The 56496-nt window shown below is 58.4% G+C and carries 54 protein-coding genes (2 of these 54 only partly in view); 25 read left to right on the top strand and 29 right to left on the bottom strand.

Features of this window, described 5'->3' with window-relative positions; all coding sequences use genetic code 11:
- Together ada and alkB are read left to right on the top strand one after the other, a co-directional pair.
- On the top strand, positions 1-59 hold the end of the coding sequence (gene ada / locus JHD62_RS02140; protein ID WP_199101580.1) for a bifunctional DNA-binding transcriptional regulator/O6-methylguanine-DNA methyltransferase Ada. The gene continues 1042 nt to the left of window position 1, outside the view; 59 of the gene's 1101 nt are visible here — the last part of the coding sequence; its start codon lies beyond the left edge, outside the window; it ends in the stop codon at positions 57-59.
- Entirely contained in the window at positions 49-696 is a 648-nt protein-coding gene (alkB, locus tag JHD62_RS02145; RefSeq protein WP_199101581.1) for a DNA oxidative demethylase AlkB, read from the top strand. The genes ada and alkB overlap by 11 nt, the downstream gene beginning before the upstream one ends.
- 58 nt (positions 697-754) lie before the next feature.
- Here the strand turns inward: alkB and JHD62_RS02150 are convergent, their stop codons facing one another.
- The 8 genes from JHD62_RS02150 to JHD62_RS02185 all read right to left on the bottom strand — a co-directional run bounded on the left by JHD62_RS02150 (position 755) and on the right by JHD62_RS02185 (position 11410).
- Entirely contained in the window at positions 755-1981 is a 1227-nt protein-coding gene (locus tag JHD62_RS02150; RefSeq protein ID WP_199101582.1) for a beta-ketoacyl synthase, read from the bottom strand.
- The gene (locus JHD62_RS02155) at positions 1978-2214 is read right to left on the bottom strand and encodes an acyl carrier protein (RefSeq protein ID WP_045845640.1); all 237 of its coding nucleotides are present in this window, start codon (positions 2212-2214) and stop codon (positions 1978-1980) included. Before JHD62_RS02155 ends, JHD62_RS02150 begins: the two co-directional genes overlap by 4 nt.
- Positions 2215-2470: 256 nt before the next feature.
- Entirely contained in the window at positions 2471-3895 is a 1425-nt protein-coding gene (locus JHD62_RS02160; RefSeq protein ID WP_199101583.1) for an EAL and HDOD domain-containing protein, read from the bottom strand.
- A gap of 48 nt (positions 3896-3943) precedes the next feature.
- Positions 3944-5044: a chorismate synthase gene (gene aroC, locus JHD62_RS02165; RefSeq protein WP_199101584.1), complete on the bottom strand. Its 1101-nt coding sequence runs from the start codon at positions 5042-5044 to the stop codon at positions 3944-3946.
- A gap of 75 nt (positions 5045-5119) precedes the next feature.
- Positions 5120-5752: a 2OG-Fe(II) oxygenase gene (locus JHD62_RS02170; RefSeq protein WP_199101585.1), complete on the bottom strand. Its 633-nt coding sequence runs from the start codon at positions 5750-5752 to the stop codon at positions 5120-5122.
- A 64-nt stretch (positions 5753-5816) separates the two neighbouring features.
- Positions 5817-6740 (bottom strand): alpha/beta fold hydrolase, encoded by a 924-nt coding sequence (locus JHD62_RS02175; RefSeq protein WP_199101586.1) that lies wholly within the window; start codon positions 6738-6740, stop codon positions 5817-5819.
- A gap of 142 nt (positions 6741-6882) precedes the next feature.
- Complete coding sequence (pepN, locus tag JHD62_RS02180) at positions 6883-9507, bottom strand: aminopeptidase N (RefSeq protein WP_199101587.1); 2625 nt, start codon at positions 9505-9507, stop codon at positions 6883-6885.
- Between the two features lie 121 nt (positions 9508-9628).
- Positions 9629-11410 carry a M61 family metallopeptidase gene (locus tag JHD62_RS02185; protein WP_199101588.1) on the bottom strand — a complete coding sequence of 594 codons (1782 nt, stop codon included), beginning with the start codon at positions 11408-11410 and terminating at the stop codon, positions 9629-9631.
- A gap of 455 nt (positions 11411-11865) precedes the next feature.
- Between JHD62_RS02185 and ccoN the strand changes: the two genes are divergently transcribed.
- From ccoN to JHD62_RS02220, 7 genes are all read left to right on the top strand, one after another.
- Positions 11866-13293, top strand: coding sequence for a cytochrome-c oxidase, cbb3-type subunit I (gene ccoN / locus JHD62_RS02190; RefSeq protein WP_045845633.1), 1428 nt, complete (start codon positions 11866-11868; stop codon positions 13291-13293).
- 20 nt (positions 13294-13313) lie between these two features.
- Positions 13314-13928 (top strand): cytochrome-c oxidase, cbb3-type subunit II, encoded by a 615-nt coding sequence (ccoO, locus tag JHD62_RS02195; protein WP_199101589.1) that lies wholly within the window; start codon positions 13314-13316, stop codon positions 13926-13928.
- 3 nt (positions 13929-13931) lie between these two features.
- The gene (locus JHD62_RS02200; RefSeq protein ID WP_199101590.1) at positions 13932-14126 is read left to right on the top strand and encodes a CcoQ/FixQ family Cbb3-type cytochrome c oxidase assembly chaperone; all 195 of its coding nucleotides are present in this window, start codon (positions 13932-13934) and stop codon (positions 14124-14126) included.
- Positions 14123-15049, top strand: coding sequence for a cytochrome-c oxidase, cbb3-type subunit III (ccoP, locus tag JHD62_RS02205; protein WP_199101591.1), 927 nt, complete (start codon positions 14123-14125; stop codon positions 15047-15049). The genes JHD62_RS02200 and ccoP overlap by 4 nt, the downstream gene beginning before the upstream one ends.
- A gap of 147 nt (positions 15050-15196) precedes the next feature.
- Entirely contained in the window at positions 15197-16642 is a 1446-nt protein-coding gene (ccoG, locus tag JHD62_RS02210) for a cytochrome c oxidase accessory protein CcoG (RefSeq protein ID WP_199101592.1), read from the top strand.
- A gap of 3 nt (positions 16643-16645) precedes the next feature.
- Positions 16646-17173: a FixH family protein gene (locus JHD62_RS02215; protein WP_199101593.1), complete on the top strand. Its 528-nt coding sequence runs from the start codon at positions 16646-16648 to the stop codon at positions 17171-17173.
- A complete protein-coding gene (locus JHD62_RS02220; protein WP_045845627.1) occupies positions 17173-17574 on the top strand; it encodes a YbaY family lipoprotein in 402 nt (133 codons plus the stop codon). Before JHD62_RS02215 ends, JHD62_RS02220 begins: the two co-directional genes overlap by 1 nt.
- A 63-nt stretch (positions 17575-17637) precedes the next feature.
- Here the strand turns inward: JHD62_RS02220 and JHD62_RS02225 are convergent, their stop codons facing one another.
- A complete protein-coding gene (locus JHD62_RS02225; RefSeq protein WP_199101594.1) occupies positions 17638-19029 on the bottom strand; it encodes a tryptophanase in 1392 nt (463 codons plus the stop codon).
- 769 nt (positions 19030-19798) lie between these two features.
- Between JHD62_RS02225 and JHD62_RS02230 the strand changes: the two genes are divergently transcribed.
- The 5 genes from JHD62_RS02230 to JHD62_RS02250 all read left to right on the top strand — a co-directional run bounded on the left by JHD62_RS02230 (position 19799) and on the right by JHD62_RS02250 (position 25018).
- Entirely contained in the window at positions 19799-21175 is a 1377-nt protein-coding gene (locus JHD62_RS02230) for a peptide MFS transporter (protein WP_167552785.1), read from the top strand.
- Between the two features lie 153 nt (positions 21176-21328).
- Positions 21329-22801, top strand: a complete 1473-nt coding sequence (locus JHD62_RS02235; RefSeq protein WP_199101595.1) for a glycosyltransferase family 39 protein — start codon at positions 21329-21331, stop codon at positions 22799-22801.
- Positions 22798-23829: a glycosyltransferase family 2 protein gene (locus JHD62_RS02240; RefSeq protein WP_233160534.1), complete on the top strand. Its 1032-nt coding sequence runs from the start codon at positions 22798-22800 to the stop codon at positions 23827-23829. The genes JHD62_RS02235 and JHD62_RS02240 overlap by 4 nt, the downstream gene beginning before the upstream one ends.
- Positions 23826-24215 carry a GtrA family protein gene (locus JHD62_RS02245; RefSeq protein ID WP_199101596.1) on the top strand — a complete coding sequence of 130 codons (390 nt, stop codon included), beginning with the start codon at positions 23826-23828 and terminating at the stop codon, positions 24213-24215. Before JHD62_RS02240 ends, JHD62_RS02245 begins: the two co-directional genes overlap by 4 nt.
- Positions 24212-25018, top strand: a complete 807-nt coding sequence (locus JHD62_RS02250) for a ChbG/HpnK family deacetylase (protein WP_199101597.1) — start codon at positions 24212-24214, stop codon at positions 25016-25018. The genes JHD62_RS02245 and JHD62_RS02250 overlap by 4 nt, the downstream gene beginning before the upstream one ends.
- Here JHD62_RS02250 and JHD62_RS02255 read toward each other — a convergent pair.
- Both JHD62_RS02255 and JHD62_RS02260 read right to left on the bottom strand, forming a co-directional pair.
- Positions 25015-25692, bottom strand: coding sequence for a TIGR01621 family pseudouridine synthase (locus tag JHD62_RS02255; protein ID WP_199101598.1), 678 nt, complete (start codon positions 25690-25692; stop codon positions 25015-25017). The genes JHD62_RS02250 and JHD62_RS02255 overlap by 4 nt on opposite strands.
- Before the next feature lie 44 nt (positions 25693-25736).
- A complete protein-coding gene (locus tag JHD62_RS02260) occupies positions 25737-26222 on the bottom strand; it encodes an acyl-CoA thioesterase (RefSeq protein WP_045845740.1) in 486 nt (161 codons plus the stop codon).
- A gap of 281 nt (positions 26223-26503) precedes the next feature.
- Between JHD62_RS02260 and JHD62_RS02265 the strand changes: the two genes are divergently transcribed.
- Complete coding sequence (locus tag JHD62_RS02265; protein WP_197077117.1) at positions 26504-27133, top strand: putative metalloprotease CJM1_0395 family protein; 630 nt, start codon at positions 26504-26506, stop codon at positions 27131-27133.
- Positions 27134-27286: 153 nt separating this feature from the next.
- On the opposite strand, the gene JHD62_RS02270 is transcribed toward JHD62_RS02265, so the two are convergent.
- Both JHD62_RS02270 and JHD62_RS02275 read right to left on the bottom strand, forming a co-directional pair.
- Positions 27287-27970: an LrgB family protein gene (locus JHD62_RS02270; RefSeq protein WP_233160536.1), complete on the bottom strand. Its 684-nt coding sequence runs from the start codon at positions 27968-27970 to the stop codon at positions 27287-27289.
- A gap of 1 nt (position 27971) precedes the next feature.
- Positions 27972-28391 (bottom strand): CidA/LrgA family protein, encoded by a 420-nt coding sequence (locus JHD62_RS02275; RefSeq protein ID WP_045845620.1) that lies wholly within the window; start codon positions 28389-28391, stop codon positions 27972-27974.
- A gap of 105 nt (positions 28392-28496) precedes the next feature.
- Here JHD62_RS02275 and JHD62_RS02280 point away from each other — a divergent pair, with 105 nt between their 5' ends.
- Both JHD62_RS02280 and JHD62_RS02285 read left to right on the top strand, forming a co-directional pair.
- Positions 28497-29387, top strand: coding sequence for a LysR family transcriptional regulator (locus tag JHD62_RS02280; protein ID WP_045845738.1), 891 nt, complete (start codon positions 28497-28499; stop codon positions 29385-29387).
- The gene (locus JHD62_RS02285) at positions 29384-29836 is read left to right on the top strand and encodes an LEA type 2 family protein (protein WP_199101599.1); all 453 of its coding nucleotides are present in this window, start codon (positions 29384-29386) and stop codon (positions 29834-29836) included. Before JHD62_RS02280 ends, JHD62_RS02285 begins: the two co-directional genes overlap by 4 nt.
- A 5-nt stretch (positions 29837-29841) precedes the next feature.
- On the opposite strand, the gene JHD62_RS02290 is transcribed toward JHD62_RS02285, so the two are convergent.
- The 14 genes from JHD62_RS02290 to JHD62_RS02355 all read right to left on the bottom strand — a co-directional run bounded on the left by JHD62_RS02290 (position 29842) and on the right by JHD62_RS02355 (position 44567).
- Positions 29842-30276, bottom strand: a complete 435-nt coding sequence (locus tag JHD62_RS02290) for a hypothetical protein (protein ID WP_045845618.1) — start codon at positions 30274-30276, stop codon at positions 29842-29844.
- 170 nt (positions 30277-30446) lie between these two features.
- Positions 30447-31331: a succinate--CoA ligase subunit alpha gene (sucD, locus tag JHD62_RS02295; RefSeq protein ID WP_045845617.1), complete on the bottom strand. Its 885-nt coding sequence runs from the start codon at positions 31329-31331 to the stop codon at positions 30447-30449.
- Positions 31332-31358: 27 nt separating this feature from the next.
- Entirely contained in the window at positions 31359-32528 is a 1170-nt protein-coding gene (gene sucC, locus JHD62_RS02300; protein ID WP_045845616.1) for an ADP-forming succinate--CoA ligase subunit beta, read from the bottom strand.
- Between the two features lie 200 nt (positions 32529-32728).
- Complete coding sequence (gene lpdA / locus JHD62_RS02305; RefSeq protein ID WP_045845615.1) at positions 32729-34162, bottom strand: dihydrolipoyl dehydrogenase; 1434 nt, start codon at positions 34160-34162, stop codon at positions 32729-32731.
- A 13-nt stretch (positions 34163-34175) separates the two neighbouring features.
- Positions 34176-34361: a hypothetical protein gene (locus JHD62_RS02310; RefSeq protein WP_045845614.1), complete on the bottom strand. Its 186-nt coding sequence runs from the start codon at positions 34359-34361 to the stop codon at positions 34176-34178.
- 71 nt (positions 34362-34432) lie between these two features.
- Positions 34433-35683 (bottom strand): 2-oxoglutarate dehydrogenase complex dihydrolipoyllysine-residue succinyltransferase, encoded by a 1251-nt coding sequence (gene odhB, locus JHD62_RS02315; RefSeq protein WP_199101600.1) that lies wholly within the window; start codon positions 35681-35683, stop codon positions 34433-34435.
- Positions 35684-35750: 67 nt separating this feature from the next.
- Positions 35751-38579 carry a 2-oxoglutarate dehydrogenase E1 component gene (locus JHD62_RS02320; RefSeq protein WP_199101601.1) on the bottom strand — a complete coding sequence of 943 codons (2829 nt, stop codon included), beginning with the start codon at positions 38577-38579 and terminating at the stop codon, positions 35751-35753.
- 223 nt (positions 38580-38802) lie between these two features.
- Entirely contained in the window at positions 38803-40092 is a 1290-nt protein-coding gene (gltA, locus tag JHD62_RS02325) for a citrate synthase (RefSeq protein ID WP_199101602.1), read from the bottom strand.
- A gap of 61 nt (positions 40093-40153) precedes the next feature.
- Complete coding sequence (locus JHD62_RS02330) at positions 40154-40402, bottom strand: succinate dehydrogenase assembly factor 2 (protein WP_045845611.1); 249 nt, start codon at positions 40400-40402, stop codon at positions 40154-40156.
- Complete coding sequence (locus tag JHD62_RS02335; RefSeq protein ID WP_045845610.1) at positions 40399-41109, bottom strand: succinate dehydrogenase iron-sulfur subunit; 711 nt, start codon at positions 41107-41109, stop codon at positions 40399-40401. The genes JHD62_RS02330 and JHD62_RS02335 overlap by 4 nt, the downstream gene beginning before the upstream one ends.
- A 13-nt stretch (positions 41110-41122) precedes the next feature.
- Positions 41123-42895, bottom strand: coding sequence for a succinate dehydrogenase flavoprotein subunit (sdhA, locus tag JHD62_RS02340; protein ID WP_199101603.1), 1773 nt, complete (start codon positions 42893-42895; stop codon positions 41123-41125).
- Positions 42895-43239: a succinate dehydrogenase, hydrophobic membrane anchor protein gene (sdhD, locus tag JHD62_RS02345; protein WP_045845608.1), complete on the bottom strand. Its 345-nt coding sequence runs from the start codon at positions 43237-43239 to the stop codon at positions 42895-42897. The genes sdhA and sdhD overlap by 1 nt, the downstream gene beginning before the upstream one ends.
- Complete coding sequence (gene sdhC, locus JHD62_RS02350) at positions 43233-43607, bottom strand: succinate dehydrogenase, cytochrome b556 subunit (protein ID WP_045845607.1); 375 nt, start codon at positions 43605-43607, stop codon at positions 43233-43235. The genes sdhD and sdhC overlap by 7 nt, the downstream gene beginning before the upstream one ends.
- Positions 43608-43832: 225 nt before the next feature.
- Complete coding sequence (locus JHD62_RS02355) at positions 43833-44567, bottom strand: GntR family transcriptional regulator (protein WP_199101604.1); 735 nt, start codon at positions 44565-44567, stop codon at positions 43833-43835.
- Between the two features lie 204 nt (positions 44568-44771).
- Between JHD62_RS02355 and JHD62_RS02360 the strand changes: the two genes are divergently transcribed.
- From JHD62_RS02360 to JHD62_RS02375, 4 genes are all read left to right on the top strand, one after another.
- Positions 44772-45752 (top strand): malate dehydrogenase, encoded by a 981-nt coding sequence (locus JHD62_RS02360; RefSeq protein ID WP_045845606.1) that lies wholly within the window; start codon positions 44772-44774, stop codon positions 45750-45752.
- Between the two features lie 111 nt (positions 45753-45863).
- A protein-coding gene (gene prfB / locus JHD62_RS02365; RefSeq protein ID WP_131355459.1) for a peptide chain release factor 2 occupies positions 45864-46971 on the top strand; the annotation gives its coding sequence in 2 pieces (ribosomal slippage) (positions 45864-45947 and positions 45949-46971; 1107 coding nt in all).
- Positions 46972-47093: 122 nt separating this feature from the next.
- Positions 47094-48602, top strand: a complete 1509-nt coding sequence (lysS, locus tag JHD62_RS02370; RefSeq protein WP_045845605.1) for a lysine--tRNA ligase — start codon at positions 47094-47096, stop codon at positions 48600-48602.
- 250 nt (positions 48603-48852) lie between these two features.
- A complete protein-coding gene (locus JHD62_RS02375; protein WP_199101605.1) occupies positions 48853-49689 on the top strand; it encodes a hypothetical protein in 837 nt (278 codons plus the stop codon).
- Positions 49690-49752: 63 nt separating this feature from the next.
- Here the strand turns inward: JHD62_RS02375 and JHD62_RS02380 are convergent, their stop codons facing one another.
- Positions 49753-52479, bottom strand: a complete 2727-nt coding sequence (locus tag JHD62_RS02380) for a bifunctional diguanylate cyclase/phosphodiesterase (RefSeq protein WP_233160538.1) — start codon at positions 52477-52479, stop codon at positions 49753-49755.
- Here JHD62_RS02380 and JHD62_RS22475 point away from each other — a divergent pair.
- From JHD62_RS22475 to JHD62_RS02395, 4 genes are all read left to right on the top strand, one after another.
- Positions 52472-52627 (top strand): hypothetical protein, encoded by a 156-nt coding sequence (locus JHD62_RS22475; protein ID WP_233160540.1) that lies wholly within the window; start codon positions 52472-52474, stop codon positions 52625-52627. The genes JHD62_RS02380 and JHD62_RS22475 overlap by 8 nt on opposite strands.
- Before the next feature lie 200 nt (positions 52628-52827).
- Positions 52828-54138 (top strand): TRZ/ATZ family hydrolase, encoded by a 1311-nt coding sequence (locus JHD62_RS02385; RefSeq protein ID WP_370541017.1) that lies wholly within the window; start codon positions 52828-52830, stop codon positions 54136-54138.
- 3 nt (positions 54139-54141) lie between these two features.
- Positions 54142-54843: a bifunctional 2-polyprenyl-6-hydroxyphenol methylase/3-demethylubiquinol 3-O-methyltransferase UbiG gene (gene ubiG / locus JHD62_RS02390; RefSeq protein ID WP_045845602.1), complete on the top strand. Its 702-nt coding sequence runs from the start codon at positions 54142-54144 to the stop codon at positions 54841-54843.
- A gap of 457 nt (positions 54844-55300) precedes the next feature.
- Positions 55301-55972, top strand: coding sequence for a GntR family transcriptional regulator (locus JHD62_RS02395; protein WP_199101608.1), 672 nt, complete (start codon positions 55301-55303; stop codon positions 55970-55972).
- Positions 55973-56039: 67 nt separating this feature from the next.
- Here JHD62_RS02395 and JHD62_RS02400 read toward each other — a convergent pair whose 3' ends face one another.
- Positions 56040-56496, bottom strand: partial view of a dihydrofolate reductase gene (locus JHD62_RS02400; RefSeq protein WP_199101609.1) — the 3' portion only. The gene runs 38 nt beyond the window's last position; 457 of the gene's 495 nt are visible here — the last part of the coding sequence; its start codon lies beyond the right edge, outside the window; its stop codon occupies positions 56040-56042.

A 56496-nucleotide genomic window follows, 5' to 3' on the forward strand; every position in this document is an offset into this window, starting at 1 on the left:
AACAATCATTATTGCAGCGCGAACGCGATGCCATAGAAGGAAGGGACAATGCAGACTGATCTGTTTGACGATGCCAGCCTGTTCCCATCTCAAGAACAGCTGGCAGAAGGCGTCTGTCTGCTTTCCGGGCAGGCCAATTCCATGATGCCTGCCATCTGGCAGGCCGTGGAAGACGTCTTGCGGCAAGCACCCTTGCGGCAGATGCAAACACCGGGTGGATACACCATGTCGGTGGCGATGAGTAATTGCGGAGAATTGGGCTGGATCAGCGATCGGCATGGTTATCGCTACAGCAGGCTGGACCCGCAAAGCGGCCAGCCCTGGCCCGCCATGCCGGAGGTTTTGCAGGAACTGGCCCGCATCTGGGCAGCCGAAGCCGGATTTGACAACTTTGTCAGCAATGCCTGTCTGATCAACTGCTATCAGGCAGGCAGCAAGATGTCCTTGCATCAGGACCGGGATGAACGCGACTTCGCGCACCCCATCCTTACCTTGTCACTTGGCTTGCCCGCCCGCTTCATGCTGGGCGGCCTGCAACGGCAAGACCCCTACCGTAAACTGTTGCTACAACATGGCGATGTACTGGTTTTTGGCGGGCCTGCACGTTTGTGTTTCCACGGCATCATGCCCCTGGCCGATGGGGATCATGCCTTGCTCGGCAAACGACGCATCAGCCTGACCTTTCGCCGTGCCTGAGCCGGAACATCAATGAAAAAGCCCGCCGAAGCGGGCTTTGACAAGATGGGTACGGCCATTACTGATGGCGACGCAATACCAGGCTGGCATTGCTGCCACCAAAAGCAAACGAGTTGCTGATGGCTGCGGCCAGCTCGGGAGCTGCCACACCCTGGCCCAACACATGTTGCACCCGGCAGTTTTCATCCAGTTGCTGACAATGTGCAGTCGGCGGAATCTGGCGATGGTACAAGGCCAGCGCGGTGATGGCGGTTTCCAGCCCGCCGGTGGCACCCAGCAAGTGTCCATGCATGGACTTGGTGGCACTCACGCGCAGGCCCGGCGTGTTCTCACCCCAGATGGACTGCAAGGCTTCGCATTCCACCACATCCCCCACTTGGGTGGCTGTACCGTGGCTGTTGCAGTAACCGATGGCTTCCGGCGCAAGGCCGGCATCTGCCAGCGCAGCACGCATGGTACGCACCTGTCCGGCGACATCAGGCTTGGTGATGTGCGTTGCATCACTGCGGCAGGCATAGCCATCCAGCGTGGCATAGATGCGAGCGCCACGAGCCAAGGCATCATCCAGCCGTTCCAGCACCAGAAAGGCAGCACCTTCCGCCAGTACCAGCCCACTGCGCGTCTTGTCATAGGGGCGGCAGGCCTGCTCGGGGTGATCCCCATCCGGATTGGCCAGCACCTGCATGGACTGCCAGCCATTGATGATGCCGGGCAGCAACATGGCTTCGGCACCACCGGCAATGGCCTGACGGATTTCGCCATGGCGAATGGCACGCATGGCTTCACCCAGCGCAATGGCAGAGGAAGCACAAGCGACCGAATAATTGACCGCAGGACCGGTAATGCCAAAGCGCATGCTGATATGCCCGGCAGGCGCATTGGCCATGCTGGCAATCACCGACAGGGGGGATACGCGGGTATGGGTCTGATAGAAGTTCTGGAAACCCTTGTCCAGCGCGGTACTGCCACCCATGGCACAACCGACATAGACACCAACCTGCTCCTTGTCTTCCCGCAATTGCAAGGCGGCATCATCCAGCGCCTGGGTGGCTGCGGCCACCGCCATCTGGCTGACCCGGTCCACACCGGAGAGCTGCAGGCGGGTAAACCAGTTGGCCGGATCAAAATCCACCGCACCAACCACCGCAGGCTTGCACCCGGTTTGTTCCGCTTCCCACCTGCGAATGCCTGAGGTCCCCGACATCAGCTTGTCAAAGACCAGATCAAGCTGATTGCCCAACGGCGAAATCAGGCCAATACCGGTGATGGCTACCGCCTGCGTCATTGGGCGGTACTCTTGTAGCGGTCTACCAGGTCGGCCAGTTCCTGCAGGTTGGCGACATGCGCCTCTTCTTCAGGAATGGAGACCGAGAAATGTTCTTCAATCGCAAACAGCAATTCAATTTGCCCGAGAGAGTCCAGGCCGTATTCACTCAGTGCACGTTCGGCCTGAATTTCTTCGGCTTTCACGCCGAACTTTTCCACAATCAACTGCTTGATCTGCTCAATAGTGTTCATCACATTGCCTTGCCCGCACCGCCCGGCATCTGGGCTGTACCTGGGGTTATCTTTTCCGTCGAACGCCATTGTATGCCGCAGTCCGATGGAAATTTATGGTATTTGTTATCTAGTTTTATGTCAGTTGTTGACAAGCACAGCCAAGTGCACAGGACAAATAGCACAAAACGCTACTATAAGCCAATTACACAAACATGCGCGACCATGAAAAAAGCCAGCAAAGGATGCTGGCTTAGCAAACGTAATGATAACAGGCTCAGACCGCCTCCACATCATTATGCACATCACTTTCGCGCAGCACCTCCTGCGCCCATACCACCGAGTCGATGTAGTAGCGGCAGGTATGTTCCACCTCGAAATTCAACACCTTGCACAGGGCATTGATGCGCTGGTCATCACCTTGTTCGCAGGCCAGTGCCAGCGCCAGATAGGGGCTGAACATGCCCTTGTTTTCCACCACGGCATCCCGCACCGTGGGAGGCAACTCCAGAGGATCCAGCACATCCGGGAAGGGTTGGTTCAGCAGGACATCCAGCAAGGAGAACATTCCGGTCAGGAACAGGTGCTCGGCCTCCAGCTTGTTGCCACGATAGGCCCCCAGCCGTTCCAGAAAACGGGCACGGATCAGCGACTTTTCCAGCAATGCCAGCGCAGTGCCGTCTTCCTTCTTGGCGGTGAACAACAGCATGGACAACCATTTGAACAGCGTTTCCCTGCCCAGCAGCAACAGCGTTTCCTCGATGGTTTGTACCTTGCGGGCCAGGCCGTTCACCGGCGAGTTGATGAAACGCAGCAGCTTGAACAACAGCACCGAATCCAGCTTGAACTGGGCCTCCAGTTCGCGCGGTTCGGCATTGGCACGCAGCATGCGCATGATTTGCAGTACACGGGTCTGGTTGCTATCCACCTTGCCGCTTTCCAGGCTGCGAACCGTGGCAATGAACGGACCATGGAACAGGGCGAAACGGTTACTGCCCGGTGCGCGCAAGCAGATGTCCAGATCCTCGGCGGTACCGACATTGCGGGCCATCCAGCGGGCGTTGGGATAGCGACGCGGCAACTGGTCCAGAATGGGTGCCAGCACCCTGGTGGACGGTGCGGCGAAGTCCAGCAGCATGAAATCCATGCGGTTGAACAGTTCCGGTTGCAAGCGCTCCGACAGTACCTGGCTGTCAAAGGCAGCCGGTTCCACGGCAAAACGCAGACCCTTGCTGCGCAGGTCGTCCAGAATCGGCATTACCTCGACTGTCACCGCCTGACCCGGATCCGGCTCCAGCACGAAAATCACGCTCTTGGCCGGCATCTGCAACAACAAGGGCTCGGTCAGCGAGCTGATGGAGATGTGTACCAGTGCACGACGATAGGCCAGCAGGCGGAATACTTCCATATTCTGCAGGGTGGTCAGCATGAGGCGATCGAAGTCCTGCTGCTTGCCCCCTTTGGCTGCGGCCCCGGATTTGACGAAAAACTCGTAAGCCACCACACGATGTTGTCGGTCCATCACCGGCTGGTGCGTGACAAAGCCGAGAGTGGGAGGCAGCTGCTCTATCAGTTCCGGCTCTACGCTGGGTTTCACCGGCGAGGCTTCCAGCTCTTTCTCGACAGCAGCAATCTCGTCGTCGGGACTGTCTTCGTTTTTTTTCAGTCGACCGGCCAAACCGCCAATCAGGTTCTTCAACATGGTGTGCTCTCTCTTGGTGCCAGGCTGTCAGACAGGCTTTATCCCAGTTTAGCTGATCCGCCCCGGAATTTTGGGGGTATCCACTACCACATCGCCACATTGGGCACGATGGCGCAAGGCATGATCCATCAGCACCAGGGCCAGCATGGCTTCGGCGATGGGCGTGGCCCGAATGCCGACGCAGGGGTCGTGACGGCCATGGGTTTCCATCAGTATCGGATTGCCTTGCTTGTCGATGGAACGGCGCGGCTGGGCAATGGAGGATGTCGGCTTGATGGCAATGGATACTTCGATATCCTGCCCGGTAGAAATGCCACCCAGAATGCCACCAGCGTGATTGCTGGCAAAGCCCTGTGGTGTCAATTCATCACCGTGCTCGCTACCACGCTGGGTGACGCAGCCAAAACCGGCACCGATTTCCACACCTTTGACCGCATTGATGTTCATCATGGCATAGGCGATGTCAGCATCCAGTCGATCGAACACCGGCTCACCCCAGCCGACGGGTACATTCTCGGCCACCACCCGCAAGCGCGCACCGACCGAATCCAGGCTCTTGCGTATGCTGTCCATATAGTCTTCCAGCTGCGGCACCACACGTTCATCTGCAGCGAAGAAAGGATTGTTGTTGACCACATCCCAGCTCTGGAACGGAATGTTCACTTCGCCGATCTGGGTCATGTGGCCACGCACCACCACGCCGTAACGCTCTTTCAGCCATTTTTTGGCAATGGCACCGGCAGCGACGCGCACCGCGGTTTCGCGGGCGCTGGAGCGACCACCGCCGCGCGGGTCACGCACGCCGTATTTATGCCAATAGGTATAGTCGGCATGCCCGGGGCGGAAGGTTTCCGCGATATTGCCGTAGTCCTTGGAGCGCTGGTCGGTATTGCGAATCAGCAAGGCAATCGGTGTGCCGGTGGTTTTGCCCTCAAACACACCGGAGAGGATTTCAACGGTATCGGGCTCGCGTCGCTGGGTGACATGACGGCTGGTACCCGGTTTGCGGCGGTCCAGCTCCAGCTGGATTTCCTCGGCGCTGATGGCCAGGCCGGGCGGGCAGCCATCCACCACACAGCCAATGGCCGGTCCGTGGCTCTCGCCAAAAGAGGTAACAGTAAACAGCAGCCCCATGGTGTTGCCTGACATCTTGATTCGTCCCTTGTCATTTCATCCGGTTTTGGCTGATTCTAGCACGGCAATACCACAGCAAGATGGTCAGGCTTATATCCGCGGCCTGCGGCGGAACCATCCGGTCACCGACAAGCGTTGCTGGGTGGCCGGGAGGACTTCATGCCAGAAACGGTCAGACAGGAACAACACCAGCGTGCCGGCAGTGGGCGCAATGTCCAGCGACTGGCTGCATGCATCGTCCAGATAAAGCCGGATCTGCCCACCGGCATCATCCGGCCAGTCTTCGTTCAGATACAGCACGGCAGTCAGGACGCGGGCATCGTCGTCGCGGAATCGATCCAGATGCTTCTTGTAAAAGCTGCCGGGCGGATAGACGGCGAAATGGGATTCCAGGTCCTCCAGTCCCATATAGAAGGCCTGATTGACGGCCTGACGCACCTGATCCAGCGTGGAAAAATAATGGTGGATGGCGGGTGCGCTATCAGCGGACTCCAGCCACAGCACCGAATCCGAGCGAATCTCGCTGCGCCGTCCTTGCTGATCCCCCCGCCCCACCGCGGCTTCATGAAAGCTGCCGGCTTGCCATTGTTCAAGGCAGCACTGCTGCAACTGTTTGATGGCATCGCGGCTGAACAGGGTCTGATCCACTACCCAGCCATGTTCGGCCAACTGATCGATGATGGCATCCAGCTTGGCTGGATCGATAACTGATTCTTGATTCATGCACACATTCTCCACTAGAGCGCGCTGTTCTACCACAGCGTCTTGACAAGTGGAATGATCTTCATCAGGTGTGGTCGATTACCTGATCATGGCGGCCGGCCAGCCATTCCAGCACTAGCGGAAAGTGATCGGCCGGTGCGTCCGGATGGGTGAGCAAAGACACATGATCGTAGTCATGCCAATGCCCGGTGGAGCGCGCCAGCAGCCTGAAGCGCGACAAATGCGGACCAGACTCGGCACGGAAGCGGCGAACATCATCGGCATGGCCGCGGCAAGGGTCGTTGTGCGCAGCAAAGTACAGGGCTGGCGGCAAGGAGACATGACGTGCAGCCGCGCCATAATCAAAACCATCGTCACTATCGACCCAGGGGCGCTGCTGCGCCCAGCGCTTGCTTTGCCGATGGCTCTTTTCGGTTTCGTCATCGGCTCCCAGCCCCAGACGGGCAGCTGGCAGATAGCCCACCGCGCGGATGATCCAGCGCGCCAGCACATTCCACACCAGATCCACCTCCAGCCATTTGCGCCAGTTTCGCACGGCAATACTGCGCTTGCTGCCAAAGTACACCAGCGATGCAACCTGGGAGCACAAACGTGGATGGCGCAACAGACAGCTGCTCATGTGCACACCACCCCAGGAGTGCGCCATCCAGTGCACGGCGACGTCGCCCTTGATACTGCGGATGGCGGCCTGCAAGGCTGGCAGGTCGCGGCAGATGATTTCTGTTTGGCCATGCCGGCTGGCCGCATTGATTTTGGGCGTGCTGCGGCCACGGCCACGCAGATCGGCAACGAACACGTCATAGCCTGCCGACGCCAGAAACGGGGCCAGCCCCCTGCCCTTGTCGCTGTAAAAAATGCGGCCATTGGCCATGACGCCATGAACCAGCAACACCGGCTCTCCCTTGCCTGCCCGGGAAATGCGCCGCATGTATAACTGTTCACCATCGTCCAGCGTCAGGTAGTGATCTTGCTGTGTGATTTCCGTCATCGCCATCCTGGCCAGATTAAAGTCAAACAGTCGTATGATCCGAACAAGCACCTCACAGGTCAATATCCCTGTACGCTGAAAATGAAAAAGGGCCGCCAGCGGCGACCCTTTTCTGTTTGTCCAGCAGCTGCCATCAGCCGGTTCAGGCATTCAGGTTCTTGTAGACAATTTCATAGACATCCTTGGACAAGGGGCTGGCCAACATGCGCTCCAGCTCGTCCTTCATCAGCGCCTGACGCACCGGCTCCAGCTTTTTCCAGCGATTGAAAGCACGCACGATGCGGCTGGCCACTTGCGGATTGATGGCATCCAGCGCCAGTACCTGATCCGCCAGGAAGCGATAGCCACTACCGTCTTCTGCATGGAAGTGCGCCATATTGTTACCGAAGGTGGCAATCAGGGCGCGCGCCTTGTTGGGGTTTTTCAGGCTGAATGCCGGGTGCTCCATGGCGGCACGCACATGACTGAGCGTCCCTTCCAGCTGGCTGGACGCCACCAGCATGAAGAACTTGTCCATGACCAGTGCATCGCGCTGCCAGCGCGCGGCAAAGGCGGTATAGCACTCGTCCCTCTCTTCGCCGTCATGGTCGCGCAAGGCCAGCATGGCCCCCATCTGGTCGGACATATTGTCCGCCTCCAGTACCTGCTTGCGTGCCGCTTCGGCCGGCCAGGCCACGTTCAGCCGGGTCAGCATCTGCAAGGCGCGGTTTTTAAGGTCACGCTTGCCGGCATCTTCGGGCTTGTACTCACGGGTCTGGTTCAACTGGTAGGCCTCGTGCCATTCGCCACGCAATGCTTCTGCCAACTGGTCCAGCACAAAGTCACGCACCTGATGGATGACGGCCGGGTCGGCGACATCCACCATTTCCAGGATTTCCGCTTCCGACGGCAGGCCGAGCATCAGGGCGCGCAAGGCCGGGTCAGCCGCGTGGTCCTTCAGCACGGCGCGGAAGGCAGCAACAAAGGTTTCCGGCAGCACCAGCGCCCGCCCGGCAGCCTGGGCTGCAATCAACTGGCGGAACAGCCGCTCGGCCAGGGTCTGGCCTGCTTCCCAACGGCAGAAGCTGTCGCTGTCATTGGCCATCAGGAAGGCTAGCTGATCATCACGCCAGTCGTATTCCAGCTTCACCGGGGCGGAAAAGCCGCGCAGCAGGGACGGCACCGGCTCTTCCGGCACATTGATGAAAACAAAGGTTTGCTCGTCCTGTTTGACATCCAGCACGCGCGTTCCCGGACGTGCCTCATCCTCGCCTTCCAGCTGGAGCGGCAGATCCTGGCCATTCGCTCCTACCAGGCCCAGGGCCAGCGGGATGTGCAGGGCTTGCGGTGCAGGCTGGCCAGCCACAACGCGGCAGGACTGCTTGACGGTGAGGGCATAGCGCTGCGCGGCGGCATCGTATGCACTGCTGACTTGCAGCAGCGGCGTACCGGCCTGGCTGTACCACAAGGCAAACTGTTCCAGATCCACCCCGTTTGCGTCGGCCATGGCGGCACGGAAATCATCGCAAGTCACTGCCTGGCCATCGTGGCGCTTGAAGTACAGATCCATGCCCTTGCGGAAGCCTTCCTCACCCAGCAGGGTGTGATACATGCGGACGACTTCGGCCCCTTTTTCATACACCGTCATGGTGTAGAAATTGTTCATCTCGATATAGGAGTCAGGACGAATCGGGTGCGCGGTCGGGCCGGCATCTTCCGGGAATTGCAAGGCACGCAGGCTTTTGACATCGTCAATGCGCTTGACGGCACGGCTGCCCAGATCGGAACTGAACTCCTGATCGCGGAATACGGTGAGCCCTTCCTTGAGCGAGAGCTGGAACCAGTCGCGGCAGGTTACGCGGTTGCCGGTCCAGTTATGGAAATACTCGTGCGCGATGATGGCTTCAACGCGCTGGAATTCGGCATCGGTGCGGGTGTCCTTGCGTGCCAGCACGGCCGAGGTATTGAAAATATTGAGGCCCTTGTTTTCCATGGCCCCCATATTGAAGTCGCTGACGGCGACGATCATGTAGATGTCCAGGTCGTATTCCAGCCCGAAACGCTGTTCATCCCACTTCATCGCACGTTTGACGGCACCCATGCCGAAGGCAACCTTGTCCTGATCCGCCGGTTCTGTCCAGATTTCCAGCGTCACTTCCCGGCCACGCACGGTGGTGAACTTGTCACGCGCAGCCACCAGCTTGCCCGCGACCAGGGCAAACAGGTAGGAAGGCTTGCGGTAGGGGTCCACCCACTTCACCCAGTGACGCTTTTTGTCCAGCATGCCCTCGCCCACCTTGTTGCCATTGGACAGCAGCACCGGATATTTCTGCTTGTCGGCCACAATGGTGGTGGTGAACTTGGCCATCACGTCCGGACGGTCCATGTAGAAGGTGATCTTGCGGAAACCTTCCGGTTCGCACTGGGTGAACAGATTGCCATTGGACGCATACAGGCCCATCAGGCTGGTATTGGAGGCAGGGTCGAGTTCGGTTTCCAGCTCCAGGATGAAGCTGTCGGGTACGCCGGGAATCAGCAAGCCTTCTGCGTTCAACTGGTAGGCATCGGCAGACAGGCGCTCACCATCGAGCGTGACCGATCGCAAGGTGGCCGTTCCGTCCAGCCACAGATCGGCTGGCGCAGCAGATTGCTGGTTACGCTTGATCACCAGTCGCGAATGGACTCGCGTTTGCGCTTCCTCTATATCGAACTTCAAATCCACCCGGTCCACCAGATAGGCCGGGACGGCATAGTCTTTCAGATAGTTCACTTGAGGCTGCTGCGCCATGTTCTTCTCTCTAATTTTCAGGTCGTTGCCGGTTGGTGCCGGTCTGAGTCATGAACCGGGCAGGATCGCCACCCGGATTCGCTTTACTGTTTGAACCATCATGTCCGTCGCGCCATGGCACTCAGCCCTGTGGCCACGGACCAGTCCTTTCCTGCAGTTGCAAACGGCAGGTCGTTTGCGGCTGGGCTTGCAGACATACTTCACGCACCAGAAGTTCATCGCGCCGGAACACATGCAGGGTGATGCTCTCCCCCACACGATAACGGCTCAGCATCTTGTCCAGGTCGCTTGCCTTCAGCCCATCCACCGCCAGCAGGATATCCCCGCCGGCAAGTCCAGCCTCTTGCGCTGCGCCGCCATCGTAAACATGGGTCAGGCGCAGACCTGCCGGGTCCGCTTGCGTCTTCACACCCAGGCTGGCTTTGGGTTTGCGCTGCGGTGCCGGCAGACCGATGCCACCGGCATCGCCGGCATGATCCGCGTAGTCCCAGTTCATGTCTACCCCCTGGGACAATAACAACTGCGGCAAGGGCAGATCAGTGGTGGAGCGCAGCGCCTGATCGAAAAAGTCCTGCAAGGAGAAACCAGCCACCTGCTGTGCGATTTCTTCCCACTCCTGCTCGGCCAGCCCCTTGCCGTCTGCCAGCCATTTTGTCCACAAGGCACGCATGATGTCGTCCAGCGTCTTCACCCCCTGGCTGCGCTCACGCAGGGTCAGGTCCAGTGCCAGGGCAGCCAGCGCGCCCTTGGTGTAATAGCTGACAATGCTGTTCGGACTGTTTTCGTCTTGCCGGTAGTATTTGATCCAGGCATCAAAGCTGGATTCCTCCAGCGTTTGCTTCAACCGGCCTGCTCCGCGCTGTACACCGCTGATCGTCTGGGCCAGCAGGCCAAGATAGCGCTTGCTGTCGATCAGCCCGCAACGCAACAGGGTCAAATCATCATAGTAGGAAGTGATGCCCTCGAACGCCCACAGCAAACGGGTATAGCCTTCACTGCGCAAGTCATAGGGGCTGAAGGCAGCCGGCTTGATACGCTTTACATTCCAGCTGTGGAAATACTCATGACTGATCAGACCCAACAGTTTCAGATAACCGTCGGAGATTTCGGTCTGGTCGATAGCAGGCAAGTCATCCCGGTTGGCCACCAGCGCCGTGGATGCCCGGTGTTCCAGCCCGCCGTAGATGTCCTTGCCAACATAGAGCATGAACACATAACGCTCGAACGGTGCCGGCGTGCCGAACAGGCGGATCTGGTATTCGCAGATTTTCTTGGTATCACGTGCCAGGCGCTTCAAGTCACCACGGAATCGTCCTGACACCACAAACTGATGCGGCACGCCGCAAGCCTTGAAACTGACCGTATGGAAATCGCCCAGCTCCACCGGATGGTCCAGCAATTCGTCGTAATTTGCGGCACGGTACAGCCCGAAGCCGCTTTTCTTCACCTTTACCGCGGGCAAGGCAGTCGCCACCTTCCAGTCCGCATGGGCCTTGCCCTTGGCAGGCCGGATTTCCACCTCGCATGCCTCATGCTCACGGCCGGCAACGGACAGGAACACACTGCTGGCATTGAAGAAACCGCGCGAGTCGTCCAGATAAGCACCACGCACCGACAGGTCATAGGCATACACCTGGTAGACCAGTGTCAGGCTGCTGCTTACCGGGTCCGCCTGCCAGCTGTGTTTGTCCAGCTTGCGCAGCCCCACACTTTTACCAGCGCTACTGGCTTGAATACTGACAATATGGCGGGAAAACTCACGGATCAGATAACTACCCGGAATCCATGCAGGCAAGGAAAACACCTGTCCGCCGCTGGCCGGCGTGTCAAGCTGCAGCGTAATTTCGAAGCAATGGGTTTCCGGCGAGCACGGACGAATGGAGTAACGGACGGCTGTGGTCATGATCTGCCCAGGAAAGGATAGAAAACGGCAGATTCTAGCACCCGCGTCGCAACAGGGGGGCTGCCGATCACGATTTGACTTAAGTCAAGGGCTTGGACAGGCATGACAATATAATCCCCAGTAAGCGGCATCAGGTTAATAGCTTGCTGCCAGCTCGCTTGAAATCAAGAAAATGGTGGACGTAAAAATCCCGCAGGCATACTAATCAACTGGCCCGTCATGGGTATTTGCTTTAGAATCCCTGCTGAATAAATGGGGAAAAAGTGTGTGTCTGACCACGCTTTGCCAGGTTTCTGGCAGAACATTGTCAACACGGGTCAAACACTTTGCTAGTCTGAAATTGCTCAGCTTCCTCAGCGGCTTTTCCTGCCCATTTCAGTTTGGGGCAGCGGGCAGGAAATCAAGTCGCCACGGTTTGTCACGTTCTAAGTTAGCAACCTTGGAGAAAACCCTAAATGGAAACGCAATCCACTTATAACTATAAGGTGGTGCGCCAGTTTGCCATCATGACCGTAGTATGGGGCATTGTAGGCATGCTGGTGGGCGTCATCATTGCGGCCCAATTGGTGTGGCCGGAGCTCAATTTTGGGCCCTGGTTCCACTTTGGCCGTTTGCGCCCGCTGCACACCAACGCCGTAATTTTCGCCTTTGGCGGTTGCGGCCTGTTTGCAACTTCCTACTACGTCGTGCAGCGAACCTGTAACGTACGCCTGATCTCGGACAAACTGGCAGCCTTCACCTTCTGGATGTGGCAGCTGATCATTGTCCTCGCTGCCATCACCCTGCCGCTGGGCATCACCTTCGGCAAGGAATACGCCGAACTGGAATGGCCGATCAAGCTGATGATCGCCGTGACCTGGGTGGTATATGCCATCGTATTCTTCGGCACCATCGCCATCCGCAAGGTTAAACACATCTATGTAGCCAACTGGTTCTACGGTGCGTTCATCCTGGCAGTTGCCCTGCTGCACATCGTCAACAGCGCCTTTGTACCGGTTTCCCTGACCAAGTCCTACTCCGTGTACGCCGGTGCCGTGGATGCCATGGTGCAATGGTGGTATGGCCACAATGCCGTGGGCTTCTTCCTGACAGCCGCCTTCCTGGGCATGATGTACTACTTCGTGCCGAAACAAGCTGGTCGTCCGGTTTACTCCTATCGCCTGTCGGTGGTTCACTTCTGGGCCCTGATCTTCACCTATATGTGGGCTGGTCCTCACCACCTGCACTACACTGCCCTGCCTGACTGGACCCAATCGCTGGGTATGGTGTTCTCGCTGGTGCTGCTGGCTCCGAGCTGGGGTGGCATGATCAACGGCATCATGACCCTGTCCGGCGCATGGCACAAACTGCGTACCGACCCGGTTCTGAAGTTCCTGGTGGTTTCCCTGTCCTTCTACGGTATGTCCACCTTCGAAGGCCCGATGATGTCCATCAAGTCCGTGAACGCCCTGTCGCACTACACTGACTGGACCATCGGTCACGTGCACTCCGGTGCTCTGGGCTGGGTTGGCTTCATCACCATCGGTTCCATGTACTACCTGCTGCCGCGCCTGTTCGGCCGTGAATCCATGCACAGCACCAAGCTGATCGAAGCTCACTTCTGGCTGGCTACTGTTGGTGTGGTTCTGTACATCGCCGCACTGTGGATCTCCGGTGTGACCCAGGGCCTGATGTGGCGTGCCCTGAATGCCGACGGCACCCTGACTTATGCCTTTGTGGAAGCCGTGAAAGCAACCTACCCCTACCACTTCGTGCGTTTCCTGGGTGGTACGCTGTACCTGACCGGTATGCTGCTGATGGCTTACAACACCTTCCGCACCGTTGCCAGTGGCAAGGCTGTTGACGCCAAGATTCCGGCTGTCAACGCATCGGCTCACGCTTAAGCGGATAAAGGTAGAAGAACATGGAAAAGATCCAGAAACTGATTGAAGAACACGTGGGTTACCTCATCGTGTTCACCCTGATCGTGATCAGCTTTGCCGGCCTGGTGGAAATCCTGCCGCTGGCATTCCAGAAGTCCACCACGCAGCCTGTTGCCGGCGTCAAGCCCTATACCGCGCTGCAACTGGCTGGTCGCGACATTTACATCCGTGAAGGCTGCTACAACTGCCACTCCCAGATGATTCGTCCGTTCCGCGCCGAAACCGAGCGTTATGGTCACTACTCCGTTGCGGGTGAGTCGGTTTACGACCATCCCTTCCAGTGGGGTTCCAAGCGTACCGGTCCGGACCTGGCCCGTGTAGGCGGTCGTTATTCCGACGAATGGCACCGTGTCCACCTGACCAATCCGCGTGACGTGGTTCCGGAATCCAACATGCCTGCATTCCCGTGGCTGGCGAAAAACCTGGCCGATGCCGAAATCATGCCGAAGAAAATGGAAGCCCTGCGCGCTGTAGGTGTTCCCTATACCGACAAGGATATCGCCGAAGCCAAGGCTCAGGTGGAAGGCAAGTCGGAAATGGATGCCCTGATTGCATATCTGCAGGGCTTGGGTCTCGCACTGAAGAATGTTCGCTAAGTCATGGACTGGGTAACGATTGGGCGTTCTGCCTTCACCGTGATGTGCTTCACCTTCTTCATTCTGGTGTTGTTCATCGCCTATAGCAGACGCTCAAAGAACCGGTACGATGAAGCGGCCAATGTGCCCTTTCTCGACGACGACAAGGTGCAGGAGGTCGACAACCATGAGTCGGCTTCTAACGGAGCAAAACAATGAGTGATTTCGTAAGCGATTTCTGGGGCATCTGGATCACGGCCATCGTGGTTGCAGGTTTTGTTGGCCTGTCCCTGCTGTTGTTCACCCAATCCAAGACCACGGTCAAGAAGGGTGAGCAGGTTGAAACCATGGGTCACGTATGGGATGGCGACCTCGAAGAATACAACCACCCGCTGCCGCGCTGGTGGATGCTGATGTTCTACATCACGCTGATCTTCGGTGCCTGCTATCTGGTGCTCTACCCTGGCCTTGGCAAGTGGCAAGGTATCCGTGGCTGGACTTCCGTAGGTCAGTACAAGGAAGAACGTGCCCAGGCGGAAGCCAAATACCAGCCGCTGTATGACAGCTACCTGAAGCAGGACCTGAAAACGATTGCCGCAGACCCCAAGGCACAGGAAATGGGCAAACGCCTGTTCCAGACCTACTGCGTGCAATGCCATGGTTCTGATGCACGTGGTGCCAAGGGTTTCCCGAACCTGGTCAATCATGACTGGCAATGGGGTGGTGATCCGAAAACCATCGAGACGACCATTCTGAATGGTCGTCACGGTCAAATGCCGGCATGGGGTACGGTGCTGGGTGAAGAGAAGGTCAAGGACGTAGCCAACTACGTGTTGTCGCTGTCGGTTCAGAAGAAGAAATTCGATGCCGAACGCGCTGCACGTGGCAAGGAAACCTTTACCACCATCTGCGCAGCCTGCCACGGTCCGGACGGCAAGGGTAACCAGCAACTGGGCGCACCGAACCTGACGCACCCGAGCGGAAGCTGGCTGTATGGTGGTACTGAAAAGACCATCATCGAGACCGTCACCAATGGTCGCAACAACCAGATGCCGGCCTGGAAGGACTTCCTGGGCGATGCCAAGGTTCATCTGCTGGCAGCCTACGTGTGGGGCCTGTCCAATAACGCCAAGGCGCAGTAAGCCTTAGCCAACATACTGCCCGCGCAAGCGGGCAGTATGCTTTAGATCAAACAATATACCGATTCATATAATATAATTACTTGCAAGATGCTTGTGCAAAGTCCATCACCCAGGTGTACTTTGCGAAATCCTCTTCAGGAACACACCATGTCTGATTCGTTAAAAGATATCCCGGTCAAAGTAGAACACACCCCCCCCTCTCCCAAAGCCGGTTCCGAAACCGTGTCCTTGTACGAGGCACAAAAGAAGATCTACCCGCGTAGCGTCAAGGGCATCTTCAATAACTGGCGTATTCTGTTTGTCCTGGGCACTCAGCTGGTTTTCCTGGGTCTGCCATGGCTGACCTGGAATGGCCGGCAAGCGGTGTTTTTCGACATGGTTAACCGCAAGTTCTATATTTTTGGACTGACCATCTGGCCGCAGGACTTTGTCTATCTGGCGGCACTGCTGATGAGCTGCGCGTTCGGCCTGTTTGTCTGGACCACCATTGCCGGGCGTCTGTGGTGTGGTTATTCCTGTCCGCAAACGGTCTATACCGAAGTCATGCTGTGGATCGAACAGCTGGTGGAAGGCGACCGCAACAAGCGCATCAAGCTGGACAAGGAGCCGATGAGCTTGCGCAAGGCGCGGCTGAAACTGACCAAGCACGGCCTGATGATTGTGTTCTGTCTGTGGACCGGTTTCTCGCTGGTCGGCTATTTCACCCCGATCCGCGATCTGGTCAAGGCGATGCCGACTTTCGACTACGGCCCGTGGGAAAGCTTCTGGATTTTCTTCTACGCCGGTTTTACCTACCTGCTGGCTGGCTTCATGCGCGAACAGGTATGCAAATACATGTGCCCGTATGCCCGCTTCCAGAGCGTGATGTTTGATGCCGACACCCTGATCATTTCTTACGATGAAGCACGCGGAGAACCGCGCGGCGCACGCAAGAAAGGCGTGGATTTCAAGGAACAGGGCCTGGGTTCCTGCGTCAACTGTGGCATCTGTGTACAGGTTTGCCCGGTAGGCATTGATATCCGTAACGGCCTGCAATACGAATGCATCGGCTGTGCAGCCTGTATCGACGCCTGTGACGAGGTAATGGACAAGGTGGGCTATCCGCGTGGCCTGATCCGCTACACCACGGAAAACGCGCTGGAAGGCAAGTATCCGGAAAGCGAAATCATCAAGCATCTGCGCCGCCCGCGGGTGATCATGTATACCGTGGTACTGCTGATTGTACTGGGTGCCGCACTGGGTTCGCTGGCGATGCGCAAGCCGTTCAAGGTGGACATCCTGCGTGATCGCGCCTCGCTGGTGAAGGAAACCGACGCTGGCATGCTGGAAAATGCCTATACCATCAAGATCATCAACACCACAGAACGCGATCAGGAGTTTAAAATCTCGGTGGACGGCATGCCTGATCTGAAACTGGAAACCGACAGCAAGCAGATCAAGGTCAAGGCAACCGAAACCGAAAGCTTTGGCGTGCGCGTTCAAGCCGACCCGCAAGTAGCCACCAAGGGCAGTCACGAGATCCACTTCAAGGTGGAAACCGTCAGCACCCCGGTACTGCATGTGGAAGAAAAATCCAGCTTCATCGGAGAGTAAGTCATGCAACTGGACACCCCCGTATCCCGCCCCTGGTATAAAGAACCCTGGGTGTGGTTTCTGATCAGCTTTCCGCTCGCCGCAGTCATCGTGGGCAGCTGCTACATCACCACCGCGCTGAAGACCGATGATGGCCTGGTGACGGACGACTATTACAACAAGGGCAAGGCCATCAATATGGAATTGCGCCGCAACACTGCGGCAGCTGCCCTGGGCATTACCGCCCAGGTCATGCTCAGCAGCGATGGTCATACCGTCACGGTCAACACCACCAGCAAGCAGCCTTTGCCCGACACGCTGAGCCTGAAGCTGGTGCATCCGGCCCAGGACGACTATGACGTGACGGCCGACCTGCGCAAGCTGGCGGCCAATCAGTACAGCGGCAACTTCAGCAAGGAACTGGTGAAGGCCAACCACTGGTATGTGCAGCTGGAAGACAAAGGCAACCAGTGGCGCGTGCAGGGTGAATGGAAGCCGGAACAAGGTCCGGTGATCATGCTGGGTCAACCCAAGCTGGAGGCTGTGGACTGATGCACCTGCACCTGCGTAGCACTGCCCTTCTTGCACTGGCACTCGGCCTGACAGGCTGTGCCAGCCAGGCGTATCAGCCGCAGTACCTGAACGGCAAGGTGGCGCTGGCCACTGCAGCCAACCTGCCACTGGCCACCACGCTGGTTCGGGTTCGCCTGCTGGATGATGGCAAACAGGCAGATGCGCCGGCGCGCCTGCTGGCCGAACAGACTCTGGAAAAACCCAAAGCCTTCCCGGTGAGCTACTCGCTTTGCTACGACAAGCAGGCCATTCAGGCCAGCGGCAGCTACAGCGTGCAGGCCCAGGTGTATGTCGATGGTGAACTGCGCCTGCAGAACACCAGCCGCATCAATGCCTTCGGCACGGAAGCGGCCGTGATTCCGGTCGAGTTGATCAAGTAAGACAGCCCGCCGTAACACAAAAAAATGGCTGCCCGATGGCAGCCATTTTCATTGCAACAAACCTCAGGCCAAGGGCTTGAGACGGGCGGTGAAGTGACGCAGGATGGGTGGCTCGTATTCAAAGCCAAGGCCGGTGATACTGGCAGCCCGAGCTTTCACTTCGATCAGGCAATCGGCAATGTAGTCCATGTGGTCGTTGGTATAGACCCGGCGCGGAATGGTCAGCCGCAGCAATTCCAGCGGCGACGGTTCCTGTTCGCCGGTTTGCGGGTTGCGCCCCAGCAGCAGGGAGCCGATTTCCACACCGCGCACCCCGCCTTCCAGATAGAGCGCGCAAGCCAGCGCATGCGCAGGGAACTGCTCGGCAGGAATATGCGGCAACAGGCGCTTGGCATCGACAAACACGGCATGTCCGCCCGTCGGATACTGGATGGGAACGCCACCGGCACGCAAACGCTCGCCCAGATACTCCACCTGGCTGATACGGTAGGTCAGATAAGCCGGATCCAGCCCTTCTTTCAAGCCGATGGCCAAGGCCTCCATATCACGTCCAGCCAGGCCGCCATAGGTGACAAAGCCTTCCATCGGTACGCAACGTACCTGTACCGCACGGAAAAGATCGACATCCTCCTTGAAGCAGCACAGGCCACCAATATTCACCAGGCCGTCCTTCTTGGCCGACATGGTCAGCATGTCGCCATGACTGAACATTTCCAGCACGATTTCTTCAATGCTGTGCTTGGCGTAATCCGGGTCGCGCTGCTGGATGAACCAGGCATTTTCAGCAAAGCGGGCAGCATCGATGATCACCGGAATGCCATGCTGACGTGCCAGCTGGCTGGCAGCACGGATATTGGGCAGGGACACCGGCTGTCCGCCTGCGCTGTTGCAGGTGATGGTAATGATGAGACCAGCCACGTTCTGGGCACCGGCACTGGCAATGACATCAGCCAGCCGCTCCAGATCGAAATCACCCTTCCAGTCATAGGCCGCCTCGGTATCCAGCGCCTTGGGCGTCAGCACATTGATGGCACGTGCACCGGCGATCTCGACGTGTGCCTTGGTGGTGTCAAAGTGATAGTTGGAGATGAACACCGGCTGATCGCCACGGCAGCGTTTCACCAGCTCCGGGAACAGGATTTGCTCCGCACCACGTCCCTGATGGGTGGGGATGGTGTGTTCGTAGGCAAACAGCTGCTTGACCGTATCCGCCAGATGAAAGTAGTTGCGGCTGCCGGCATAGGCTTCGTCACCCATCATCAGGCCGGCCCACTGGCGGTCGGACATGGCACCGGTGCCACTGTCGGTCAGCAGGTCGATGTAGACATCTTCACCGCGTAGCAAAAAGGGGTTCCAGCCCGCGTCTGCCAGCGCCTGCTGGCGGTATTCCGGGGTGGTTTGCTTGATGGGTTCCACCATTTTGATGCGGAACGGTTCAGGAATGCGTCGTGCCATGCGTAATACTCCCTTGCTCTGGCCAGCGGGCAGGCGTGCAGCAGCCGTAGCAGGCGCAAGAACGCCCGGCGCGACAAAGCCAGAGATGTGATTCAGATAGAAAAATGAATGCAGCAGAATGCAGCCGTGATGCGGCTACAGAGGGAGATCAGCGACGGGGAAAGTCGTAGGCCAGCACGATGTCGAGGGTAAACCAGTTTTTGGGCAGGCTACCATGGTTGGCAGCCGTCCGGGTCAAGCTTGCCAACGTGTTCATGTGAAACACCTTAGTAAAAATCATTGCCGGATGGCGCGGCCAGATTACCTCTTGGCAGTTTTCATCGCAAGAAAATTGTCAACCATCCATCCAGACAGTCAATCCAGTGTGACCGTGATGCCACGCCAACACAGCACTACCCTCTCCCGGCACAGCTTTCCATGTCCTTGTGTCAGCACCATCAGCACAGCTCTGCCTTTAGTCTGTCAGCCCCGGTTCCACCATGCGCAAGGCTGTAGCGTTTTGCGCGATTTACCACAGCCCGATAGTGGAAACCATCGTCTTCAAACCAACAAGCAACAGGAAAATTCCCTTTCCATTGAAATACTTGCCGCATATCAAACCATGAATATCAATTTTCTCTTATACTGCACAACATGCAAAATATGCAGCACAAACACTCCACAGAGAGTGATTATGTCGCTACTATCGCCGCCTGCTTGAAATAGCAAGCAATAAAATATCACAACAAGCCATCGACAGATGGCATCCCAAGCTGCACAAGGAATGTCTATGACCACCCAATCCCATCCCAAAGGGCTGTATCTGCTCTTTGTCACCGAGATGTGGGAGCGCTTCAGCTACTACGGCATGCGCGCCATTTTTGTCCTGTTCATGATCAAGGCCCTGATGTTTGACAAGGCACACGCCGCTGACATCTATGGCAGCTATACCGGCCTGGTTTATCTCACGCCCCTGATTGGCGGCTACATTGCAGACCGCTACTGGGGGAATCGCCGCTCCATCCTGACCGGCGGCGTCCTGATGGCGTGTGGCCAGTTCCTGCTGTTCTGTTCCGGCAGCCTGCATGCCAGCAATGTGCCGCTGGCTTCCAGCTTGCTGTATGCCGGCCTTGGCCTGCTGATTGCCGGCAATGGTCTGTTCAAACCCAATATTTCCTCCATGGTGGGTCAGCTTTATGCACCGGACGACAAACGGGTGGATTCGGCCTTTACCATTTTCTACATGGGCATCAATGCCGGCTCGCTGATCGCCCCGCTCATTTGCGGCACCCTGGGTGATACCGGCAATCCGGATGACTTCAAATGGGGCTTCCTGGCGGCTGGCTGCGGCATGCTGTTCAGCCTGCTGGTTTTCAGCCTGTTCAAGCACAAATATCTGGTGACCCCGGAGGGCAAGCCCATCGGGCTGGCACCGCAGCGCCATCACGCCAGTGGTGAAAAGGTGGTCCATGCGCCGCTGACGCGGGTGGAAAAGGAACGCCTGGCCGTCATCCTGATTGTCTCGGCCTTTGTGATCTTCTTCTGGTCGGCCTTCGAGCAGGCCGGTGCCTCGCTGACCTTCTTTGCCGAAGAGCAGACCAACCGCAATTTGCTGGGCTTTACCGTTCCTGCCTCCTACTTCCAGTCCGTCAATCCGATTTCGGTGGTCATTTTTGCCCCGCTGTTTGCCATGCTGTGGACCTGGCTTGGCAAGCAAGGCCGCGAGCCGGCCTCGCCGGTAAAGATGGCGCTGGGCCTGTTGTTCCTGGCCATTGGCTATCTGGTCATCGCATTCGGGGTGGATGGGCTGGAACCTGGCGTCAAGGTCAGCATGCTGTGGCTGGTCAGCCTGTATGTGCTGCACACCTTTGGTGAACTGTGTCTGTCGCCAATCGGCCTGTCGCTGGTGGTAAAGCTGTCACCGGCACGCTTTACCAGCCTGATGATGGGCATCTGGTTCCTCTCCAATGCCGCTGCCAACAAGCTGGCTGGCACCCTGTCCGAGCTGTACCCGGACCCGGCCAAGCCTGCCCCGCATTTGTTGGGTTACGCCATCAACAATCTGCATGACTTCTTCATGGTGTTTGTGGTCATGGCCGGTATTGGCGCACTGATCCTGTTCCTGCTGTCCAGCAAACTGAAAAAGATGATGCACGGCCTGCAATAAGCCAGCGCACCCTGCCAGACAGCAGCGCCGCCCAAGGGCGGCGTTTTGCATGTGGCCTGGCGGGTGCTTAAGACTAAAACAAGGCTGGCATGGTAAGCTGTGCGGGTTTTTTTCGACTTTGCCCAGCCGCCCAAAGCGTGCTCACCGGACTTCATGAAACCGTCCTCCCACACACAATGGCAACGCCTTGCCGTTTATGTTCTGGCCGCTTTGCTGCTGATTCGTCTGCTGGCAATGTGGGCCATTCCGCTGACCGACACCACCGAAGCCCGCTATGCGGAAATTGCCCGCAAGATGCTGGAAACCGGCAACTGGGTAACCTTGTGGCACGACTATGGCATTCCATTCTGGGCCAAGCCGCCGCTGTCCACCTGGACTTCCGCCGCCAGCATGGGCTTGTTCGGCGTCAATCCGCTGGCGGCCCGACTGCCCGCCTTGCTGCTGTCCATCGCAGTGCTGTGGCTGGTGGCCGATGCCGCCCGGCAACGGCTGGGACGTGAAGCCGGACTGGCTGCAGCACTGATTCTGGCTGGCAGCCTGCTGTTTTTCGCAGCAGCCGGCACCGTGATGACCGACCCGTCGCTGATGTTCTGCGTCGCCTTGTCCCAGTTGTCGTTCTGGCATGCCATGCAGGGGCGCGGCACCCGCTGGGGCTATCTGTTTTTTGCCGGCCTGGGGCTTGGCCTGCTGGCCAAGGGGCCGCTGGCGATTGTACTGGTTGGCATGCCGATATTCTTCTGGGTATTGCTGCGCAATGGCTGGAAAACCATGTGGCAACGCCTGCCCTGGATCAGCGGCAGCCTGCTGATGCTGGCCATCGCCCTGCCCTGGTATCTGCTGGCGGAATACCGCACGCCAGGCTTCCTCAATTACTTCATCATGGGCGAGCATGTCAGCCGCTTCCTCGACCCGGGCTGGAAGGGTGACAAATACGGCTATGCCCATGCCACCCCGCGCGGCATGATCTGGCTGTACTGGCTGGGGGCCATTTTCCCCTGGTCGCTGGCCATGCTGGTCTGGCTGGCACGTCATGGCAAAAACATGCTGAAGCGCAGTGCCGATACCGATGGCTGGCGCTTGTATGTCTTGCTGTGGAGCCTGATGACGCTGCTGTTCTTTACCATTTCCGGCAATATCATCTTCCCTTATCCGCTGCCCATGCTGCCGGGTTGTGCCTTGCTGTTTGCCACCTTGTGGCAAGGCTGCCGCCAGCCGCAGCAAGGCAGCAGCCTGCCCTGGCTTGCCATGGTGTCCGGCGTATTGTTGCTGCTGGCCGTTGCACTGCAATGGACGCAGGGACAGCGTTACTTCCGCACGCAACAGCTGGTGATTGCTGCCTGGCAACAACAGCAACCGGCAGCGGGCAGCACGCTGGTTTTCTGGGATAGCCGCCGTGAGTTCTCCGCCGAGTTCTACAGCGAAGGCAAGGTCAAGACCACGCAACAGCCGCAGGTTCTGCGCCAGTTGCTGACAGAAGGTCACAGCCATTTCATTGTTACCGAGCAGCGCGACCTGCCCAGCCTGCCTGCCGATATCAAGCAGCGCTTCAAGCCGATTGCCAGCTTTACCGTGATGAAGGACCAGATGCTGCTGCTGCGCGAACAAGCCAGCGGATCAACGCCATGAATAACAAGGAGACGCCGATGACCACTACGCCACCTAGCGCCTTCGTCCCACCGTTCCTCTTGCAACAACGGGCGGCTGCACGACCGGCCGACCCGCTGGTCAGCTGCATCTTGCCGGCCTACAACGAGAGCGAAAACATCGTCCCCATGCTGCAAACCCTGCATGGTTTGCTGACTGAAGCAGGGTTTCGCCACGAGCTGATCGTGGTGGATGACGGCAGCCGCGACAACACGGTGGAACAGGTCATGAGCCAGATCGACCTGCTGCCAGTGACGCTGATCCAGCTGTCGCGCAATTTCGGCAAGGAACTGGCACTGACTGCCGGCATCGACCACGCCCACGGCGATGTGGCCGTGCTGATCGATAGCGACTTCCAGCATCCGCCGGCCATGGTGCCGGAATTCCTGCGCCAGTGGCGTGCCGGCTACGACATGGTGTACAGCGTGCGCTCCAGTCGTGACACGGAAACCCTGGGCAAACGCCTGTTCACCCGCGTGTTCTACACCCTGCTCAACAGCGGTGCACGCCACAAGATTCCGGAAAACACCCAGGACTTCCGCGTGATGGACCGCTGTGTGCTGGACGCGCTGCGCCAGATGCCGGAGCGCAACCGCTTCATGAAAGGCCTGTACAACTGGGTGGGCTTTACCCAGCTACCGGTGGAAACGCATACCGAAGAGCGCCGGGCGGGCAAAAGCAGCTTCAACTTCTTCAGCCTGCTGAACCTGGGGCTGACCGGCCTCACTGCGTTTTCCAATGTGCCCTTGCGCATGTGGACGCTGATTGGCAGCGCCATCTCGCTGGCGTCCATCCTGTATGCTTCGTGGGAACTGCTGCACACCCTGCTGTTCGGCAACGACCAGCCCGGCTGGCCCACCCTGGCGGTGGCCGTGTCTTTTCTGGGTGGGGTCCAGCTGCTGTCCATCGGCATTCTGGGTGAATATATCGGCCGGATTTTCAGCGAAGTGAAGCAGCGTCCGATTTACCTGGTCAGCCGCGTCAGCCGCAGTACACAGGACCAGCAATGAACCGTGAGCTGCTGTGGTTTGGCATCATCGGCATCAGTGCCATGCTGGTGCATTTTCTGCTGGTGGCCGTGGTTCTGGTGCCAGTGGGCCTACCGCCCTTGCTGGCCAATATCCTGGCTTTCCTGCTGGCATTCCAGGTGAGCTACTGGGGGCATAGGCACAAGACATTCGAGGCCGCGCACGTACCGCACCGTCAGGCGCTGCCACGCTTTTTCATGGTGGCCTGCCTGAGCTTTGCCTTGAATGAAGCCATGTACTTCGTGCTGCTGCGCTTCACCCCGCTGGATTACCGTCTGTCCTTGCTGATCGTCCTGGCCACGGTAGCCGTGTTCACCTTTGTCTTCAGCAAGTTGTGGGCCTTTGCCGACAAGGAGCAAGCTGCATGACGCCGCGCCGCCTGACCTTGTGTGCCGATGACTATGCCCAATCGCCTGCCATCAGCCAGGGCATTGTTGCGCTGCTGCAGACAGGTCGGCTGTCCGCCACCAGCGTGATGACACAGTCCCCGCACTGGCCCGCGCTGGCAGCCCCTTTGCGCGAGCTGGAACAACAAGCCGACATCGGCCTGCATTTCAATCTCACCCACGACTTTGCCAATGGGCCGCAGCTGATCAAGCCCTTGTCGCACTGGCTGCTGCTCAGCCAGTTACGCTGTCTGTCTCGCACCGCCCTGCGCGACAGCCTGCTGCGACAGATCGACCTGTTCAGCCAGCAGCTGGGGCGCTTGCCGGACTTCATCGACGGCCATCAGCATGTGCATGCCTTGCCGGTGGTACGCGACGCCCTGTTCGACGCCATCGCCCTGCGCTGGACTGCAAACAGCAAACCCTATCTGCGCGCGCCGGAGCGTCTGGGTCACCCGGGTGACAGCCGTCTGAAAGCGCTGGTGTTGCAACAGGTATGCCGTGGTTTTGCCTCTACTGCCGAGCAAAAAGGCCTGCACTGCAATCAGTGGTTTGCCGGCCTGTATGCCTTACAGCCGGAAGCCGGTTTTGCCGGGCTGATGCGGCAATGGCTGAACAGCTGCCCCGATGGCGGGCTGATGATGTGTCACCCCGGCCTGCCGGCCAGCGATGCCAGCGACCCGATTGCCGCTGCGCGCGCGGTGGAATACCGCCATCTCTCCAGTCAGGCCTTTGCCGATGATTGCCAGCAGGCCGGAATAACCCTGGGAAGGTTCCAACACTAGATTTTCGGCCAGGCCAGCGCCCACGGTGCGCTGGCTTCGCGTTGCAGGCAGGTGTGCAGTGCCTCGCTCACAAACTCGGTTCCATGGTCTGGCGGACAGACAAAACTGAAAGCCTCGCCATCCAGCATGAAGCGCAAGGCATAGGCGTGCAGATAAGCCCGGTCTGCCGGGCTGCCGCCATACAGGACATCGCCCAGAATCGGGGCGGATTGCGACTTCATCGCCACGCGCAGCTGGTGGGTCTTGCCACTGTGTGGCCGCAACAGGAACAGGCGCAAACCCGGCTGTACCGAGAAGCTGAAGAACTGGGTAATGGCCGGATTCTGCACGGCAGGAAGCAAGCGCCATGCGCCACCCCGGCCCTTTTCCATATCGCCCTTGATCAGGCCCTGCTTCTTTTGCGGTTTGCGGTCCGACAGCGCCAGATAGTATTTCTCCACCGCATGGTCGGCAAAGGCGCTGCCAAACTGGCTGGCCACCTGACTGGAACGGGCCAGCAGAATCAGGCCGGAAGTCACCCGGTCCAGGCGGTGGACCGGCCATACTGCGTCGTCACTCAAACCCGCACGCACCGCGTCCAGCAAGCCGTCTTCCTCCCCTTCGCGGTGAAAACTCACACCGGCATGCTTGTTGATCAGATAAAAGCGCGGGTCGCTGTACAGCAGGCTAAACATGGGATGACACCTGGAGGAATGAACAAGGCGGCGATTCTACGCGTTCAGCACGGATCGCTGGTTTTTTGCTGTGCTTCCATGCGCAATTTCTTGCGGATTTCCGCGTCGCGGAAGCGCTTTTTCTGTTCATCCGTTTCCAGGCTCAAGGGCGGCACGGCCACTGCCTTGCCGTTTTCAAACGCCACCATGGTGAAATAGCAGCTATTGGTATGGCGCACCGAGCGCTGCTGGATGTCTTCTGCCACCACCTTGATGCCGATTTCCATCGAGGTGCGCCCCACATGATTCACGCTGGCCATGAAGGTCACCAGCTCGCCCACATGGATGGGCTGCTTGAACAACACCTGATCCACCGACAAGGTCACCACATAGCAGCCGGCATAGCGGCTGGCACAGGCATAGGCCACCTGGTCCAACAGTTTCAGCAGCACGCCGCCATGGACATTGCCGGAGAAGTTGGCCATATCCGGCATCATCAATACCGACATCACCAGTTCACGCTGGTTTTCCTGATTTACCTGTTGTTGCATGCTGTGGATTTCCTGAAATTCATCATGACCGCAAGGCGCGGCGGCCTGCTGCGGCAAGAATGCTCATCCGGCCGATAAAGCCAGAGAACGCGAACAGGCCTCATTCTGCCGCAGTCCTCGCAGGCTGTCGCGGGCGATCCGGCCACAGCGCTTGCCGCAGCACCTGCCCACAGTGCGTTTCTGCCAGCCACGAAAGTTGAAATTGCAAGAATAGCTGTTTGCATTCAATGCATTAAGGCAAGTACTGCACTAGAATGAAGTGAATCCGGATCATGCGTATCATGAGTCTATCGTCCATCAATGCCAGCTCAGGCTATGGCATCAGCACACTGTCGCAACACGGGCCCAATTGCACCTGTGCGGCTTGCACTGCTGCGCGCATGGCGTCGATTGCCACGCCAGTGCCGGGCGTAAGCACCCCTTCCCCTTCTGCCATTTACCAGGGCAGTACCCTCACTCCGGACCAACAAAAGCAACTGGATGAACTGCGCGCGCGTGATAGCGATGTCCGCCAGCACGAGCAGGCGCATATGGCAGCGGGTGGCGCACTGGTCAGCGGTGGTGCCAATTACAGTTATCAGGAAGGGCCGGACGGCAAGCAGTATGCCATCGGCGGGGAAGTCAGCATCCGGCTGGCCAGCGGGCAAAGCCCGCAGGAAACCCTGGCCAATGCCAGACAGGTGGCTGCAGCCGCCCTGGCGCCGGTAGACCCTTCCGGGCAGGACCGCGCCGTTGCAGCCGAAGCTGAGCAGATGGCGCGCGAAGCACAAAGCCAGATCGACAAGCAGCAACAGCAGCAACTGCAGGCTGCACAGAACAACCCTGCCATCGCCACCACCAAGGCCATTTTTGCTGCCTTGAGCGGCAAGCCGGACAGCAGCAAGGGCAGCAGCATCGATACCTTTGCCTGATTCGCTCCATCCCCGCGCGACAAAAAAAATGGGCTGACCGGATAGGGTCAGCCCGAACAACGCTCGTTTTGGGAGGACAACAAGAGGAGAGACACCACACACCACTCCCGATGGCATGGGCTTACTACAGAGAAATCTTCAATCCGGCCCGCATTACACAAACCAGGCAATCAGTGGGGCGGCAAACACCGTGGCAATACCACCCAGCATCATGGTCAGGCTGGCCACCACACCTTCTTCGGCACCCAGCTCGTTGGCCTTGGCAGTACCGGCACCATGTGCGGCAGCACCCAGCAAAGCCCCCTTGGCCAGTCGTGAACGCAAGGGCAACAGCATCAGCATCAGTTCACCCAGCAACATGCCGGCCACACCGGTAATCACCACAAACACCGCGGTCAGGTCCGGCGGAGCACCAATACTCGATGCCGTGGCCATGGCAAACGGTGTACTGATGGACCGTGGCGCCAGGCTTTTCTGCAACAGCTCGGACAAACCGAAAGCGCGCGCCAGCCATACCGAACTCATCACGGCCACCGGCATGGCAACCAGCACCCCGCAGCTCAGCGACAGCGCATGCTTGCGTATCACTTGGCGCTGCTCGTAAATCGGAATGGCAAATGCCACCGTTGCCGGGCCAAGCAACCAGCTCAGCCAGTGCGTATCCTGAAAGTAGGTGTGGTAAGGAATATGCCCCACCACCACCGCACCAATCACCAGCAAGGGAACCGCCAACAACGGTGCGGTCCACCAGTTACCCGTGCGGCGATACAGCTTCTTTGCCAGCCAGTACAACACCAGCGTCAACACCAGACAGCCAAATGCCAGCAGGTTTTCCATCTCACAACACTCCATGCTGTCGTTTGCGACGTTTCAGCATGATTTCGAATTTGTAACCTGCATCCACCACCAGCGAAGTCACGGTCATCACCAGTACGGTAGACAACAGGATCACCAGCACAATGCGCAGGCCGATGCTGCCCATCAGTTGCGGGTACTGCACCACGGCAACGGTAGCCGGAATGAAAAACAGCAACATTTCGGCCAACAGCCAGCGAGCCCCGCTCTTGCACCAGGCCAGTGGCAACCAGCCCAGGGCAAGTGCAGCCAGCACCAGGAACATGCCCAGCACACCAGCCGGAATTTCCGGCACATAAGCGTGGCTCAGGCGACTGGCCAGCAGCCACACCAGGCAGAGCATCAGCACTTGCAATACAGTGGCCAGGCTTTGCTTTACGGCAGGGTCGGACAGGCGTTTCATGGTGCGCTCGCTCCATCAGCAGCAACGAGTACCGAGTATAGTCGCGCCCATTTCATTCAAAAAATGAATTAAAATTATCTGACTCATTCTTAAATGGAATTGATCATGGACATTCGCGCCTTGCGTTACTTTGTGGAAGTGGTGAAACGTCACAGCTTTACCAAGGCTGCCGATGCACTGTTTGTCACCCAGCCCACCATCAGCAAAATGGTGAAGCAGCTGGAAGAAGAGCTGGGTACACCGCTGATCATCCGGGAAGGTCGCAGCTTCCGGCTGAGTGATGCCGGCAAGGTGGCGTTCGAGCGCGGCATGGATGTGCTGTCCGCCATGAACCAGCTGAAGAACGAACTGAATGACCTGGCCGGCCTCACCCGTGGCGAACTGGTGGTTGGCCTGCCGCCCATGGTGGGTGTGGCGTTTTTCGCCCCGGTAGTGGGTGCCTTTCGCGAACGCTACCCAGGCATCGAGCTGAAGATGGTGGAAGACGGTGCACTGGCCATTGAAAACAGCGTACGCAGTGGCGAACTGGAAATCGGCGTTGCCGTACTGCCGGTGGACAACAGTTTCTTTCAGCAATTTGCCGTGGTGCGCGACCCGCTGTGCCTGATTGCACCGGCCGGTTCGCCCTGGCATGGACGCTCGTCCATTACCCTGCCGGAAATTGCCGATCAGAACTTTGTGCTGTACCCGGAAGACTTCACCTTGTCCAGCCGCATCAGCCACGCCTTCCGTGAAATGGGCAAGCCGCTGAACATTGTCGGGCGCAGCGCACACTGGGATTTCATTGTCGAACTGGTAAATGCACGACTGGGCGTCACCCTGCTACCCCGTTCGGTGGTAGAACGGCTGGACCGGAAGGAATACGACGTGATTCCGGTTTCCAACCCCTGGCTGATCTGGCATCTGGCCTTGATCTGGCAGCAAGGCGGCTATCTGTCCCATGCGGCCCGCGCCTGGATCGCCGTCACGCAGGATGTACTGGGAGGATTGCAATGAAACGCCATGGACTGGCAGGACTGCTCACCCTGTTGCTTTGCCTGTGGCTGACAGGCTGCGGCACCTTTGGACTGAAAAAGCCGCAAGTCAGCCTGGTGGATATCCGCCCGGCGGCATCTACCCTGCTGGAGCAGAATTTCGACCTTACCCTGCGTTTGCAGAACCCCAACAGCGTGCCATTGCATGCCAGCGGGCTCAGTTTTGACCTGAGCGTAGCCGGCCAGCACATGGCCAGCGGGGTAAGCAATCAGGCCATCAATGTGGCCGCGCTGGGCGAAAGCGAAATCAAGGTCAGGGTGCATACCTCGCTGGGCAGCTGGCTGAAGCAGCTGGGCAAGGCATTGCAGGGCGATGGCAAACTGGAATACCAGCTGCAAGGCCGGCTGGAGGACTTGCAAGGCATTGCCAGCCTGCCGTTCAGCAGTAAGGGGGAATGGAAGCTGCCATAGGCAAATTACTGCCGGGGGGCGGCCACGCAGTCGTTGCCGTCAAAGCTGACGGATTCGATCAGCTGGGTCTGGGCATTCACCACGAAATTGGTGGTACAGCTGTAGTGCATGACGCCACCACCGATGCTGCCATCGTAAACCCAGCGCCCCGGCGTTTCGATCACCCGGCTCTGGCCGTTTTCCGTCACGGTAAAGCGGCTGCCCGGCTCGAAGCGGCGGTTGTCAAAATACGGTTGCTGCTGGGTATAGGACTTGCTGTAGGTATACAGCGTATTGCCATTGGGCATGGTCATGCTCTTGCTGGGTGCACCCCATTGCGCCAACAAGGTATTGGCATCCTTGCCCTGCCAGTAATACACCTTCTGTGCATACCCCTCTCGGGTGGGGAAACTGCTGCAGGCGCTGGTGGCAAGCACCAGCAGACAAAGCCAGTAGCGCATGGTTTTTCCTCTTCTCATTCAGCTGTCGCCAGTTTCTTCGGACCAACCAGCGACCTTGCAGTTCTACCATAAACTGCATCATCCTGGCAGCCATGCGTCCATTGCGGGCTGGCACATAAAAAAACGCCACCCGAAGGTGGCGTTTTTGCTGCAGCAAGTGAAACCTGCGATCAGATCATGCCCTTGGACTTCAGCAGTTCGAACATGGTCTTGCCGATTTCGGCCGGGCTGCGGGTGTAGGCGATGCCAGCCTTCTCGAAGGCCTTGAACTTCTCTTCGGCAGTACCCTTGCCGCCAGAGATGATGGCACCGGCGTGGCCCATGCGCTTGCCCTTGGGAGCAGTCACACCGGCGATGTAGCCGACTACCGGCTTGGTCACGTAGGCCTTGGCAAATTCAGCAGCTTCTTCTTCTGCGGTGCCACCGATTTCACCGATCATCACGATGGCGTCGGTATCCGGATCGTCCTGGAACAGCTTCAGGGCGTCGATGTGGCTGGTACCCGGGATCGGGTCGCCGCCGATACCGATGCAGGTGGACTGACCCAGACCCAGGGCAGTGGTTTGTGCCACGGCTTCGTAGGTCAGGGTGCCGGAACGGGAAACGATACCGATGCGGCCCGGATTGTGGATGTGCCACGGCATGATGCCGATCTTGCACTCACCCGGGGTGATGATACCCGGGCAGTTCGGGCCGATCAGGCGGATGCCGGCTTCGTCCACGGCTTTTTTCACGTACAGCATGTCCAGGGTGGGCACGCCTTCGGTGATGCAGACAATCAGCTTCACGCCGCTGTCGATGGCTTCCAGGATGGAATCCTTGGCAAAAGCGGCCGGTACGTAGATAACCGAAGCATCCGCCTGGGTTTGACGCACAGCGTCCTTCATGGTGTTGAACACCGGCAGGCCCAGATGCTCGGAACCGCCCTTGCCCGGGGTCACGCCACCCACAACCTTGGTGCCAACCTTCAGCGCCTGTTCGGCGTGGAAGGTACCATTCTTGCCGGTGAAACCTTGCACCAGCACTTTGGTGTCTTTGTTTACCAATACGCTCATTTTGAAATCCTTATGCGGTGCAGGTGATTAAAGCGCAGCAACGGCAGCAACGATCTTCTCGGCTGCGTCGTTCAGGCCCTGGGCGGAAACCAGCTTCAGGCCGGATTCGTCCAGAATCTTGGCGCCCAGCTCGGCGTTGTTGCCTTCCAGGCGCACAACAACCGGCACGGTCACGTTCACTTCCTTCACCGCGGCGATGATGGCTTCGGCAATCATGTCGCAACGTACAATGCCGCCGAAGATGTTGATCAGCACGCCCTTGACCGAATCATCGGCCAGGATCAGCTTGAAGGCTTCGATCACGCGGTCCTTGGTGGCACCACCACCCACGTCCAGGAAGTTGGCCGGCTGGCCACCCTTCAGCTTGATGATGTCCATGGTGGCCATGGCCAGGCCGGCACCGTTCACCATGCAGCCGATATTGCCTTCCAGGGCAACGTAGTTCAGGTCGAATTCGGAAGCTTTCACTTCGCGCTCGTTTTCCTGCGACTTGTCGCGCTGGGCCAGCAGGGCCGGGTGACGGTACAGGGCGTTGGAGTCCAGGTTGATCTTGCCATCAACGCAGGCCAGTTCGCCGTTTTCACGCAGTGCCAGCGGGTTTACTTCGAACAGGGCGAAGTCGTTTTCCACGAAAGCCTGGTAAGCGCCCAGCATCAGCTTGCTGAAGGCAGCGATTTGCGAACCGGACAGACCCAGGGCAAACGCGGCATCACGCGCCTGGAACGGCTGCATGCCGACCAGCGGGTTGATTTCGATCTTGATGATCTTTTCCGGGGTTTCTTCGGCTACTTTTTCGATTTCCACACCGCCTTCGGTGGACACCATGAACACAACGCGCTGGCTGCCACGGTCCACTACGGCGCCCAGGTACAGTTCGCGCTGTACCGGGTACATGTCTTCGCATACCAATACGCTGTTGACCGGCTGGCCGGCTGCGTCGGTCTGATAGGTCACCAGGTTGGTGCCGATCAGGCTCTTGGCGACTTCAGCGGCTTCTTCGCGGGTCTTTACCACTTTGACACCACCGGCCTTGCCACGGCCACCGGCATGTACCTGGGCCTTGACGACGGCAAACTTGCCGCCCAGTTGGTCATAAGCGGCAGCGGCTTCTTCCGGCGTGGTGGCCAGAATGCCCTTTTGTACCGGCAAGCCGTATTTGGCCAGCAGCTCTTTCGCTTGGTATTCGTGCAGGTTCATCTATGGTTTCCTTTCGGTGGAAATGATGGCGGGCCCTGTCTGGCCAACGTCTCTATTCCTTGGTCGCTTCCTCAACCCTAATGTATCGGGGCGGAACTGTTCTCGCGGCAGCCCCTGCTCCCATACCCTCTTTGCAAATCTGCCCGACAGTTACCGGGCAGATTCATGGGGCCGTGTCATTGTACACGGCCCCGCAGCACTTAGCCGTGCAATGCGCGCTTGTCAGCAGCCAGTGCAGCTTCGTGTACCACTTCCGACAGGCTGGGGTGTGCGTGGACAATGCGCGCCAGGTCTTCGCTGGCGGCCTTGAATTCCATCGATACCACGCCTTCGGTCACCAGTTCGGACACCATCGGGCCGATCATGTGCAGGCCAAGGATGCGGTCGGTCTTGGCATCGGCCAGGATCTTGACCGTACCCTGCGCCTGACCCAGACCCAGCGCGCGACCGTTGGCGGCGAAACCGGAGGTGCCCTTCTTGTATTCGATGCCTTCAGCCTTGAGCTGCTCTTCGGTCTTGCCCACCCAGGCGATTTCCGGCGAGGTGTAAATCACCCACGGAATCACGCCGAAATCGACGTGCGGCTTCTGGCCGGCAATGCGTTCTGCCACGGCCACGCCTTCTTCGGAAGCCTTGTGCGCCAGCATCGGGCCACGCACCACGTCGCCAATCGCCCAGATGCCCGGCAGATTGGTGTGGCAGTGGTCGTCCACGGCAACAAAGCCACGCTCGTCCAGTTGCAGGCCAACGGCCTCGGCACCCAGACCGGCGGTGTTCGGCACGCGGCCGATGGAGACGATCAGCTTGTCAAATTCGGCGGCAACGGCTTCACCGTTCAGCTCGTAGTTGACGGTAACGTGCTTCTTGGTGGCCTTGATTTCGCCAATCTTCACGCCCAGCTTGATGTCCAGACCGGTGTCCTTGGTCAGGGTCTTGAAGGCTTCCTTGGCGATTTGCTGGTCGGCAGCGGCCAGGAAGGTCGGTGCGGCTTCCAGGATGGTCACTTCCGCGCCCAGACGCTTCCACACGCTACCCATTTCCAGACCGATCACACCGGCACCGATCACGCCCAGGCGTTTCGGTACGGCGGTCAGCGCCAGGGCACCTTCATTGTCCAGCACCATGTGGTTGTCGGTGGCCAGGCCCGGCAGCTGACGCGGGCTGGAACCGGTGGCGATGATGACATTGGTGGCTTCCAGCGTATCAACCACTGCGCCGTTGTCGGTGACTTCGATCAGCCACTTGTCGCCCTGACGGCCCTTGAGAGCAGCCAGACCGTGGATGTTGGCAACCTTGTTCTTCTTGAACAGGAAGCTGATACCGGCAGCGTTCTTGCTGATGATGCCGGTCTTGCGTTCCAGCATGGCGGCCACGTCCATCTTGGCACCGGACACGGTGATGCCGTGCTTGGCAAAGTCGTGTTGTACCGCGTGGAAGTTTTCCGAGGACTGCAGCAGTGCCTTGGACGGGATGCAACCCACGTTCAGGCAGGTACCACCCAGCGAAGGCTTGCCTTCCGGGTTTTTGAACGCATCGACGCAAGCGGTATTGAAACCCAGCTGGGCAGCACGAATGGCAGCCACATAACCGCCAGGGCCGCCACCGATCACAACTACATCAAACTGTTGGCTCATTGATTTTCCTTGATCAGGATTTGCCGACCTTGAACAGCAAGATCCCGAAAGCAATCATGAACACGGCAATGATGAGCTTTCCCACCAGGGTGTAACGGTCTTCGCGAATGCCGCGTTGCTGCTTCTTCCAAGTCAGTACCGCAATGGCGACCCCAGCCAGGATGGAAGCTACCGCATACAGCCAGTCAGGCAAAATCATCATTTCTCCGTTCACATTATTCAAAGTGGCCGCAAGCGAGCTTGCGGCCAACAGACATTACAGACCCGGTATTACAGGTCCAGGATCAGGCGGGCCGGATCTTCAATGGCGTCCTTGATGGCCACCAGGCTCAGTACCGCTTCGCGACCATCGATGATGCGGTGGTCGTACGACTGGGCAAGGTACATCATCGGGCGCACGACAACTTGACCATTCTCAACCACTGCGCGCTCCTTGGTGGCGTGCATGCCCAGAATGGCAGATTGCGGCGGGTTGATGATGGGGGTGGACATCATGGAACCGAAAGTACCGCCGTTGGAGATGGTGTAAGTACCACCGGTCAGTTCTTCCACGGTCAGCTTGCCTTCCTGGGCGCGCTTGCCGAAGTCGGCGATCTGTTTTTCGATTTCGGCCAGGCTCAGCTGGTCGGCATTGCGGATGACCGGAACCACCAGGCCACGCGGGCTGCCAACGGCCACACCGATGTCGAAGTAACCGTGATAAATGATGTTGTTGCCATCAACGGAAGCATTGACGATGGGGTATTTCTTCAGTGCGGCCACCACGGCCTTGACGAAGAAGCCCATGAAGCCCAGCTTCACGCCGTGTTCCTTCTCGAACTTGTCCTTGTAGCGCGCGCGCAGATCCATCAGCGGCTTCATGTTCACTTCGTTGAAGGTGGTGAGGATGGCGTTGGTCTGCTGGCTCATCACCAGACGCTCTGCCACGCGCTGACGCAGGCGGGACATCGGCACGCTCTGTTCCGGACGGTCGCCCAGTACGGCAGCCACGTTCACGGCAGCCGGGGTGGCTGCCAGGGCAGCACCAGCATTGCCAGCGTGCGCCAGTACCGGGCCGGCTTGCGACGGTGCAGCGGCAGCAGCCTGTACGTCTTCTTTCAGGACACGACCATCACGGCCGGTGCCGGTCACGTTGGCCAGGTTCACGCCGGTTTCGGCAGCCAGCTTGGCAGCGGACGGCATGGCAGCGCCACCCGGTGCAGCAGCCGGAGCAGCCTGTACCGGAGCCGGAGCGGCAGCAGCCGGGGCAGCAGCTACGGCAGCCGGGGCATCGCCAGCCTTGGCGGCGGTATCGATGCGGGCGATCAGCTGACCGGAAACCACGGTAGCGCCGTCCTGTTTGATGATTTCAACAATCACGCCAGCCTGCGGTGCCGGCAGTTCCAGCACAACCTTGTCGGTTTCCAGGTCGATGACGTTTTCGTCGCGATTGACGAAATCGCCAGCTTTCTTGTGCCAGCTCATCAGCGTGGCTTCGGAAACGGACTCGGGCAGTTGGGGGACTTTGACTTCAATAATCATGTTCTTCTCCAGAGCGGGGCGGTCATCCTGCCGCCCCCGTCAGTGTAATCGTTGTGTTGGCGTGTACTTACTTGGCAATCGTCATGGCTTCTTCGACGAAGGACTTGAGCTGGGCAACGTGCTTGCTCATGTAGCCTACGGCCGGCGAAGCAGAAGACGGACGACCAGCGAACGACAAGAACTGCTTGCCGATCAACAGACCTTCCAGGCGATGGCGGATCTGGTACCAGGCACCCTGGTTACGCGGCTCTTCCTGCACCCACATCACTTCCTTGGCTTGCGGGAAGCGTGCCAGCTCGGCGGCTACCTGCTCGGTCGGGAAGGGATACAACTGCTCGATGCGCACGATGGCGATTTCGTCTTCCAGGCCCTTTTCCTTGCGGCCGGCTGCCAGGTCGTAATACACCTGACCGGCACACAGCACCACACGCTTCACTTTCTTCGGATCCTGTACCACGGCATCGCCGATCACCGGGCGGAAGCTGCCGTTGGTGAAGTCTTCGATCGGGCTCATGGAGTCCTTGAAACGCAACAGGCGCTTGGACAGGAAGATCACCAGCGGCTTGCGGTACGGACGCAGCACCTGACGGCGCAGCATGTGGAACATCTGGCTGGCTTCGGACGGCATCACGATCTGCATGTTGTGCTCGGCGCACAGTTGCAGCCAGCGTTCCAGACGGGCAGAGGAGTGTTCCGGACCCTGGCCATCGTAGCCGTGCGGCAGGATGGTGGTGAGGCCGCACAGACGGCCCCACTTGGTTTCGCCGGAGGAAATGAACTGGTCAATCGCCACCTGGGCGCCGTTGGCGAAGTCGCCGAACTGGGCTTCCCAGATCACCAACTGATCCGGTGCGGAGCAGGCGTAGCCGTATTCGTAGGCCAGTACCGCTTCTTCGTTCAGGATGGAGTCGATCACCAGGAATTCGGCCTGGTTGTCGGACATATTGCGCAGCGGCACGTAGGAGCCCTGGTCCCAGCGTTCGCGGTTCTGGTCGTGCAGCACGGCGTGACGGTGGGAGAAGGTGCCACGGCCGGAGTCTTCACCGGACAGGCGTACACCGAAACCATTGGTCACCAGACTTGCATAGGCCAGGGTCTCGGCCATGCCCCAGTCGGCATTCTGTTCACCGGCAGCCATGGCCTTGCGTGCAGCCAGTACCTTTTGCACGGTGGGATGCAGCTTGAAGCCTTCCGGCAGGGTGGTGAACTTCTCGGTCAGGCGCTGGATGTCAGCGCGCGGCAGCGAAGTGTCGGTCGGGTGTGCCCAGTGGGTGCCCATGTACTGGCTCCAGTCCAGGGCATGTTCGCGCTTGTAGTTGGTGAGCGCGGTCTGTTCCACGTGCTCGCCCTTGTCCAGCGCATCACGGTAGGCCTGGATCAGTGCTTCGGCCTCTTCTGCCTTCAGCACGCCTTCCTGTACCAGACGCTCGGCATACATGGCGCGTACGCCCTGATGCTTGGCAATCTTCTTGTACATCATAGGCTGGGTCAGGAAGGGATCATCACCTTCGTTGTGACCCAGTTTGCGGTAGCAGACCAGATCGATGACCACGTCCTTGTTGAACTGCATGCGGTAGTCCAGCGCAGCCTGCATCACGTAGCAGACAGCTTCCGGATCATCACCGTTGACGTGGAAGATCGGTGCTTCAACCATCTTGGCCACGTCGGTACAGTACAGGGTGGAACGCATGTCGCGCGTGTCCGAGGTGGTGAAACCCACCTGGTTGTTGATCACGATGTGGATGGTGCCACCGGTACCGTAGCCGCGGGTTTGCGACAGGTTGAAAGTACCCTGGTTGACACCCAGGCCGCCAAAGGCGGAGTCACCGTGAATCAGTACCGGCACGGCGCACTTGCGCTCGCTGTCCTTGCGGCGGTCCTGACGGGCACGTACCGAGCCTTCCACCACCGGGTTGACGATTTCCAGGTGCGACGGGTTGAACGCCAGTGACACATGCATCGGACCACTGGCAGTGGGGATGTCGGAGGAGAAGCCCATGTGGTACTTCACGTCACCGGAGGCCATTTGCTGAGCAGCCTTGCCTTCGAATTCGGCAAACAGGTCACGCGGCTGCTTGCCCAGGGTGTTCACCAGTACATTCAGACGGCCACGGTGGGCCATGCCGATGATCAGTTCCTGCACGCCAACCGCAGTGGCGTTGTGGATCAGGTGGTCCAGCGCAGCAATGGTGGATTCGCCACCTTCCAGCGAGAAGCGTTTCTGGCCAACGTATTTGGTATGCAGATAGCGTTCCAGGGTCTCGGCCGCGGTGATCTGCTTGAGGATGCGCATTTTCTTGGCGGCATCGTAGCGCGGGGTGGACAGATCGCCTTCAAAGCGTTTCTGTACCCAGTGCTTTTCGTCCGACTTGGTGATGTGCATGAATTCCAGACCGATATTGCCGCAGTAGGTCTGTTTCAGACGCGACAGGATATCGGACAGCGGCAGCTTTTGCGGTGCCACCAGCGAACCCACATTGAACTGTACCGCCATGTCGGCATCGGTCAGGCCGTGCTTGTGCGGATCCAGCTCTTGCAGGGTAGCCTGGTCCATACGCTTGAGCGGGTCGAGATTTGCCTGACGGGAACCCAGTACGCGGTAGGCCGAAATCAGCTTCAGCACGCCCACCTGCTTCTGCATGGTTTCCCATTCGCCGCCGGTGGTGTTGCGCGGGCCGCTGGCCGGTTTCTTGGCCAGTTGAATGAAGGATTCCTGGATGGGCATGTGCGGTACATCGCGCTCGGCGGCACCAGGTGCCTGTGCCAGCTTGTCGAAGTAGTCGCGCCATTCGGCCGGAACCGAATTCGCATCAGCGAGGTACTGTTCGTACAGTTCCTCGATGAACGGTGCATTCCCACCGAACAGGTAGGAATGACTGTACATGGATTGCATCATTATTCGACCCTTTGTTTTATCTACGTACGTGTCTACGTTTGGCTACATTGCTGCGTGGAGAAAGCGTTGTGGAAAAGACGCAAGAAGGGCTTTGGCAGGGCAAATCCGTCTCCGTTTTTTCCGCAGCGCTCTATCGGCGTCTGTCGTTAAACTGCTGACTGTATTCTGTAAGACAAGGTAAAAAGTTGGCCGAAACGTGTCCGGCCAACTCGTCACTGCCTGATTAGCGCTTGTCGATATCGACAATGTCGCGGCGCGGTGCGCCGGTGTACAGCTGACGCGGACGGCCGATCTTCATGGCCGGGTCGGCGATCATCTCGCTCCAGTGCGCGATCCAGCCCACGGTACGTGCCAGGGCGAAGATCGGGGTGAACATCGAAACCGGAATGCCGATGGCAGACAGCACGATGCCGGAGTAGAAGTCGACGTTCGGGTACAGCTTGCGCTCGATGAAGTACGGGTCTTCCAGGGCGATCTTTTCCAGTGCCATGGCCAGCTTGAACTTCGGATCGTTGTGCAGGCCCAGTTCGTTCAGCACTTCGTCGCAGGTCTGCTTCATGATGGCGGCGCGCGGGTCCATGTTCTTGTACACGCGGTGGCCAAAGCCCATCAGCTTGTAGCGCTTGTCCTTCACGCCCTGCATGAAGTCGGCCACGTTGTCCACGCTGCCGATTTCGTCCAGCATTTTCAGTACGGCTTCGTTGGCGCCACCGTGGGACGGGCCCCACAGGCAGGCGATACCGGCAGCGATACATGCGAACGGATTGGCACCGGAGGAGCCAGCCAGACGGACGGTGGAAGTGGAAGCGTTCTGCTCGTGGTCGGCGTGCAGGGTGAAGATGCGGTCCAGCGCGCGGGCCAGAACCGGGTTCACCTTGTACTCTTCACACGGGGTGGAGAACATCATGTGCAGGAAGTTTTCCGCATAGGTCAGGCCGTTTTTCGGGTAGGAGAACGGCAGGCCCTTGTTGTAGCGGTAGGCTTGTGCGGCGATGGTCGGCAGCTTGGCCACCAGACGGTGGGCAGAGATGCGACGGTGTTCCGGATTGGTGATGTCCAGCGAGTCGTGGTAGAAGGCGGACAGCGCGCCAACCACACCCACCATCACGGCCATCGGGTGTGCGTCACGACGGAAGCCCTTGAACAGGCTCATCAGCTGGTCGTGCAGCATGTTGTGGCGCATCACGCCACGTTCGAATTCCTTGCGCTGGGCTGCGGTCGGCAGGTCGCCGTTCAGCAGCAGGTAGCACACTTCCAGATAGTCGCTCTTTTCAGCCAGCTGCTCGATCGGATAGCCGCGGTAGTAGAGCTGACCCAGATCACCGTCGATGAAGGTGATGGCGGACTCACAGCTGGCGGTGGCCAGGAAGCCCGGGTCAAAGGTGAACATGCCGGTCTTGGAGAAGGCACGGATATCGACGACATCCGGACCCAGAGTGCCGGACAGTACCGGCATTTCCAGTGAGTCCTTGCCCTCGTTGTAAGCGAGCGTCACTTTGCGGTTAGTTTCCACAGCAATACTCCCAGTCAGTTTTGTGGTGTTGTAATCGTTTTTGGGCCCTGCAGCCTGCAACTCAAACCGAGCGCAGGATCTCGATGATGGCGGCTTCTTCCGGGTCGTCCAGGTCAGCCTTGCCGTTCACCACATCCAGGAAGTCGGTGTCGGGCAAATCGAGAATACGCTTGTAGGCGTCGATCTCCGCCGGGGAGAGTGAATCGAAGCGCTGGGCAAAAAAACGCTCCAGCACCAGATCCAGCTCCAGCAAGCCCCGGCGGGACCGCCAACGGATCCGCTTGAGTTCAATCGGATCGTAAGCGGTCATACTGCACGCTTGACCATCAGGTCTTTGATCTTGCCGATTGCCTTGGTGGGGTTCAGGCCCTTGGGGCAAACATCGACACAGTTCATGATGGTGTGGCAACGGAACAGACGGTACGGATCTTCCAGGTTGTCCAGACGTTCGTTGATGGCGGTGTCGCGGGTATCGGCAATGAAGCGATAGGCTGCGAGTAGGCCGGCCGGGCCAACGAATTTGTCCGGGTTCCACCAGAACGACGGGCAGCTGGTGGAGCAGCAGGCGCACAGAATGCACTCGTACAGGCCGTTGAGTTCTTCACGGTCTTCCGGGCTTTGCAGGCGCTCGCGTTCCGGCGGCGGCGTGTCGTTGATCACGTACGGCTTGATCGAGTGGTATTGCTTGAAGAACTGGGTCATGTCGACGATCAGGTCGCGTACCACCGGCAGGCCCGGCAGCGGACGCAGCTCGATCGGCTGTTTCAGATCGCGGAAATCGGTCAGACAGGCCAGACCGTTCTTGCCGTTGATGTTCATGGCGTCAGAGCCACACACACCCTCGCGGCAGGAACGACGGAAGGTGATGGTGTCATCCTTCACCTTCAGCTTGGTCAGCGCATCCAGCAACTTGCGGTCGGTGGAATCCAGCTCCACGCTGATGTCCTGCATGTAGGGCTTGGCATCCTTGTCCGGATCGTAACGGTAGATGCGGAATTTGACGGTTTCTGTAGTCATCTTGTTCAAGCCCTTAGTAGGAACGTGTCTTCAGAGCAATGGTGTCGACAGTCAGCGGCTGCAGGTTCACCGGCTTGTATTCCAGACGGTTGCCTTCGCGGCTCCACAGGGTGTGCTTCAGCCAGTTGGCATCGTCACGGCCGTTCGGGGTTTCCGGTGTATCCGGTGCATCGTCACGCACGTGTGCGCCGCGCGATTCGGTACGGGCATTGGCCGAGATCATGGTAGCCTTGGCCACTTCGATCAGGTTTTCCAGCTCCAGTGCCTCGATGCGGGCCATGTTGAACACGCTGGATTTGTCGGAAATTTCGGTCTGTTGAACCATCTTTTCCACTTCCAGAATCTTCTCAACGCCTTGTGCCAGCATGTCCTTGAAACGGAACACGCCGCAGTGTGCCTGCATGGTGCGCTGCATGGCGGTACGGGCATCGTTGACAGCCACGCCGTTGGTCTGCTTGTTCAGGCGCTCTACACGGGCAACCGAACGTTCTACGTCGGCAGTAGCAAGTTGCGGCAGTTCCAGCGGCTGTTGCTTGATGAAATCGATCATCGAGTTGGCCGAGCTCTTGCCGAATACCAGCAGGTCGAGCAGGGAGTTGGTGCCCAGGCGGTTGGCACCGTGCACCGAGGCGCAGGCACATTCGCCGGCAGCGTAGAAGCCGTGTACCGGTTTGCCTGCCACCACCACTTCGCCGTGGTAGTTGGTGGGAATGCCACCCATCTGGTAGTGACAGGTCGGCACTACCGGAATCGGGGCCTTGATCGGGTCCACACCGGCAAACTTGATGGAGATTTCACGGATGCCCGGCAGCTTGGACATGATCACTTCGGGGTCGAGGTGAGTGATGTCCAGCAGCACGTGATCCTTGTTCGGGCCGCAACCACGGCCTTCGTTGATCTCGGTCACCATGGCACGGGACACCACGTCACGCGAAGCCAGATCCTTGGCATTCGGTGCATAGCGTTCCATGAAGCGTTCACCTGCGCTGTTACGCAGGATACCGCCTTCGCCACGGACACCTTCGGTAATCAGTACACCGGCACCGGCCACGCCAGTGGGGTGGAATTGCCAGAATTCCATGTCTTCCAGCGGGATGCCGGCGCGTGCGGCCATACCCAGGCCGTCACCGGTATTGATGAAAGCATTGGTGGAAGAAGCGTAGATACGACCGGCGCCGCCAGTAGCAAACAGGGTGGCCTTGGCCTGGAATACCACGATTTCCGAGGTTTCCATTTCCATGGCAACAACACCTTGCACATTGCCGTCGGCATCACGAACCAGGTCCAGCGCCATCCATTCCACAAAGAAGTGGGTATTGGCACGGACATTGCGCTGGTACAGCGCGTGCAGCATGGCATGACCGGTACGGTCGGCGGCAGCACAGGCGCGACGCACCGGCTTTTCACCGAAGTTGGACATGTGACCGCCGAACGGACGCTGGTAGATGGTGCCATCAGCGTTACGGTCGAACGGCATGCCGTAGTGTTCCAGCTCGGTTACCACCTTAGGTGCCTCGCGGCACATGAATTCGATGGCATCCTGGTCGCCCAGCCAGTCCGAACCCTTTACGGTGTCGTACATGTGCCAGGTCCAGTGATCTTCCTCGGAGTTACCCAGAGAGGCGGACACACCGCCCTGCGCCGCTACGGTATGCGAGCGGGTGGGAAATACCTTGGACAGAACGGCAGTCTTCAGGCCAGCTTCGGACAGCTGCAGGGCGGCACGCATGCCGGCACCACCTGCGCCAACGATTACTGCATCAAAATGACGAACAGGTACGCCCATTACAGCCCCCAGACAACTTTAACGGAATAGATGAAACAGGACACCAGCCACACGATGGTGAAGGCATGCAGCGCCAGGCGCAGGCCGGTCGGCTTGATGTAGTCCATCCACACATCGCGGATACCAACCCATACGTGCAGGAACACTGCCAGCAAGGTGGTCTGGGTCAGTACCTGCACCCAGGTTTGCGCGAAGAAGTCTTTCCAGCCGGCATAGCTGGACGGCATGGTCAGCAGGAACAGTGCCAGAGCTACGGTATAGATCACCATGATGGTGGCCGTCACGCGCTGCATGACCCAGTCGCGCAAACCGTAGTGAGCGCCGATGACAGAGCGGTTTACCATAGTGCTACTCCCAGAATCAGAGTCAGAGCCAGGCTCACTACCACAACAGTCTTGGCGGTAGCGCGAGCGGTTTGCAGTTCCAGACCCTTATGGATATCCAGGAACAGGAAACGGATACCGGCACAGAAGTGATGCATGTAGGCCCACAGCAAGCCGATGAGGATGATCTTCATCAGCGGGTGCGCGACTACGGCACGGTAGGTTTCAAAGGACTCTGCTGAACTGAGCGAACCATGTAGGAGGTAGATCAACAGCGGGAGGGAAAAGAAGAGCGCCACACCACTGACCCGGTGCAAGATCGAGACGATGCCCGGGATGGGTAGTCTGATCGTGGCCAGATCCAGGTGCTTCGGTCGTTGCTTCTGCATATGGCTTCCTTGGATGTATTTGAACCAAGTGGTTATCTCCGGGCCCCTGTCTGGAAGCCCGCCTGAAAGGTCCGCCCTTGTAGAAACCGGGCGGTCCCCTTCAATACTTAAACATCATGCTGCCCGATGCTGCAGGGCAATATGATCTGGAAATTCTAGCAAAAATCACCCGGCTACTGACCGTTTTTTGCCTGACAAGCGACATTTGCATGCCGGCAGGCGACATCAGCAGCCCTTTTGCAGCAGCGCCAGGTCCCGACTCAGGCAGTAGCGCTGCCGCCATTCAACCCTCTCTCCAACTGACGAAAAGGTCAGTCTAAGCATACTCAACACCGGCTCTTCCAGTGCCGCCCCGGACAGGCCAAGCAGGCTGGCATCCTCACGCGGCAGCATCACTGCACGGTATTGCTCACGACGCTCAACCACTCTTACCCCGAAGCGCTGCTGCAAGGTGGCATACACACCAACACCGGACCTGAACCAGCGCGCTTCCATGCCATCGAAGCGTTCGGCAGGCAGATAAGCCTCATCCAGCGCCACTGGTCTGCCCTGCCCGCGCCACAACTGGCGCACCCGGAACATCGGCGCATGCCGACGCAACTGCAAGGCCACCGCCATGTCATCGCTGGCATTCATCCTGGAGATGGCCAGAAACTCGCAACTGAGCCGGTCCGGCACTTCGTCAAACACACCGGGCGACTGCAGCAAGGCATTACCCCAGTCACTGAGCACCGGAGCAACAAATGTCCCCTTGCCTTGCTGGCGGTAAAGCAGGCCATCGGCCACCAACTCGCTCAGCGCCTTGCGGACCGTTCCCTGGCTGACGGACATCTCATCAGCCAGATCCCACTCACTGGGCAAGGCATCATGCTCCAGCCACTCGCCTTCGGCGATACGACGCAGTAAAAACTGCTTGATCTGCACATACAGCGGCTGTCGACGTGGGGCATTTGCAATCATGTAGTGGCTTTGTATCATCAAACAAATCAAGCGTAAAGGGATGTCTTATATAAGACACAAGAGTAAAACCAGCATATCAGAATTTCTGATGGGGATTCCAGCCCCACATGGTCTACACTCCGTGATACACTCGCTTCACACTTATAGTGCAGAGCAACATCTGCTATTTGAGACAGTCTCGGATATCTAAAGGAGAGTCCACCAATGAAAGCTCCCGTTCGCGTTGCCGTTACCGGCGCTGCTGGTCAGATTGGCTACAGCCTGCTGTTCCGTATCGCCAGTGGTGAAATGCTGGGCAAAGACCAGCCGGTCATCCTGCAACTGCTCGACCTGCCGCAAGCCCAGACCGCCGTTAAGGGCGTGATGATGGAACTGGAAGACTGTGCCTTCCCGCTGCTGGCCGGCATGGTTGCCACCGACGATCCGAACGTCGCTTTCAAGGACGCTCAAGTTGCCCTGCTGGTGGGCGCGCGTCCGCGCAGCAAAGGCATGGAACGCAAGGACCTGCTGGAGGCCAACGGCGCCATCTTCACCGTTCAGGGCAAGGCACTGAACGACCACGCAGACCGCAATGTCCGCGTTCTGGTGGTTGGCAACCCGGCCAACACCAATGCCTGGATCGCCATGAAGAGCGCTCCGGACCTGAACCCGAAAAATTTCACCGCCATGTTGCGTCTGGACCACAACCGCGCCCTGTCGCAGATCGCTGCCAAGACTGGCAAGCCGGTTTCCGCCATCAAGGACCTGGCCGTATGGGGCAACCACTCCCCGACCATGTACGCCGACTACCGCTTCGCCACCATCGATGGCCAATCGGTAAAAGCCATGATCAACGACGAAGCCTGGAACCGTGACGTATTCCTGCCGACCGTTGGCAAGCGTGGTGCCGCCATCATCGAAGCACGTGGCCTGTCCTCTGCTGCTTCCGCTGCCAACGCCGCCATCGACCACATCCACGACTGGGTGCTGGGCAGCAATGGCAAGTGGGTGACCATGGGCATTCCGTCCGACGGTTCCTACGGCATTCCGGAAGGCGTGATGTACGGCTTCCCGGTTGTATGCGAAAATGGCGAATACAAGATCGTTCAAGGCCTGGAAGTGGACGAGTTCAGCCGCGAACGCATGAACTTCACTCTGGCCGAGCTGGAAGAAGAGCGCGCAGCTGTCGCTCACCTGTTTGGCTAAGACTTAGCCAGATCAGCGAAAAGCGCACCGCATGGTGCGCTTTTTGTGTTTGATCAATACCGCCAAGCATATTTGAATTTACTAATACAGACTGCTAACTGGAGCAAGAGCATGATTGAAGTTGAAGTCCTGAACCAGATCGCGGCCACGATTGAAAACCTGGCCGAACGCGCCGCCGATATTCGGGGGTATCTTTGACTACGACGGTAAAAAAGACCGTCTGGAAGAAGTAAGCCGCCTCACCGAAGACCCGGACATCTGGAACGACCCCAAGCGCGCCCAGGAACTGGGCCGCGAACGCAAGCAACTGGAAGACGTGGTCCTGGTGCTGGACAGCATCAATGCCAGCATTGCCGATGGCCGCGAACTGCTGGAAATGGGCAAGAGCGAAGAGGATGACGAAACCATTCTCGCCGTGCAGTCCGACATGGAAGAAGTCGAAGCCAAGGTGGCCAAGATGGAATTCCGCCGCATGTTCCACGACCCGATGGACCCCAACAACTGCTTCCTGGACATCCAGGCCGGTGCCGGTGGCACCGAGGCACAGGACTGGGCCGGCATGCTGCTGCGCATGTACACCCGCTATGCCGAACGCAAGGGCTTCAAGGTAGACGTACTGGAAGTATCCGAAGGCGAAGTGGCCGGCATCAGCAGTGCCACGCTGAAGATTGAAGGCGAATACGCCTACGGTCTGCTGCGTACCGAAGTGGGCGTTCACCGCCTGGTACGTGTGTCGCCGTTTGACTCCAACGCCCGTCGCCACACCTCGTTCTCCTCGGTATTCGTCTACCCGGAAGTGGACGACAGCTTCGAGATCGACATCAACCCGGCTGATTTGCGTATCGACACCTACCGCGCCTCCGGTGCCGGTGGTCAGCACATTAACAAGACCGACTCGGCCGTACGTATCACCCACTTGCCCACCAATACCGTGGTGCAGTGCCAGAACGACCGCTCGCAGCACCGCAACCGCGACGAAGCCATGCAGATGCTGCGTGCCAAGCTGTACGAGCTGGAACTGAAAAAGCGCAACGAGGCCAAGCAGGCGCTGGAAGACACCAAGACCGATGTGGGCTGGGGTCACCAGATCCGCTCCTACGTGTTTGACCAGTCCCGCATCAAGGACCTGCGTACCAGCCATGAAGTGGGCAATATCAAGGGCGTCATGGATGGCGACCTCGACGGCTTTATTGAAGCCAGTCTGAAACAGGGCGTGTAAACGTCCGGGCCGGCACGCGCTGCCGGCCTGCATTACAGCAGCGTAAAACCTTAATTGTTGGCCGATGAGGCCTGGCGGGGGAATGGCCCCCCGCCCTTACCGCAGTAGTCAACGGAGTCATCATGTCTGAACGTGAACAAGCATCATCCCTGAGTCAGGACGAAAACCAGATCATGGCGGAACGCCGCCAGAAGCTGAAGAGCATCCGCGAAAAACGCGTCGCTTTCCCCAACGATTTCAAACGCAGCCACTTTGCCAAGGATCTTCAGGAAAAACACGCGGGTAAAGACAAGGAAGCTCTGGAAGCCGAGAAGATCGAGGTTGCCGTTGCCGGCCGCATGATGCTCAAGCGCGTCATGGGCAAGGCCAGCTTTGCCACCCTGCAGGATGGCAGCGGTCGCATCCAGGCTTACATCGCCAACGACGGTGTCGGTGAAGAAGCCCACGCCGAGTTCAAGCACTTTGACCTGGGTGACATCATCGCCATCCGTGGCGAGCTGTTCAAGACAAAGACCGGCGAGTTGACCGTCAAGGCCAGCGAAGTGCGCCTGCTGTCCAAGAACATCCGCCCGCTGCCGGAAAAATTCCACGGCATGACCGATCAGGAACAAAAGTACCGTCAGCGCTACGCCGACCTGATCATGAGCGAAGAAAGCCGCACCACCTTCATCAAGCGCTCGCAGATCGTGCAGAAGATCCGCGACGTGATGGTGAGCGAAGGCTATCTGGAAGTGGAAACCCCGATGATGCACCCCATCCCGGGCGGTGCCACGGCCAAACCCTTCGTGACTCACCACAACGCGCTGGACATGCCGCTCTACCTGCGCATTGCGCCGGAACTGTATCTGAAACGTCTGGTGGTTGGTGGTCTGGAACGCGTGTTCGAGATCAACCGCAACTTCCGTAACGAGGGGATGAGCACACGCCACAACCCCGAGTTCACCATGATCGAGTTTTACGAAGCCTACAGCGACTACCAACGCATGATGGAGATGACCGAAAACATCATCCGTCGCTGTGCCGAAACCGTGTGTGGCAGCACCACCATCAGCTACAACGGCAAGGAAGTGGAACTGGGCAAACCGTTCGACCGCTTCACCATTGTTGGTGCCATCAAGCACTACAACCCGCAGTACACCGACGAACAACTGGCTGATGCCGCCTGGGTTGCCAGCGAAATCAAGCGCCTGGGTGGCAAGCTGCCGCCGGCACCGGGCCTGGGCAGCCTGCAACTGGCCCTGTTCGAGGAATGTGCCGAAGGCCTGCTGTGGAACCCGACCTTCATCATCGACTACCCGGTGGAAGTGTCCCCTCTGGCCCGTGGTTCCGATGCTGACCCGTCCATTACCGAACGCTTCGAACTGTTCATCGTGGGCCGCGAGCACGCCAACGGTTACTCCGAGTTGAACGATCCGGAAGACCAGGCCGCCCGCTTCATGTCCCAGGTGGCCCAGAAGGACGCCGGTGACGACGAAGCCATGCACTATGACGCCGACTACATCCGCGCCATGGAATACGGCCTGCCGCCGACTGGTGGCTGCGGCATCGGCATCGACCGTCTGGTGATGCTGCTGACCGACGCCCCGTCCATTCGCGACGTTATCCTGTTCCCGCAGATGCGCCCCGAATAAGCAGTCTTAGCCCTGCAGAAAGTGCAAATGGCCTTGTTATCCGACAAGGCCATTTTTTTATTTGTGCAAATTGGATCGTAACAATTGAATAGACCATGGCAATCAACATAAAATGCCATTGGTTTAAAAACCAATGTTATGCATGTCAATTCACAATAAAGCCTGACCAGACACTGCTTTCTTGTGCATGTCATTGGTTTTTACAATGCCGATCCAGAAATCAAGCCAACTCCGAAAGTGAATCATCCGTATGCGCATTCTGCACACTACCCTTGCTGCCTGTTCTGCCGTCTGTCTGATCACCCCGGCATTTGCCGCCAAAAGTTTGACGGGCAATACCGACATTCTCGCGGCCAATAACCAGTACAGCCTCTATCTGCAAAACACCAAAATGGACTATGCGGAAACAGGCGGCAGCCATGGCTCTGCTCCGGGACTCGCAGATACCGAAAACGGCAATATCCCCGGTTTTGGCCTGAGCGCCACATCCATGTCTGACTGGGCGCTGGGGAATGATTACCTGCAGTTCGACTTCAATTACAGCAACGGCAACACCGACTATGTGGGATCCCTCCAGCACAGTAATGGCGGTTACGGTTCGCTCAAATCAAGCAGCACGGCTCACATCTACAACTACAGCGCCCGCTACGGCAAGGGCTTCAGTCTGTCCAGGCAGACCATGCTGACCCCCTATGTCGAACTGGGTCACCACCGCTGGGAACGTGGCTTGTCTGCCACCCAGGATGAAACCTACAGCCATAACTACGGTGGACTGGGCATGCTGTTGCAGGTGGCACCGGTCAGCAAGCTGGTCCTGAATGCGGATCTGTTTTATGGCCGTACCTTCCAGTCGAAAATCAGCACCAATAGCTACACGCTGCCAGAAGCCACGCTGGGCAACTCCTCCTTCAAGCGCTACGGTGTAGGCGCCGATTATGCTTTCAGCCAGCGCTTCCATGGCAAGATCAGCTACAGCCACGAAAGCTACTCGTATGGCATCAGCGATCTGAGCAGCTATGGCTATTACGAGCCCAACAGCACAACCAAGAACTCCATCTACCGCGTGGGCATCGGTTACGCCTTCTAAGAGGCAATGAAAAAACCGCAAGGAACATTCCTTGCGGTTTTTTTATCACAACTGCAGGCAGGCTTACTCGCCCGGCAGCAACGTTCCCTTGGCCAGCAAGCCGGCAAACTCTTCTGGCGGCATCGGTTTGGCCAGCAGATAGCCCTGAATCAGGTCACAGCCTTCCTGTTTCAGGAAGTGCCACTGGTCTATCGTTTCCACTCCTTCAGCCACCACCTGCATGTTCAGGTTCTTGGCCATATTGATGATGGCACGGGCAATGGCCGAGTCGTCCAGATCATTCGGGATGTCGCGCACGAAGGAGCGGTCGATCTTCAGCTTGTCGGCCTTGAAGCGCTTGAGGTAAGACAGGCTGGAATAGCCGGTACCAAAGTCATCAATCGACAGCTGCAAACCCATGCCCTTGATGCTGTCGATGGCCTGCAAGGTACTGGTGACGTCTTCCATGATGACGCTTTCGGTCACTTCCACATCCAGCATGTCGGCAGACAGGCCATGGCTGCTGAGCGCCTTCTCCAGTACCTCGGCCAGATCCTGCTGGCGGAACTGCAAGGCGGACAGATTGATGGCCAGCGACATCTTGGGCAGGCCCTGGTCATGCCACAGCGCCAGTTGACGGCAGGCTTCGCGAATCACCCAGTTACCAATCTGCACGATGAAGCCACGCTCCTCGGCCACCTCGATGAAGCGTGCCGGGCCAAGAATACCCAGTGACGGGTGATTCCAGCGGATCAGCGCCTCGGCACCGGTAATGCGGCCATCGGCCATGGCGACCTGTGGCTGGTAATGCAGGATGAACTCGTTACGCTCCAGCGCAAAGCGCAGCTGGCTTTCAATGGCCAGAATCTCGCGCGCGCGAGCATTGAGGTCGGCAGTGTAGAACTTGTAGCTGTTGCGACCGGACGACTTGGCGTGGTACATCGCCGCATCGGCATTGCGCACCAGGGTTTCAAAGTCGCGGCCATCGTCCGGGTACACGCTAATCCCGATGGAAGGCGTGATGGTGATGGTGTGATTGTGCAGTTCGATCGAGGCACCAAACGATTCACGGATACGCTCGGCTGCCAGTGCCGCCTCGCTGGGGTCGGAAATGGCTGGCAGCAGGATGATGAACTCGTCCCCGCCCTGACGCGCCACCGTCTCGCCCGCCGCCAGGGAAGACTTGATGCGGTCGGCCGCCACCTGCAACAGGATGTCCCCGGCAGAATGCCCCAGCGACTCGTTGACGGTCTTGAAGCGGTCCAGGTCCAGCAGCAGCAAGGCCATCTGCTCGTTGTCGCGGCAGGCATTATGAATGGCCAGCTCCACCCGGTCGTGCATGTGCGCACGATTGGGCAGGCTGGTGAGCACGTCGAAGTGCGCCAGGAACTGAATGCGCTCGTCTGCTGCCTTGCGTTCGGTCAGATCACTGAAAATGGCCACATAGTGCGTGATTTCCGACAAGGGGTTACGCACGGCATTGATGGCCAGCCATTCCGGATAGATTTCACCATTCTTGCGGCGATTCCAGATTTCACCCTGCCATGAGCCCTGATTATCAATGGCCTGCCACATGGTGGTGTAGAAGGCATCATCATGACGGCCGGAGGACAGGATGCTGGTTTTCTGACCCAGTACTTCCTGCTGCGAATAACCGGTGATTTCGGTAAAGGCCTTGTTGACGCTGCGAATGCGTTTTTCGCTGTCGGTGATCATGATGCCCTCCACGGTGTTCTCGAACACCTTGGCCGCCAGTTGCACCCGTTCTTCCGCTGCGCGCTTTTCCGAAATGTCGCGCACCATGCGCCACACCGCATTGATGCGGCCGAAGGCGTCACGCATGGCCACCGTTTTGACGCTGACCGGCACATGGTTGCCAAAGCGGTTCATGTACACCGCTTCGAATTCGTCGCAATAACCGAAACGCAATACCTTGTTGTCCAGATTGAAACGCTCCAGCGCTTCGCTCTCCTGCCCCACCAGCGACCAGAAGTTCTGCTGCTTGAGCTGGTCCAGGTTGTAGCACATCAGATTGAGGAAGGCCGGGTTGGCATCCATCACCTGGCCGTCCAGCGAACTGATGACGATACCGTCCAGGTTGGACCAGAACAGCTCGCGGTATTTGTTTTCCGAGCGACGCAGCGCATCTTCCACTTCACGGCGGCGCGAAATGTCGGCCTCCAGCGCCAGCGTCTTGGCACGCAGCTCGTCAATCAGGCGCTTGAGTTCAGAGCGGGTCCATTCCAGATGCTTGCCCAGCTTGCCGATTTCATCACGCCTTGCCCAGTAGAATGGCGACTCCAGCTTGAGCTCGGCCAGCTGGGTAGCCTGCTCGGTCAGGCTGTGCATCGGGCGCAGGAAGCGGGAATGCAAAATACTCATTATCAGCAGGATGGACAGCACCAGCTGCGCCACCAGAATCAGCAGGATGTTCTTGACCTGGTTGTGCAGGGCATTGGCCAGATGTTCGGTATCGAATTCCAGCGTCACCTGGCCGATTTCCTCGCCACGGTAAATCACCGGCTTCTGCACGAAAGACACGCCGCCCACGCGGCGCTCGCTGCGCAAGGCGGACAGGAATACCTGGTTGGACTGGGTATCGGTCACGCGGATGGACACCACCCGTGCATCCTCCATCACCGAGGAAATCAACGGGCTGCCGGCCTGGCGGCTCAGGTTCCACAATGGCTCCTGCATGCCCAGCGCAACAATGTCCAGCAAGCGCTTTTCGTCGGTTTCCAGTTGTGCCGTCAGGTTATCGCGCTGAATGTTGATACTCAGATAACTGATGATGGATGCGGGAATGAGCAAGCCGAGTACCACGGCGATCAAAAAGACCGCGCGCAGTGACAAACTGGAGGTGACAGGGTTTTTATCTTCTTGGGATGCCATTGGTCTTGATAATCAAAATGCGTTAATGGCGCGGAACATCCGCCGGCAATATTCAAACATTCAATGATGCAAAAAACTAATGATGACAAAGCATGCGGGGAATGCACGCATGATAAGTCAGACCTGATTCCGTTATAAGCGATTTTTTCTGCACAACGACAGTTTCTGCAACGCAGCGAGACAGCCCATGGTCAATTTGCCATGCCCATGGCAGCAGCCTACAATCCAAGCCATTCCGAATTCTGCAGGATTGGCCTGATGTCACACATGCACTATGACACTATTATTTCAGCACGCTGGATCATTACCGTAGAAAACGATGGCGAGGTTCTGGAAAACCATGCCATTGCCATCAAGGATGGCAGCATAGCCCAGATCCTGCCGATCGCCCAGTGTGGCGGCCTGCAAGCGGATGAAACCATCACGCTGGACAACCATGTGCTGATGCCCGGTCTGATCAACCTGCACGGCCACTCCGCCATGACATTGTTGCGCGGCATGGCCGACGACAAGGCACTGATGGACTGGCTGAACAACCACATCTGGCCGGCAGAAGGCAAACATGTGCGCGATGACTTCGTATTCGATGGCGCCAGCCTGGCCATGGCGGAGATGATTCGCGGTGGCACCACCACCATCAACGACATGTACTTCTACCATGACGCCATGGCCCGCGCCGGCCTGGCTTCCGGTATGCGAACCTTTGTAGGCTGTTCCATCCTGGAGTTCCCCACCAACTACGGCAGCAACGCCGGGGAATACATCAGCAAGGGCATGGAAGAACGCAAGGCCTTCCTGGGCGAAGAGCTGATTACCTTCACCCTTGCCCCGCACGCACCGTATACCGTGTCCGACAACACTTTCCGCCAGGTGGTGGAGCTGGCCGAGCGTGAAGACATGCTGATTCACTGCCACATCCACGAAACCGCCGACGAAGTGGCCGGCAGCGTGACAGAACACCAGCAACGTCCGCTGGCCCGTCTGGCCAAACTGGGCTTGCTCACTCCGCGACTGATTGCCGCACACATGGTGCATCTGGACAGCGCAGAAATTGAAGCCGCCGCACGTCATGGCATTTCCATTGCCCACAACCCGGCGTCCAACATGAAGCTGGCCTCCGGCATTGCCCCGGTTCCGGCATTGCTGGCAGCTGGCGTCAATGTTGGCATCGGCACCGATGGCGCTGCCTCCAACAACAAGCTGGACATGCTGTCCGAAACCCGTCTGGCCGCCCTGCTGGCCAAGGTAGGTACGCTGGACCCGACCGCAGTGCCGGCCGCCACCGCCATCCGCATGGCTACCCTTAATGGTGCCAAGGCACTGGGCATTGCCGACAAGGTGGGTTCGGTCAAACAGGGCAAACAGGCCGACCTGATTGCCATCGACCTGTCGGCACTGGAAACCGCGCCGGCTTTCGACCCGGTATCGCATGTTGTCTATGCCGCCGGGCGCGAACAGGTCAGCCACGTCTGGGTCAAGGGCCGTGCCCTGCTCGCCCAGCGTCAGCTGACCACCCTGGACGAAGCAGATCTCAAGGCGCGCGGTGAAGACTGGCGCAAACGTATTCTGGCGAGGTAAGCAATGAGCAATGTAGACGATCTGGAAATCGACAAATTCAGTCAGCTGGCCCACAAGTGGTGGGACAAGGACAGCGAATTCAAGCCGCTGCATGAAATCAACCCGCTGCGACTGGACTATATCGATGACTTTGCCGGCATCAAGGACCTGAAAGTCCTGGACGTGGGCTGTGGCGGCGGCATTCTGGCCGAGAGCATGGCACAGCGCGGCGCGCAGGTGACTGGTATCGACCTGGCCAGGAAGTCCTTGAAAGTGGCCCAGCTGCACAGTCTGGAATCCGGTGTCAGCGTCGAATACCGCTGTGTTGCAGTGGAGGATCTGGCCGACGAAGCGCCCGGCAGTTTTGATGTGGTGACCTGCATGGAAATGCTGGAACACGTGCCGGACCCGGAAAGCGTGGTACGCAGCTGTGCCCGCCTGGTGAAACCGGGTGGCTGGGTGTTTTTTTCCACCCTCAACCGCAATGCCAAGGCTTACCTGCTGGCGGTAGTCGGTGCTGAATACGTGCTCAACATGCTGCCGCGCGGCACGCATGAATATGCGCGTTTCCTCAAGCCGTCCGAGCTGTCGCGCATGGCGCGCAATGCCGGGCTGGAAATCAGCAACGTCAGCGGCATGAGCTACAACCCGCTCACCCGCATCTATGCGCTGGGAGATGACACCCAGGTGAACTACCTGATGGCCACTCGCCGCGCCATCGCGTAATCCGCGCTGTTACAGCAGATTAGCGCACCCCTGCCCTGCTTCATGCCGGCAGGGGTTTTCTTTTGCCTGAAGCACAGCGCCAGGAGGCAGGCCATAAAAAAAGGCCTTCGCCGCAGCGAAGGCCCCAATCATCCCCCGGTCCAGGACCGGTAAACAACCCGCTAGATTACGAGAACACACATTGCCGCACACACGTGGCACTGCCTGCCCAAGTACGCGTTTGAAAGCCCCATTCCTCGTGTCAGCGATTTTCAAACAAGCGTTCGAATAATAAAACCAAAACAGAAAACTGTACAAGGGATTTCCCTGATACCGGACTGGATGCGCGACAAAATGCAACAGTTGTCATGGCACACTCCCAGCAAGGCAACAGACCGACTGCCCGACAATTCCACATTCCAATTGCCGAATCAGCCAATATATATGAAAATAATAATATTCGATAATGGAGACACTGATGACGTTCAAGGCGAACGATTCGCTCACCGAGCAAATCGCCCAATACCTCGGTAAAAAAATCATCCAGGGTGAAATGGCACCGGGAGAACGGATTCAGGAATTGCGGATTGCTGCCGAGCTGGAAGTCAGCCGTGGCTCGGTGCGCGAAGCGCTGCTGATCCTGCAACGCCGTCACCTGGTGGAAATCTACCCGCGGCGCGGTGCCATGGTGTCCAGCATTTCCAGCAACGACGTGCGCGACTTTTTCGAACTGTGGTTCATGTTGCTGGACCGCGTGGTATGCAATCTGGCCAGCAACTGGAAAAACGACGACCTGGCCCGTTTTTTCGAGTTGATGTCCACGCTGGACGAATGCCATCGCAAGGATGACATGCCAGCCTACTTCGATTGCGGCGTGGAATTCTTGCGCGCGCTGTACGACTTCTCCAGCAATCGCTACATGAGCGCCACCTTGCAAGACTTGCTGCCGCTCACTCAGCGCTGCCTGTATGCCATCCTGCGCGCCGGTCGTTCGCAGATGGATCGCACCCAGCAGTTTCTGGATGACCTGCTCAAGACCATCATTGCCCGTGACACCACCCGCCTGCGCATCATGGTGGCTGAATTCGGCCAGGACTACAGCAAGCTGGCCCAGCAATCTGCAGAGGCGCTTGCTGGTAGCACTTCCTGAACACTGCTCAACTTATAAATAACAAAGGCCGCTCACCGAGCGGCCTTTTGCTTGGCATGGCTACCATTCAGCCCGGCTTGCGCTGGTAATCGACAAAGGCATACTGCAGCCCCTTGTCGCTGGTGAAACTGCTACGCGCCACTTCCTGCCAATCAGCCGTGCTCACCTCCGGGAAACAGGCGTCGCCATCAAAATCGGCATCAATCTCGGTCAGCCGCAATGCATCTGCCAATGCCATCGCCTGACGATACAAATCAGCACCGCCAATCAGGCAGACTTCCGCCACACCATCGGCCATTTCCAGCGCCTGTTCCAGCGAATGCGCCACCTCAACGCCATCGGCCTGCCAGTCTGACTGGCGGGTGATGACGATATTGCGCCGCCCTGGCAAAGGGCGTCCGATGGAGTCGTAGGTTTTGCGGCCCATCAGCACCGGCTTGCCCAGGGTCACCGCCTTGAAGTGCTTGAGGTCTTCCGGCAAATGCCAGGGCAAGGTGTTGTTGATGCCGATCACGCCGTTGCGG

Origin of the sequence: Aquitalea sp. ASV11 (assembly GCF_016429185.1) — a bacterium.
Taxonomy (GTDB): domain Bacteria; phylum Pseudomonadota; class Gammaproteobacteria; order Burkholderiales; family Chromobacteriaceae; genus Aquitalea; species Aquitalea pelogenes.

What these genes read in the sequence shown, in the direction of transcription:
- sdhD (WP_045845608.1), bottom strand. Translation starts at nt 43,239, where the DNA reads ATGGTAAACCGCTCTGTCATCGGCGCTCACTACGGTTTGCGCGACTGG.
- JHD62_RS02160 (WP_199101583.1), bottom strand. Translation starts at nt 3,895, where the DNA reads ATGTTGAAGAACCTGATTGGCGGTTTGGCCGGTCGACTGAAAAAAAAC.
- JHD62_RS02225 (WP_199101594.1), bottom strand. Translation starts at nt 19,029, where the DNA reads ATGGCACGACGCATTCCTGAACCGTTCCGCATCAAAATGGTGGAACCC.
- JHD62_RS02240 (WP_233160534.1), top strand. Translation starts at nt 22,798, where the DNA reads ATGAATAACAAGGAGACGCCGATGACCACTACGCCACCTAGCGCCTTC.
- alkB (WP_199101581.1), top strand. Translation starts at nt 49, where the DNA reads ATGCAGACTGATCTGTTTGACGATGCCAGCCTGTTCCCATCTCAAGAA.
- sucC (WP_045845616.1), bottom strand. Translation starts at nt 32,528, where the DNA reads ATGAACCTGCACGAATACCAAGCGAAAGAGCTGCTGGCCAAATACGGC.
- sdhC (WP_045845607.1), bottom strand. Translation starts at nt 43,607, where the DNA reads ATGCAGAAGCAACGACCGAAGCACCTGGATCTGGCCACGATCAGACTA.
- ccoG (WP_199101592.1), top strand. Translation starts at nt 15,197, where the DNA reads ATGTCTGATTCGTTAAAAGATATCCCGGTCAAAGTAGAACACACCCCC.
- odhB (WP_199101600.1), bottom strand. Translation starts at nt 35,683, where the DNA reads ATGATTATTGAAGTCAAAGTCCCCCAACTGCCCGAGTCCGTTTCCGAA.
- JHD62_RS02290 (WP_045845618.1), bottom strand. Translation starts at nt 30,276, where the DNA reads ATGCGCTACTGGCTTTGTCTGCTGGTGCTTGCCACCAGCGCCTGCAGC.
- lpdA (WP_045845615.1), bottom strand. Translation starts at nt 34,162, where the DNA reads ATGAGCCAACAGTTTGATGTAGTTGTGATCGGTGGCGGCCCTGGCGGT.
- ccoP (WP_199101591.1), top strand. Translation starts at nt 14,123, where the DNA reads ATGAGTGATTTCGTAAGCGATTTCTGGGGCATCTGGATCACGGCCATC.
- JHD62_RS02250 (WP_199101597.1), top strand. Translation starts at nt 24,212, where the DNA reads ATGACGCCGCGCCGCCTGACCTTGTGTGCCGATGACTATGCCCAATCG.
- JHD62_RS02150 (WP_199101582.1), bottom strand. Translation starts at nt 1,981, where the DNA reads ATGACGCAGGCGGTAGCCATCACCGGTATTGGCCTGATTTCGCCGTTG.
- JHD62_RS02265 (WP_197077117.1), top strand. Translation starts at nt 26,504, where the DNA reads ATGAGTCTATCGTCCATCAATGCCAGCTCAGGCTATGGCATCAGCACA.
- JHD62_RS02170 (WP_199101585.1), bottom strand. Translation starts at nt 5,752, where the DNA reads ATGAATCAAGAATCAGTTATCGATCCAGCCAAGCTGGATGCCATCATC.
- JHD62_RS02285 (WP_199101599.1), top strand. Translation starts at nt 29,384, where the DNA reads ATGAAACGCCATGGACTGGCAGGACTGCTCACCCTGTTGCTTTGCCTG.
- JHD62_RS22475 (WP_233160540.1), top strand. Translation starts at nt 52,472, where the DNA reads ATGAGCAAGCCGAGTACCACGGCGATCAAAAAGACCGCGCGCAGTGAC.
- JHD62_RS02260 (WP_045845740.1), bottom strand. Translation starts at nt 26,222, where the DNA reads ATGCAACAACAGGTAAATCAGGAAAACCAGCGTGAACTGGTGATGTCG.
- JHD62_RS02220 (WP_045845627.1), top strand. Translation starts at nt 17,173, where the DNA reads ATGCACCTGCACCTGCGTAGCACTGCCCTTCTTGCACTGGCACTCGGC.
- JHD62_RS02155 (WP_045845640.1), bottom strand. Translation starts at nt 2,214, where the DNA reads ATGAACACTATTGAGCAGATCAAGCAGTTGATTGTGGAAAAGTTCGGC.
- lysS (WP_045845605.1), top strand. Translation starts at nt 47,094, where the DNA reads ATGTCTGAACGTGAACAAGCATCATCCCTGAGTCAGGACGAAAACCAG.
- JHD62_RS02270 (WP_233160536.1), bottom strand. Translation starts at nt 27,970, where the DNA reads ATGGAAAACCTGCTGGCATTTGGCTGTCTGGTGTTGACGCTGGTGTTG.
- ccoN (WP_045845633.1), top strand. Translation starts at nt 11,866, where the DNA reads ATGGAAACGCAATCCACTTATAACTATAAGGTGGTGCGCCAGTTTGCC.
- JHD62_RS02185 (WP_199101588.1), bottom strand. Translation starts at nt 11,410, where the DNA reads ATGACCACAGCCGTCCGTTACTCCATTCGTCCGTGCTCGCCGGAAACC.
- JHD62_RS02200 (WP_199101590.1), top strand. Translation starts at nt 13,932, where the DNA reads ATGGACTGGGTAACGATTGGGCGTTCTGCCTTCACCGTGATGTGCTTC.
- ubiG (WP_045845602.1), top strand. Translation starts at nt 54,142, where the DNA reads ATGAGCAATGTAGACGATCTGGAAATCGACAAATTCAGTCAGCTGGCC.
- JHD62_RS02355 (WP_199101604.1), bottom strand. Translation starts at nt 44,567, where the DNA reads ATGATTGCAAATGCCCCACGTCGACAGCCGCTGTATGTGCAGATCAAG.
- JHD62_RS02385 (WP_370541017.1), top strand. Translation starts at nt 52,828, where the DNA reads ATGCACTATGACACTATTATTTCAGCACGCTGGATCATTACCGTAGAA.
- JHD62_RS02235 (WP_199101595.1), top strand. Translation starts at nt 21,329, where the DNA reads ATGAAACCGTCCTCCCACACACAATGGCAACGCCTTGCCGTTTATGTT.
- pepN (WP_199101587.1), bottom strand. Translation starts at nt 9,507, where the DNA reads ATGGCGCAGCAGCCTCAAGTGAACTATCTGAAAGACTATGCCGTCCCG.
- ccoO (WP_199101589.1), top strand. Translation starts at nt 13,314, where the DNA reads ATGGAAAAGATCCAGAAACTGATTGAAGAACACGTGGGTTACCTCATC.
- JHD62_RS02360 (WP_045845606.1), top strand. Translation starts at nt 44,772, where the DNA reads ATGAAAGCTCCCGTTCGCGTTGCCGTTACCGGCGCTGCTGGTCAGATT.
- JHD62_RS02255 (WP_199101598.1), bottom strand. Translation starts at nt 25,692, where the DNA reads ATGTTTAGCCTGCTGTACAGCGACCCGCGCTTTTATCTGATCAACAAG.
- JHD62_RS02245 (WP_199101596.1), top strand. Translation starts at nt 23,826, where the DNA reads ATGAACCGTGAGCTGCTGTGGTTTGGCATCATCGGCATCAGTGCCATG.
- JHD62_RS02375 (WP_199101605.1), top strand. Translation starts at nt 48,853, where the DNA reads ATGCGCATTCTGCACACTACCCTTGCTGCCTGTTCTGCCGTCTGTCTG.
- JHD62_RS02230 (WP_167552785.1), top strand. Translation starts at nt 19,799, where the DNA reads ATGACCACCCAATCCCATCCCAAAGGGCTGTATCTGCTCTTTGTCACC.
- JHD62_RS02330 (WP_045845611.1), bottom strand. Translation starts at nt 40,402, where the DNA reads ATGACCGCTTACGATCCGATTGAACTCAAGCGGATCCGTTGGCGGTCC.
- JHD62_RS02280 (WP_045845738.1), top strand. Translation starts at nt 28,497, where the DNA reads ATGGACATTCGCGCCTTGCGTTACTTTGTGGAAGTGGTGAAACGTCAC.
- JHD62_RS02215 (WP_199101593.1), top strand. Translation starts at nt 16,646, where the DNA reads ATGCAACTGGACACCCCCGTATCCCGCCCCTGGTATAAAGAACCCTGG.
- JHD62_RS02395 (WP_199101608.1), top strand. Translation starts at nt 55,301, where the DNA reads ATGACGTTCAAGGCGAACGATTCGCTCACCGAGCAAATCGCCCAATAC.
- aroC (WP_199101584.1), bottom strand. Translation starts at nt 5,044, where the DNA reads ATGTCAGGCAACACCATGGGGCTGCTGTTTACTGTTACCTCTTTTGGC.
- JHD62_RS02310 (WP_045845614.1), bottom strand. Translation starts at nt 34,361, where the DNA reads ATGATTTTGCCTGACTGGCTGTATGCGGTAGCTTCCATCCTGGCTGGG.
- JHD62_RS02275 (WP_045845620.1), bottom strand. Translation starts at nt 28,391, where the DNA reads ATGAAACGCCTGTCCGACCCTGCCGTAAAGCAAAGCCTGGCCACTGTA.
- JHD62_RS02335 (WP_045845610.1), bottom strand. Translation starts at nt 41,109, where the DNA reads ATGACTACAGAAACCGTCAAATTCCGCATCTACCGTTACGATCCGGAC.
- JHD62_RS02320 (WP_199101601.1), bottom strand. Translation starts at nt 38,579, where the DNA reads ATGATGCAATCCATGTACAGTCATTCCTACCTGTTCGGTGGGAATGCA.
- JHD62_RS02175 (WP_199101586.1), bottom strand. Translation starts at nt 6,740, where the DNA reads ATGACGGAAATCACACAGCAAGATCACTACCTGACGCTGGACGATGGT.
- sucD (WP_045845617.1), bottom strand. Translation starts at nt 31,331, where the DNA reads ATGAGCGTATTGGTAAACAAAGACACCAAAGTGCTGGTGCAAGGTTTC.
- sdhA (WP_199101603.1), bottom strand. Translation starts at nt 42,895, where the DNA reads ATGGGCGTACCTGTTCGTCATTTTGATGCAGTAATCGTTGGCGCAGGT.